The sequence below is a fragment of the Acidaminococcus hominis genome (assembly GCF_900291475.1).
Classification (GTDB): Bacteria; Bacillota; Negativicutes; order Acidaminococcales; family Acidaminococcaceae; genus Acidaminococcus; species Acidaminococcus hominis.
This window is the reverse complement of record NZ_OLMM01000002.1, coordinates 114560-172230: the sequence shown is the minus strand read 5'-3', so window position 1 is coordinate 172230 and position 57671 is coordinate 114560. Positions and strand designations below refer to the sequence as shown.

The 57671-nt window shown below is 53.6% G+C and carries 56 protein-coding genes, 1 tRNA gene and 2 pseudogenes (2 of these 59 running past the window's edge); 53 read left to right on the top strand and 6 right to left on the bottom strand.

The window, feature by feature from the left end; all coding sequences use genetic code 11:
- The 32 genes and pseudogenes from rnr to C7E10_RS01740 all read left to right on the top strand — a co-directional run.
- Positions 1–100 carry the 3' end of a ribonuclease R gene (gene rnr / locus C7E10_RS01895; protein ID WP_105325692.1) on the top strand. The gene continues 2351 nt to the left of window position 1, outside the view, so the window shows 100 of its 2451 coding nt (coding positions 2352–2451); the start codon falls outside the window, past its left edge; it ends in the stop codon at positions 98–100.
- Complete coding sequence (gene smpB, locus C7E10_RS01890; RefSeq protein ID WP_105325691.1) at positions 51–515, top strand: SsrA-binding protein SmpB; 465 nt, start codon at positions 51–53, stop codon at positions 513–515. The genes rnr and smpB overlap by 50 nt, the downstream gene beginning before the upstream one ends.
- A 147-nt stretch (positions 516–662) precedes the next feature.
- Positions 663–1037: a desulfoferrodoxin family protein gene (locus C7E10_RS01885; protein ID WP_105325690.1), complete on the top strand. Its 375-nt coding sequence runs from the start codon at positions 663–665 to the stop codon at positions 1035–1037.
- A 270-nt stretch (positions 1038–1307) separates the two neighbouring features.
- Positions 1308–2303 carry a 2-hydroxyacid dehydrogenase gene (locus C7E10_RS01880; protein WP_105325689.1) on the top strand — a complete coding sequence of 332 codons (996 nt, stop codon included), beginning with the start codon at positions 1308–1310 and terminating at the stop codon, positions 2301–2303.
- A gap of 249 nt (positions 2304–2552) precedes the next feature.
- Complete coding sequence (pap, locus tag C7E10_RS01875; protein WP_105325688.1) at positions 2553–4043, top strand: polyphosphate:AMP phosphotransferase; 1491 nt, start codon at positions 2553–2555, stop codon at positions 4041–4043.
- 148 nt (positions 4044–4191) lie between these two features.
- On the top strand, positions 4192–4995 hold the full coding sequence (gene pgeF, locus C7E10_RS01870; protein WP_105325687.1) for a peptidoglycan editing factor PgeF: 804 nt from the start codon (positions 4192–4194) through the stop codon (positions 4993–4995).
- A gap of 17 nt (positions 4996–5012) precedes the next feature.
- On the top strand, positions 5013–5717 hold the full coding sequence (locus C7E10_RS01865; protein WP_105325686.1) for a YggS family pyridoxal phosphate-dependent enzyme: 705 nt from the start codon (positions 5013–5015) through the stop codon (positions 5715–5717).
- Positions 5718–5750: 33 nt separating this feature from the next.
- Complete coding sequence (locus C7E10_RS01860) at positions 5751–6254, top strand: cell division protein SepF (RefSeq protein ID WP_105325758.1); 504 nt, start codon at positions 5751–5753, stop codon at positions 6252–6254.
- Entirely contained in the window at positions 6242–7063 is an 822-nt protein-coding gene (gene proC, locus C7E10_RS01855) for a pyrroline-5-carboxylate reductase (RefSeq protein ID WP_105325685.1), read from the top strand. The genes C7E10_RS01860 and proC overlap by 13 nt, the downstream gene beginning before the upstream one ends.
- Before the next feature lies 1 nt (position 7064).
- Positions 7065–7850: a YlmH family RNA-binding protein gene (locus tag C7E10_RS01850; protein ID WP_105325684.1), complete on the top strand. Its 786-nt coding sequence runs from the start codon at positions 7065–7067 to the stop codon at positions 7848–7850.
- Between the two features lie 25 nt (positions 7851–7875).
- Entirely contained in the window at positions 7876–8538 is a 663-nt protein-coding gene (locus C7E10_RS01845; protein WP_105325683.1) for a histidine phosphatase family protein, read from the top strand.
- A 46-nt stretch (positions 8539–8584) separates the two neighbouring features.
- Positions 8585–8659, top strand: a tRNA-Asn gene (locus C7E10_RS01840).
- A gap of 119 nt (positions 8660–8778) precedes the next feature.
- Complete coding sequence (locus tag C7E10_RS01835; RefSeq protein ID WP_231086251.1) at positions 8779–9612, top strand: nitroreductase family protein; 834 nt, start codon at positions 8779–8781, stop codon at positions 9610–9612.
- 78 nt (positions 9613–9690) lie between these two features.
- Positions 9691–10176 carry an Asp23/Gls24 family envelope stress response protein gene (locus tag C7E10_RS01830; protein WP_105325681.1) on the top strand — a complete coding sequence of 162 codons (486 nt, stop codon included), beginning with the start codon at positions 9691–9693 and terminating at the stop codon, positions 10174–10176.
- A gap of 341 nt (positions 10177–10517) precedes the next feature.
- The gene (locus C7E10_RS01825; RefSeq protein ID WP_105325680.1) at positions 10518–10928 is read left to right on the top strand and encodes a hypothetical protein; all 411 of its coding nucleotides are present in this window, start codon (positions 10518–10520) and stop codon (positions 10926–10928) included.
- Between the two features lie 184 nt (positions 10929–11112).
- Positions 11113–12054 carry a 50S ribosomal protein L11 methyltransferase gene (gene prmA, locus C7E10_RS01820; protein WP_105325679.1) on the top strand — a complete coding sequence of 314 codons (942 nt, stop codon included), beginning with the start codon at positions 11113–11115 and terminating at the stop codon, positions 12052–12054.
- Positions 12055–12058: 4 nt separating this feature from the next.
- Positions 12059–12793 carry a 16S rRNA (uracil(1498)-N(3))-methyltransferase gene (locus C7E10_RS01815; RefSeq protein WP_105325678.1) on the top strand — a complete coding sequence of 245 codons (735 nt, stop codon included), beginning with the start codon at positions 12059–12061 and terminating at the stop codon, positions 12791–12793.
- 5 nt (positions 12794–12798) lie between these two features.
- Complete coding sequence (gene mtaB, locus C7E10_RS01810; protein WP_105325677.1) at positions 12799–14112, top strand: tRNA (N(6)-L-threonylcarbamoyladenosine(37)-C(2))-methylthiotransferase MtaB; 1314 nt, start codon at positions 12799–12801, stop codon at positions 14110–14112.
- Positions 14113–14146: 34 nt separating this feature from the next.
- Positions 14147–14482 (top strand): histidine triad nucleotide-binding protein, encoded by a 336-nt coding sequence (locus C7E10_RS01805; RefSeq protein ID WP_105325676.1) that lies wholly within the window; start codon positions 14147–14149, stop codon positions 14480–14482.
- Between the two features lie 92 nt (positions 14483–14574).
- Positions 14575–14751: a 30S ribosomal protein S21 gene (rpsU, locus tag C7E10_RS01800; protein WP_105325675.1), complete on the top strand. Its 177-nt coding sequence runs from the start codon at positions 14575–14577 to the stop codon at positions 14749–14751.
- A gap of 26 nt (positions 14752–14777) precedes the next feature.
- Positions 14778–15227: a GatB/YqeY domain-containing protein gene (locus tag C7E10_RS01795; protein WP_105325674.1), complete on the top strand. Its 450-nt coding sequence runs from the start codon at positions 14778–14780 to the stop codon at positions 15225–15227.
- A 174-nt stretch (positions 15228–15401) separates the two neighbouring features.
- Positions 15402–16864, top strand: a pseudogene (locus C7E10_RS12475) (Y-family DNA polymerase).
- On the top strand, positions 16861–17301 hold the full coding sequence (locus C7E10_RS01785) for a hypothetical protein (protein WP_105325673.1): 441 nt from the start codon (positions 16861–16863) through the stop codon (positions 17299–17301). Before C7E10_RS12475 ends, C7E10_RS01785 begins: the two are co-directional and overlap by 4 nt.
- A 99-nt stretch (positions 17302–17400) precedes the next feature.
- Positions 17401–17640 carry a YdbC family protein gene (locus tag C7E10_RS01780; protein ID WP_105325672.1) on the top strand — a complete coding sequence of 80 codons (240 nt, stop codon included), beginning with the start codon at positions 17401–17403 and terminating at the stop codon, positions 17638–17640.
- A gap of 61 nt (positions 17641–17701) precedes the next feature.
- A complete protein-coding gene (locus tag C7E10_RS01775) occupies positions 17702–19309 on the top strand; it encodes a DUF4153 domain-containing protein (RefSeq protein ID WP_160101775.1) in 1608 nt (535 codons plus the stop codon).
- A 448-nt stretch (positions 19310–19757) separates the two neighbouring features.
- Positions 19758–20660, top strand: a complete 903-nt coding sequence (locus C7E10_RS01770; RefSeq protein ID WP_105325670.1) for a LysR family transcriptional regulator — start codon at positions 19758–19760, stop codon at positions 20658–20660.
- Positions 20661–20791: 131 nt separating this feature from the next.
- Entirely contained in the window at positions 20792–22363 is a 1572-nt protein-coding gene (gene nikA, locus C7E10_RS01765) for a nickel ABC transporter substrate-binding protein (protein WP_234997666.1), read from the top strand.
- Positions 22364–22429: 66 nt separating this feature from the next.
- The gene (gene opp1B, locus C7E10_RS01760) at positions 22430–23368 is read left to right on the top strand and encodes a nickel/cobalt ABC transporter permease (protein WP_105325669.1); all 939 of its coding nucleotides are present in this window, start codon (positions 22430–22432) and stop codon (positions 23366–23368) included.
- Positions 23369–23370: 2 nt separating this feature from the next.
- A complete protein-coding gene (opp1C, locus tag C7E10_RS01755; RefSeq protein ID WP_105325668.1) occupies positions 23371–24195 on the top strand; it encodes a nickel/cobalt ABC transporter permease in 825 nt (274 codons plus the stop codon).
- Positions 24192–25031 carry an ABC transporter ATP-binding protein gene (locus C7E10_RS01750; protein ID WP_105325667.1) on the top strand — a complete coding sequence of 280 codons (840 nt, stop codon included), beginning with the start codon at positions 24192–24194 and terminating at the stop codon, positions 25029–25031. The genes opp1C and C7E10_RS01750 overlap by 4 nt, the downstream gene beginning before the upstream one ends.
- The gene (locus C7E10_RS01745; protein WP_105325666.1) at positions 25024–25827 is read left to right on the top strand and encodes an ABC transporter ATP-binding protein; all 804 of its coding nucleotides are present in this window, start codon (positions 25024–25026) and stop codon (positions 25825–25827) included. The genes C7E10_RS01750 and C7E10_RS01745 overlap by 8 nt, the downstream gene beginning before the upstream one ends.
- Entirely contained in the window at positions 25824–26753 is a 930-nt protein-coding gene (locus tag C7E10_RS01740; RefSeq protein ID WP_105325665.1) for a M14 family metallopeptidase, read from the top strand. The genes C7E10_RS01745 and C7E10_RS01740 overlap by 4 nt, the downstream gene beginning before the upstream one ends.
- Positions 26754–26846: 93 nt before the next feature.
- On the opposite strand, the gene C7E10_RS01735 is transcribed toward C7E10_RS01740, so the two are convergent.
- Positions 26847–27797, bottom strand: a complete 951-nt coding sequence (locus C7E10_RS01735; RefSeq protein WP_105325664.1) for a LysR family transcriptional regulator — start codon at positions 27795–27797, stop codon at positions 26847–26849.
- 150 nt (positions 27798–27947) lie between these two features.
- On the opposite strand from C7E10_RS01735, the gene C7E10_RS01730 reads away from it, so the two are divergent.
- From C7E10_RS01730 to C7E10_RS01720, 3 genes are read left to right on the top strand one after another with little or no spacing between them, the layout of a single operon-like run.
- Positions 27948–29129, top strand: coding sequence for a pyridoxal phosphate-dependent aminotransferase (locus tag C7E10_RS01730; RefSeq protein ID WP_105325663.1), 1182 nt, complete (start codon positions 27948–27950; stop codon positions 29127–29129).
- Positions 29130–29141: 12 nt separating this feature from the next.
- Positions 29142–30068 carry a fumarylacetoacetate hydrolase family protein gene (locus C7E10_RS01725; RefSeq protein WP_105325662.1) on the top strand — a complete coding sequence of 309 codons (927 nt, stop codon included), beginning with the start codon at positions 29142–29144 and terminating at the stop codon, positions 30066–30068.
- Between the two features lie 43 nt (positions 30069–30111).
- Positions 30112–30906: an SDR family oxidoreductase gene (locus C7E10_RS01720; protein WP_105325661.1), complete on the top strand. Its 795-nt coding sequence runs from the start codon at positions 30112–30114 to the stop codon at positions 30904–30906.
- Positions 30907–31013: 107 nt separating this feature from the next.
- On the opposite strand, the gene C7E10_RS01715 is transcribed toward C7E10_RS01720, so the two are convergent.
- Both C7E10_RS01715 and C7E10_RS01710 read right to left on the bottom strand, forming a co-directional pair.
- On the bottom strand, positions 31014–31973 hold the full coding sequence (locus C7E10_RS01715; protein ID WP_105325660.1) for a lactate/malate family dehydrogenase: 960 nt from the start codon (positions 31971–31973) through the stop codon (positions 31014–31016).
- A 228-nt stretch (positions 31974–32201) separates the two neighbouring features.
- Positions 32202–32756: an NAD(P)H-dependent oxidoreductase gene (locus C7E10_RS01710; protein WP_105325659.1), complete on the bottom strand. Its 555-nt coding sequence runs from the start codon at positions 32754–32756 to the stop codon at positions 32202–32204.
- A 118-nt stretch (positions 32757–32874) separates the two neighbouring features.
- On the opposite strand from C7E10_RS01710, the gene C7E10_RS01705 reads away from it, so the two are divergent.
- From C7E10_RS01705 to C7E10_RS12380, 3 genes are all read left to right on the top strand, one after another.
- Positions 32875–33288, top strand: coding sequence for a peptide deformylase (locus C7E10_RS01705; protein ID WP_105325658.1), 414 nt, complete (start codon positions 32875–32877; stop codon positions 33286–33288).
- Between the two features lie 74 nt (positions 33289–33362).
- A complete protein-coding gene (locus C7E10_RS01700) occupies positions 33363–33557 on the top strand; it encodes a hypothetical protein (protein WP_105325657.1) in 195 nt (64 codons plus the stop codon).
- Between the two features lie 82 nt (positions 33558–33639).
- Positions 33640–33771 (top strand): hypothetical protein, encoded by a 132-nt coding sequence (locus C7E10_RS12380; RefSeq protein WP_255419926.1) that lies wholly within the window; start codon positions 33640–33642, stop codon positions 33769–33771.
- Positions 33772–33845: 74 nt separating this feature from the next.
- Here C7E10_RS12380 and C7E10_RS01695 read toward each other — a convergent pair whose 3' ends face one another.
- Positions 33846–35366, bottom strand: coding sequence for a WG repeat-containing protein (locus tag C7E10_RS01695; protein ID WP_105325656.1), 1521 nt, complete (start codon positions 35364–35366; stop codon positions 33846–33848).
- Positions 35367–35587: 221 nt separating this feature from the next.
- On the opposite strand from C7E10_RS01695, the gene C7E10_RS01690 reads away from it, so the two are divergent.
- Together C7E10_RS01690 and C7E10_RS01685 are read left to right on the top strand one after the other, a co-directional pair.
- Positions 35588–38593: a PD-(D/E)XK nuclease family protein gene (locus tag C7E10_RS01690; RefSeq protein ID WP_105325655.1), complete on the top strand. Its 3006-nt coding sequence runs from the start codon at positions 35588–35590 to the stop codon at positions 38591–38593.
- A gap of 5 nt (positions 38594–38598) precedes the next feature.
- On the top strand, positions 38599–41937 hold the full coding sequence (locus C7E10_RS01685; protein WP_105325654.1) for a UvrD-helicase domain-containing protein: 3339 nt from the start codon (positions 38599–38601) through the stop codon (positions 41935–41937).
- 85 nt (positions 41938–42022) lie between these two features.
- Here the strand turns inward: C7E10_RS01685 and C7E10_RS01680 are convergent, their stop codons facing one another.
- Positions 42023–42697: a metal-dependent hydrolase gene (locus tag C7E10_RS01680; protein WP_105325653.1), complete on the bottom strand. Its 675-nt coding sequence runs from the start codon at positions 42695–42697 to the stop codon at positions 42023–42025.
- A gap of 246 nt (positions 42698–42943) precedes the next feature.
- Here C7E10_RS01680 and C7E10_RS01675 point away from each other — a divergent pair, with 246 nt between their 5' ends.
- Genes C7E10_RS01675 through C7E10_RS01635 form a run of 9 tightly spaced genes read left to right on the top strand, consistent with a single transcriptional unit; the run spans position 42944 to position 50846 of the window.
- Positions 42944–44365, top strand: a complete 1422-nt coding sequence (locus C7E10_RS01675; RefSeq protein ID WP_105325652.1) for a sodium:solute symporter family protein — start codon at positions 42944–42946, stop codon at positions 44363–44365.
- A 28-nt stretch (positions 44366–44393) separates the two neighbouring features.
- Positions 44394–45581, top strand: coding sequence for a glucosaminidase domain-containing protein (locus C7E10_RS12270; protein ID WP_231085809.1), 1188 nt, complete (start codon positions 44394–44396; stop codon positions 45579–45581).
- An 11-nt stretch (positions 45582–45592) separates the two neighbouring features.
- Complete coding sequence (gene trmL / locus C7E10_RS01665) at positions 45593–46060, top strand: tRNA (uridine(34)/cytosine(34)/5-carboxymethylaminomethyluridine(34)-2'-O)-methyltransferase TrmL (protein ID WP_105325756.1); 468 nt, start codon at positions 45593–45595, stop codon at positions 46058–46060.
- Positions 46057–46419 (top strand): 6-carboxytetrahydropterin synthase QueD, encoded by a 363-nt coding sequence (gene queD, locus C7E10_RS01660; protein ID WP_105325651.1) that lies wholly within the window; start codon positions 46057–46059, stop codon positions 46417–46419. Before trmL ends, queD begins: the two co-directional genes overlap by 4 nt.
- Positions 46413–47183, top strand: coding sequence for a GTP cyclohydrolase FolE2 (folE2, locus tag C7E10_RS01655; protein ID WP_105325650.1), 771 nt, complete (start codon positions 46413–46415; stop codon positions 47181–47183). Before queD ends, folE2 begins: the two co-directional genes overlap by 7 nt.
- Position 47184: 1 nt before the next feature.
- Positions 47185–48381, top strand: coding sequence for a dihydropteroate synthase (folP, locus tag C7E10_RS01650; protein WP_105325649.1), 1197 nt, complete (start codon positions 47185–47187; stop codon positions 48379–48381).
- Positions 48372–48893, top strand: a complete 522-nt coding sequence (gene folK, locus C7E10_RS01645) for a 2-amino-4-hydroxy-6-hydroxymethyldihydropteridine diphosphokinase (protein ID WP_105325648.1) — start codon at positions 48372–48374, stop codon at positions 48891–48893. Before folP ends, folK begins: the two co-directional genes overlap by 10 nt.
- Entirely contained in the window at positions 48878–49603 is a 726-nt protein-coding gene (locus C7E10_RS01640; RefSeq protein ID WP_105325647.1) for a hypothetical protein, read from the top strand. The genes folK and C7E10_RS01640 overlap by 16 nt, the downstream gene beginning before the upstream one ends.
- Positions 49604–49616: 13 nt before the next feature.
- On the top strand, positions 49617–50846 hold the full coding sequence (locus tag C7E10_RS01635; RefSeq protein ID WP_105325646.1) for a glycosyltransferase family 2 protein: 1230 nt from the start codon (positions 49617–49619) through the stop codon (positions 50844–50846).
- Positions 50847–51057: 211 nt separating this feature from the next.
- Here C7E10_RS01635 and C7E10_RS01630 read toward each other — a convergent pair.
- Positions 51058–52119 (bottom strand): annotated as a pseudogene (locus tag C7E10_RS01630) (IS30 family transposase); the annotation flags it as partial.
- 143 nt (positions 52120–52262) lie between these two features.
- On the opposite strand from C7E10_RS01630, the gene C7E10_RS01625 reads away from it, so the two are divergent.
- The 4 genes from C7E10_RS01625 to mutL form a co-directional block, all read left to right on the top strand.
- Complete coding sequence (locus C7E10_RS01625) at positions 52263–52595, top strand: 7(1) septoil knot domain-containing protein (protein ID WP_105325645.1); 333 nt, start codon at positions 52263–52265, stop codon at positions 52593–52595.
- A 160-nt stretch (positions 52596–52755) separates the two neighbouring features.
- Positions 52756–54084 carry a tRNA (N6-isopentenyl adenosine(37)-C2)-methylthiotransferase MiaB gene (gene miaB, locus C7E10_RS01620; protein WP_105325755.1) on the top strand — a complete coding sequence of 443 codons (1329 nt, stop codon included), beginning with the start codon at positions 52756–52758 and terminating at the stop codon, positions 54082–54084.
- The gene (gene mutS / locus C7E10_RS01615) at positions 54081–56690 is read left to right on the top strand and encodes a DNA mismatch repair protein MutS (RefSeq protein ID WP_105325644.1); all 2610 of its coding nucleotides are present in this window, start codon (positions 54081–54083) and stop codon (positions 56688–56690) included. Before miaB ends, mutS begins: the two co-directional genes overlap by 4 nt.
- Positions 56687–57671 carry the 5' portion of a DNA mismatch repair endonuclease MutL gene (mutL, locus tag C7E10_RS01610; RefSeq protein WP_105325643.1) on the top strand. It continues 956 nt past the right edge of the window, so the window shows 985 of its 1941 coding nt (coding positions 1–985); the start codon lies at positions 56687–56689; its stop codon lies beyond the right edge, outside the window. The genes mutS and mutL overlap by 4 nt, the downstream gene beginning before the upstream one ends.

The following is a 57671-nucleotide window of genomic DNA, read 5'->3' as shown; positions in this document are numbered from 1 at the left end:
AGAGCAGGGTAAATCCACCAACGGCGGCAGAAGAAGACGGAGGAATCGACATGGAAAAAACGGTGAAGGTCATAGCCGAAAACAGAAAAGCAAGGCATGATTACAATATCCACGAGACCTATGAAACAGGCATTGTCCTGACCGGCACAGAGGTGAAATCCCTGCGCCAGGGGAAAGCCAATCTGAAGGACGCTTACGCGGCCATTACCAAAACCTGCGAGGTCTATTTGTATAATCTGCATATTAGCCCCTATGACCACGGGAACATCTTTAACCATGAACCCCTGCGGGACCGGAAGCTGCTCATGCACAAGCGGGAAATCCAAAAGCTCATTGGCAAGACCAAGGAAAGAGGGTTTACCTTGGTCCCCCTGCAGCTGTACTTTTCCCATGGCCTGGTGAAATGCAAGCTGGCCCTGGCTACCGGTAAAAAAATCTATGACAAGCGCCGGGACATGGCGGAGCGGGCTGCCAAGCGGGATATTGACCGGGCCATGAAGGATCGGAACCGGTAATATATAGTTGTGTATAAATAAGAACATTTATTAAGAAATAGAAATCTGTGGTAAAAACCTTCATTTTGTGTTACTATATAGGTAACATCAATAGATGTTGAAGACAGACATTCAATTGGTTATGGTTATCTATGAGGAGGCTTTATTATGGAACCTAAATTCTTTAAATGTGCCCATTGTGGTCAAATCATTACTTTGGTAAAAGCTACCGGTGTTCCCGTAATCTGCTGCGGCGAAAAAATGGGTGAATTGGTCCCCAATACGGTTGACGCTGCCAAAGAAAAACACGTACCTGTTTATGAAGTGAAGGACGGCGTAGTGAATGTTACCGTTGGCTCTGTGGAACATCCTATGACTGCAGAACATTATATTGAATTCATCGTTTTGGCCACCAAGAATGGCGTACAAAGAAAAGACCTGAAACCGGGCGATGCTCCGAAAGCAGCTTTTGCTCTGGTAGCAGGGGATGAAGTCGAAGGCGTTTACGCTTACTGCAACCTGCATGGTCTGTGGAAAGCCTAAGACCGTGTAATTGGAGAAGCTGTGCAAAAAGGAAATCCATTTTGCACAGCTTCTTTTTTCAGCAGAGCAGCAGTCTGCTGACCTGTTTATGGTACAGACCCTTTTTGGCTAATAAAGTATACATAATCAAAAGTAATTATTTAACTTTTCTATAAATGTATACAAAATACGGAAATTATATTGAAAATAAATTTTTCCATGATAAAATGATACTGAGGGGCGGACTGGTAAAACAGTCCAGCAATAAGTGCATCTACAGGAGGTAATGGTATGAAAGTTTTATGTTATGGAGTTAGAGACGTAGAATTACCGATTTTTGAGGCTTGCAACAAAGATTTCAATTATGAAATCACTTGTATTCCTGAATATCTGAATACGAAAGAATCTGCTGAAAAAGCTAAGGGCTACGAAGCTGTTATCCTGCGCGGCAACTGCTTTGCCAACAAACAGAACCTGGACATCTACAAAGAACTGGGTGTTAAATATCTTCTGACCAGAACTGTTGGTACCGATCATATCGATATTCCCTATGCTAAAGAACTGGGCTTCAAGATGGCCTTTGTTCCTGGCTATTCCCCCAACGCCATTGCTGAATTGGCCGTTACCCATGCTATGATGCTGCTGAGACATCTGGCATACACTACCAGCCAATCCGCCAAAAAGAACTTCGTTGTTGACAGCGAAATGTTCTCCAAGGAAATCCGCAACTGCACCGTTGGTATCGTAGGCCTGGGCCGTATCGGCCGTGTCTGCGCTCAGATTTTCCACGGCATGGGTGCTACCGTAATCGGCGAAGATGTCTTCCAAATCAAAGGCATCGATGACTATGCTACCCAGGTTTCCATGGACGAACTGTTGGCTAAATCCGATATCATTTCCCTGCATGCTCCTTACATCAAGGAAAACGGCAAGGTTGTTACCAAAGAATTCATCAGCAAGATGAAAGACGGCGCTATCCTGGTTAACGCAGCCCGCGGCCAGCTGGTAGATACCGATGCTGTCATCGAAGCCATTGAAAGCGGTAAACTGGGCGGCTTTGCTGCTGATACCCTGGATGGCGAAGCTGAACTGTTCGGCAAGAACTTTGGCGACAAAGAAATCCCCAATGCGCAATTTGCCAAACTGGTAAGCCTGTACCCGAAAGTCCTGATCTCCCCGCATCTGGGTTCCTACACTGATGAAGCCGTGAAGAACATGGTGGAAACCAGCTATCAGAACCTGAAAGATTACGTGGAAACTGGCGATTGCAAGAACAAAATCAAATAATTTTGCCTCGCTTAAAGGAGCTGCGAAAAATGAGCAATCATTTTTCACGGCTCCTTTTTTATGGAACCCAGAAAAATTCCTGCTCACTTTCCATAGAAAACCGTACAATTTCGGAGTAAATAGGAAGAAACATGGAAGTATTTGTAATAAAGTTTGGTCCTGAAAAACCAAAAGCATGGTATAATATAAAGATACATGGCATAGGAATTACACGCACCGCCTGATTCCCTGCCGGAGGGAGGAATGCTCATGCTGGACAAGATTGATTTGGACACTAAGATTTCTAAAAAAGAGTATACGGATAAAATGGAGGAAGAAACCAATCGGCTGGGGTTTTTGCAGCGGTCTCTGCGGGATGCAGGGGTACCTGTGATTATTCTGTTCGAAGGCTTTCGGGGGACCTTCCGCAGCGAGCTGATCAGCAAGGTGATTTCTGCATTGGACCCTCGTGGTTTTCGGGTATTTTCTGCTTCTAAGACCACGGACGCCCAAAAGGAAAGTCCTTTCTTTACCCAATTCTGGAATGAACTGCCGGCCAAGGGGCATATTGCCATTCATCACAGGGCCTGGTATTTTCTGTGCAATGAGCATTTGGTAGGGGACCCGGACGAAGCGGCTTCCTGGTACAATGTTTCCTACGAGGAAATCAATACCTTTGAAAAAGAACTTACCGATGGCGGTTATACCATCATCAAGATATTTACCCATATCTCCAAAAAGCAGCAGAAGGAAAACCTGGAAAAGGGACCTTCCGATAGCAGCTTGTGGGAAAAGCTGACGCCTTCCGGCATTGAGGGCATCGACTACAATGCCTACCGGGAGGTATACGAGAAGATGCTGGCGGCTACGGATACCAGCGTGGCTCCTTGGCACATTATTCCCATGGAAGACAAAAAGACCGGGACGGAAGCTGTATTCCAGGTGCTGATTGCTTGTATGGAAAAGGCCCTGCGGCAGAGCCAGCTGAAGGTGCAGCGGGATATTGCCCCGGTGAAGGATCCTTCGGTGCCGGATATTTTGGCTACTTTTGATCCCAACCAGCCCATGGATTCGGACGAATATGACAAGAAACTGAAGAAATGCCACAAGCGTCTGGGTGAATTGCAGGTGGAGCTGGCCAAACGGAAAATCAGCACCATTATTGCCTTTGAAGGGCAGGATGCCGGCGGCAAGGGCGGCGCCATCAAGCGCTTGTCGGAATCCTTTGATCCCCTGGGCTACCAGGTGAATCCTGTAAGCGCTCCCAACGAGTGGGAGAACCAGTTCCACTATCTGTGGCGGTTCTGGACCAAGATTCCCCGCCCAGGCGAGATTGCCATCTTTGACCGTACCTGGTATGGTCGGGTGCTGGTGGAGAGAATTGAGCATTTTGCCACCAATCCAGAATGGCGCCGGGCCTATGGGGAAATCCAGGACATGGAAGCCCAATGGGTGAAGCAGGGCATTATTGTGCAGAAATTTTGGATGCACATTGACCAGGATGAGCAGTTAAAGCGGTTCCAGGACCGGGAGAATGATCCCAACAAGACCTGGAAGATTACCCCGGACGATTGGCGGAACCGGTCCAAATGGGATGCCTACGTGGATGCGGTAAACGAAATGATCTACCGGACGGATACCCCTGAGGCACCCTGGACGGTGGTGGAAGCCAACAACAAACTGTACGCCCGGATCAAGGTGTTGGAAACGGTGATTGCCCGGATGGAAGCGGCTCTGGCCAAGGCGGGACAAAAGGCGTAAATTTCTTTGGAACCCCGTGGTTTTGGACGGGATTTTCTGGCTTTTCGTTTTACAAACGCCAAAAAAAACAGTACAATGGAAGTTACTGAAAGCAAGTTTTCGGTAACTTCCATTTTTATATAACTCCAAGGGGAAACGAGGTGGGAGCGTGGCTCCATTTGCAATACGAGAAAAAGACGGCTTGCGCTTTGGCTATTTCCCAGCCTGGGAAAAACTGGGCGTTGGCCATGCTTTTACCTGCCGTACAGGCGGGGAAAGCGATAATTTGGAAGGCATTTTGAATATGGGCCTGCACTCAGGGGATAACCCGGAGAAGGTGGTCCGCAACCGGCAGAAAGTGGCCAAGGCACTGGGCTTTGACCTGAACCGGACGGTCACCTGCAACCAGGTGCACAGCACCCACATTGTGCGTGTGACAGAGGCGGATGCAGGCAAAGGGGCGTTTACCTATGAAGATACCCTGCCCCAAACGGACGGTCTCATTACGGACTGCCGGAACCTGCCTCTTTTATTGGTATTTGCCGACTGTGTCCCTATTCTACTGGTGGATACCTGCAGCAATGCCATCGGCCTAGTTCATGCCGGGTGGCGGGGCAGCGTGGCAGGTATTGCTAAGAAAGCAGTAGAACAGCTGGCAGAAGCCTTTGGCTGCCAGCCCCATAATCTAGCTGTGGGCATCGGGCCTTCCATCGGTCCCTGCTGCTACGAAGTGGACGAGGCCGTACGGTCCCAGGCAGAAGCCTATGCCTCCTGTTTTACACCGGGTCGGGAAGGACACTACCAGCTGGATCTGTGGAAAATGAATACCCTGCAGCTGCTGGAGGCCGGCGTGCCTCAGGAGATGATTTTCCGGTCCGATTATTGTACCTGCTGCCATCAGGGAGACTTTTTCTCCTACCGTGGCGAGCATGGCAAGACCGGGAGACTGGCGGGCATTTTGTTTAGAAAATAGGAAGGGAGAGAGAGCCTATGTTACAGGAAAATTTGGCGAAGGTACAGGCCAAGGTTCAGGAGGCTCTTGCCAATCGCAAGGAAAAGAAAGCAACGGGGGATAAGGTGACCATTTTGGCGGTGACCAAAAATCATCCTCCGGAGATTGTAACGGAAGCACTGGCGGCAGGGCTGACGGATGTGGGGGAAAACCGGGTCCAGGAAGCCATGCACAAGCAGGAGGTACTGCCTCCTGGTGGTGTTTGGCATTTGATCGGCCACCTGCAGACCAACAAGGCCAAGCATGCGGTGGAGCATTTTGCCATCATTGAATCGGTGGACAGCGAAAAGATTATGCAGCATCTGGATAAGGAAGCGGCCGCCCTGGGCAAGGTTCAGGATGTGCTGCTCCAGATCAACGAAGCTGGGGAAGAACAAAAGAGCGGCTTTGCACCGGAGGAATTCCGGGCCGTTATTCCCAAGCTGGGGAACTATCCCCACCTCCGGGTCCGGGGCGTTATGGTGATTGCCCAGGCAACGGACCAGGTGGAAGAAACCCGTCCTGTCTTTGCGGCAGGCTATCAGGATTTCCTGTACCTGAAAAACCAGCTGCAATCCCCTGCCTGTGACACCTTGTCCATGGGCATGACCCACGACTACTGGGTAGCAATCGAAGAAGGAGCCAATGAAATCCGGGTAGGTTCCGCACTGTTTGGCGCCCGGGATTACTCACTAAAATTTTAAGATGGAGCGGTGGACTGCATGAATTTCGACTTTATGAGAAAAATTACGGAATCCCTTGGCTTTTATAAGGAAGAAGACAAACCGGAAATGGACGGCGGGGAAGAACTGCGGGATGAGGACAGCAAGGTGGTTCCCATTTTTGGCAGACACAGCCAGCCGGAAACCAGTTATGAAGAAAGCAGACGGGAGGTACCCCCTGTGGAAAATCGCAATAACGATGCGGACAAGGTCATGTCCATGCCTGTAAACCGCAATCCGGTCAGTGTGGTGGTAATTGAACCCATTGACTTCAATGATTCCCAAAAAATGGCGGACTATCTGTGCAAAAACCAGCCGGTGGTCATCAATTTCGAAGATACGGATCCCGACGTGCGCAAGCGCATTGTGGACTTTGTCAGCGGCACCATTTATGCCTTGGACGGCACCGTCAAGAAAATTGGCCGGAATATCCTGGTCTGCGCGCCTCCTAATATTGACATCGATACGGAAAATACCAATTACGTAGAGGAAGAAGGGAATTCTCCTTGGGAACAATAAATACTATCGCCAAAATTGCCTTTATTGGCTGCGGCGCCATGGGTGAGGCTATTTTAAAGGGGCTGCTCCAGGGCGGTTTGGTAAAGAAGGGACAAGTGGCGGCTGGCGTACCTACGGCAGCCCGTCAGGAATATCTGCAAAACACCTACGGTATTACGGCTGTAGGGGATAATGCAGCAGCTGTCCAGGGGGCGGATTTGGTGATCCTGGCCGTAAAGCCCCAAATGGCAAAAGCGGCTGTAACGGACGACCTGCGCAAGGCAATGGCCCCGGAGGCCCTGGTGGTGTCCATTATGGGCAGCTATGATATTGCCATGCTCCACGACCTGGTGCCCGGCCACCGGGTAATCCGCTGTATGCCCAATACGCCCCTTGCGGTGGGCATGGGTATGACTGCCATTACCGGCGATGACAAGGCTTCGGCAGAGGACTTGGAGCTGACGGAAGCTATTTTTGCCTCCTGCGGCCAGGTGGTCCGGGTGGACGAAAAAGCCATGGAGGCCATTACGGCCATCAGCGGCTGCGGCCCCGGCTATTTCTTTGTGGTCATGGATGCCCTGGCAGATGCCGGGGTGATGGCAGGGCTGCCCCGGGCTTTGTCCATTCAGCTGGCAGCTGCCACCATGGCAGGCAGCGGGGTGATGGCCCTGAAAACCGGCGTGCATCCGGCCCAGCTCCGGGATCAGGTAACGTCCCCTGGCGGCACTACCATTGCCGGCATCAAGGCACTGGAAAATCATGGAGTGAGAGGAGCGTTCTACGATGCAGTGCAGGCCGTCCTTGACCGCAGCGCTGCACTCAAAAAATAAGATGGCAGATCGAGAGAAAATTTTACGCTACTTTAAGGCCGGCGGAGACGCCGAATTGGCCAGCCAGCTGCTGGATTTGGCTGAGGGGGCCCGGAAAAGCCGCCGTTATAAGGTAACCGGCTTTTTGGATCCCCATGAACAGAATGTGGCAGAAATTATTGCTGCCAACTTTCCCAATATCCGGGTGGAATTAAACGGCGGGTTCCAGAATGCGGAACGCCTGCGGGCTGCTTTTGTCAGTGAAGAGTTCTACGGCCAGCCGGATTTCGCCATTACTCCCCTGCAAATCACCTGGGACAAGCGGTATTACGATATCGGTCACCGGGACGTGCTGGGCGCCTTTATGGGCCTGGGGTGCAAGCGGGAAATCATGGGTGACATTGTATTTAACGAAGAAGGCGGGCAGATAGTGGTGGATACGGCCATGAGCAATTTCGTGGTGACCAATCTGACCAAAATCGGTGCCGCCACTGTAGAAGTCCGGGAAATTGCTTTTGCGGACTTGCAGGAAAAGGAACAAAAAATCAAATTGATTTCGTCTACGGTAGCCGCTTTGCGGCTGGACGCCGTGGCTGCTGCGGGCTATGGGGTTTCCCGTTCCCGGATGGCAGATGAAATCAAGGGTCAGAATGTGCGGCTGAATTGGCAGGACGCCAAAAGTCCGTCCCAGACCGTCAAAGAAGGGGATATTATTTCCTTCCGGTCCCGGGGCAGGGTGGAACTGTCCGAAGTACGGGGCACCACCAAGAAGGGCCGTTTTGCCATTACCCTGAAACGGTATATCTAACCGTCAGCAGCGAGGGAGGAACACCATGATTATCCTGATTCGGCATGGGGAAGCAGATCATCATGTGCAGGCATTGACCGGGGGCTGGACCGACTCGGCCCTGACTGAAAAAGGCTGCGGCCAGTTCAAGAAACTGGCGGACTGCCTGGCCCGGGACTTTGCCGGCCATACGCCCCCCAGGATTGTGACCAGCGACCTGAAGCGGGCCCGAATGGGCGGCGAAATGATTGCAGAAAGACTGGGTGCTTCAGGGGTGGAGTCCTATGCCTTCCTTCGGGAGAAGAACAATGGCCGGGCAGCTGGCCTTTCTCTCAAGGAATCCAAGGCCTTTTACCACCCGCCGGTAACCGGCCGGGAGCTGGACCATATCAATTACGAGGGTGGAGAAACCCGCCGGCAGTTTTACCAGCGCACGGTGGAAGGCTTCAAGAAGCTTATGGAGGAGCCTGGGGACCTGATTATTGTATCCCATAAGGGAACCATCCAGAACATGATTTTTTATTGGCTGGGCCTGGATATCCAGGAGGTGGCCGATAAACAGATTTCCTTTGATATTCGTCCGGCATCCTTAACGGTGTTGGGCATCAATAAATGGGGGGAAAGAACGCTCTTTGCCTTGAATGATACCGGCTATCTTCATGACCAGGGTATGTTCCAACTTTTTTCTTATCCTTTTTTAAAAAAGTAGTTGACAGGATAGGCACTTTCGTGTAGAATAATCTTCGTTGAGAGATTCCCCGATAGCTCAATGGTAGAGCACTCGACTGTTAATCGAGTTGTTGTAAGTTCGAGTCTTACTCGGGGAGCCATTTAAAAATATGCCGGACGGATGTCCGGCTTTTTTTGGATTTATAAGCAAATTGAAATCATTTTTAAAACAATTCGCAGTATAGTTAAATGAGTACTGCGCTGACAGTAAGAATTTGAGGTGTTATATTTGGTTGGTATAATAACGGTCGATCAAGACAAGTGCATTAATTGCGGGATATGTTCCAACGTTTGCCCCAGCTGCATTTTGGAAATGAACCAAAGCGAAGGCAAAAAAGGCCCGGTTTGCATCAATGATATGTCCTGTATGTCCTGCGGCCATTGTGTTTCTGTTTGCCCTACGGGCGCCCTGGACAACTCCCGCTGCCCCTACGAGGAAACGGATCCGGTTCCTACGTCAGTACTAGATAAAAAATCCGCCTATGATTTTATGCGTATGCGCAGAAGCATCCGGAATTTTAAGGATGAACTGGTCAGCGAAGAAAAGATTACCGAGCTGCTGGATATTGCCCGGTACGCTCCTACTGCTGCCAATTCCCAAGGTTTGTACTACATTGTGGTATCTGACCGGGAATTGATCCAAAAGATTACCGACTGCGTGGCTGATTGGATGCAGGAAGAAATCGACAGAAAAGCTCCCCAGCGCCGGTACTATCTGAAGGTGCTGGAAGTATACCGGGAGCGGAAAATCGACATTATTGGCCGCAATGCCAAGCAGCTGATTTTCGCCCTGGCCCGGAGACTGAACATGACCGGCATCAGCAACTGCGAACAGGCATGGGCCTACGCTGAATTGTATGCACCCACCCTGGGTCTGGGTACCACCATTATGGGCTTCATTCAGACCTGTGCCCAGGCTGATTACCAGCCGCTGCGGGAACTGTTGAACGTTCCGGCCAAACAGGTGGTGGTGGGCACCCTTTTGGTAGGGTATCCCAAGTATAAATACAATCGTTTGCCCAATCGGCAGCATTTGAAAGTGGAATTCCGTTAAGCGCTGCGGCGCTGTAAGAAGGGAGGAGGACGCAAACCATTGTCCTTCTCCCTTTCTGTATTGTAAGGAGGGATTGGTATGATTCAAGGCAAAACCATCATCAGTGAAGAAGTCTTTACGGAACTTGTGCGGATTGCTGTAGGTAAGGTGGAGCACGTATCTTTGACCTTAAATGAAGGCGGCTCTTTCTTTTCCCTGGCCAAACGGATGACGGACAAGATTACGTCCCAGATTGCCGTAAAGAAAACGGATGCGTCCGTGGAAGAAAGCGGCACGGTGAAAAAAGGCCATGTGAGCTTTGAGGTGAAGGTCAGCGTGGAATACGGGGCCAATATCCCTGAAGTGGTGGAAGCCCTGCGGGAAGCAGTAGTGCGGGAAACGGTTGCCATTACCGACTACGCCGTAGATGCCGTGGATGTAGTGGTGGTGAGGCTAGTTCAGCCCCAACCCGAACCGGAAGCTGTAGAAGCAGAGGAAGTGCCGGCAGAAGGGGAAGAAGCGGCGGCTGAAACTGTGGAAGAAACTGCGGAAGAACAGCCGGCTGCGGAAACTGCAGAAGAATAAGTGCGGGAAAAGGATGCGCCAAGGCGCATCCTTTTTGGCGTCCTGGGGGTATGCGGTCCGCTGCTTTAAAAGGGAAGCCCAAAAGTTTGCAATTGGCAAAGCGGGGGACAAAGGCAGGTACGGATCCCTATTTTGTGTATAAATTGATACGAAATGGGAATGTTTTCTTGCAAAAAGCCTGTGGTTAGTAAAGAATTGACTGTGAAAAGAAAAACATTGCAAAATGTTAAATCTCTGCTATACTAGAAGACGTTAGAAGCTGGGAAAATGGATTTGTTTATGCATAAAAGGTATAGCGCTGCTGCTTTTCTCCAGGAAGTGCGGCAGTGGAGGAGAACAGCATGAAGGCTTTAAAGAACCGGAAAGACATTCATAAATTCGCCAAAAAATATCTGATCCTGTACAAGGACCCCATGACCCCCATTGATGTGGTGGAGGAAAGCGTCTTTGGAGAGGAATGCACTGCCCTGGGCTTCAAAGCGGACCAGGGAAAGGGCTTTAGCAAGGCGTATTCCAAAGGAGCTTACCAGGATTGGGAAACCCTGGAACAGGTGATTTTTCAGATAGAAGATCCCCTTCTCCTGGGCAGCGGCATCTACTCCCGCTGGCTTCAGGTGACGGAGCATTCTCTCAGCGAATACGTCCTGGATGACAAGAACCTGCCCTGGTTCCTGTTGGCCCTCAAGCGGTTAAAGCAGCTGACCAAAAAGGAAGAGAAACTGGCACAGGCTATGCAGGAAAAATCAGCGTAAAATCAGGCCCTCGGGCTGCGGAGCAATCTGCGGTGCGGGGGCTTTCGTGTCCCTTAGGGGCGGGGTCCGTGACGGACGGGGAAAAATAAGGTATAATATAATAATTGCGCATAAATAGACAGCAGCTCCAGAAAGGTCTGGAAAGCTGCTGAGAAGTTTGTTTGGAAGACAAAGGAGAATGCAAATGGAAACTTGGCTGCAAGTCAGCTTGAAAGTCACTCACGAAGCGGTGGAAGCGGTAGCCGAACTGCTGCGGGAAGTGGGCGCCAGAAATGGCGTGGAAATTGAAGACCCCCTGCTGCTCAATGAGCTGCGGGAACACGCCACCTGGGAACTGTGCGATATTCCTGCCCAGGAAAATACGGAAGTGGTGACGGTAACGGCCTACTATCCGGAAAACCAGGAGCTTCAGCAGCGCCTGGAGGCCATTGAAAACGGTATGCAGGAAATTGAAGCTCGGCTGGGCAAGTGCCGGTTTGGGGCCACCTTGTTCCGGCAGATTAGCGAAAAGGACTGGGCCAATCAGTGGAAGCAATTCTTCCACACCAAACGGGTAGGGAAGAGAACGGTGATTAAACCCACCTGGGAAACCTATGAACCCCAGGAAGGGGATTTGGTCATCTCCCTGGATCCGGGGATGGCCTTCGGTACCGGCACCCACGCCACCACCAGTATGTGCATCCAGCGGCTGGAAGAGCTGGTGAACCCGGATTGCACGGTATTTGACGTAGGTACCGGCAGCGGGATTTTGGCCATGACGGCCGCCCTTTTGGGTGCCAAAACTGTGGAAGCGGTGGACATCGACGCCAAGGCTGTAGAAGTGGCCAAGGAAAATATTGCCCTAAACGGCCTTTCCGACAGAATTGACGTAAAGCAGGGGAACCTGCTGGACGATACCAATGGTCAGGCGGATATTATCATCGCCAACATTATTGCGGACATCATCATTCTGGTGCTGCCGGAGGTAGCTGCCAAACTGGCTCCTGGCGGTAAGTTCCTGGCCAGTGGCGTCATTGAAGAACGGTTCCCGGATGTGGAAGCAGCTGCTAAGGAGCAGGGCTTCCAGATTCTTCAGGTCAGCCGGAAAGCTGGCTGGACCGCCATTACCATGGGCAGGGAGGCATAAGGCTGTGTATCGTTTTTTTGTACCCCGGAATTTTGCACCGGAAATGGTTATTGACGGGCAGGATGCCCACCACATTTCCCACGTGCTGCGGATGAAGGCTGGGGATCAGGTGCAGATTGTCAGCCTGGACCAGGTAACGGCCCTGATGGAAATTACCGGCTTTACGGAGCATCAGGTGGCGCTGTCCCTGGTAGAAAAAATTGAACGCTGCCACGAACCCTCGGTGCAGGTAACCCTGATCCAGGGCCTGCCCAAGCAGGACAAGCTGGAATGGGTTATCCAAAAGGCCATTGAGCTGGGGGTGACGGCCATCCAGCCGGCTGTGATGGACCATTCGGTGGTAAAGCTGGACCCTGTTAAGGTCGAAAAGAAGCTGGAACGGTGGCAGAAAATTGCCGAGGCAGCGGCCAAACAAAGCAAGCGGGATATCATTCCCCAGGTGCTGCCGGTGAGAGCTTTTAAAGAAGTACTCCAGGGCTGTACGGCAGAACTGAAAATCATTGCTTACGAAGTAGAGGACGGGCAGGGCATTCGCCAGGCTCTTCAGGTACAGCAGGAGGCCAAGACGGCGGCCCTGATTATTGGCCCCGAGGGGGGCATCAGCAAGGACGAGTTCGCCCTGAGCCAGAAGCTGGGCTGGGCGTCCGTCAGCCTGGGGCCCCGGATTATGCGCACGGAGACCGCCGCCCTGGCGGCCCTTACGGCCATCATGTACGAAACAGGAAATTTGGGAGGATAAGATAGATGAAAAAAATAGCTTTTTATACCTTGGGCTGCAAGGTAAACCAATCGGATACTGCATCCATGGAGAAATTGTTCCGGGAAGCCGGCTTTACGATTGTGGATTTTGAGCAGCCTGCGGACATCTATCTGATCAATACCTGCGTGGTGACCAATATGGGTCAGAGCAAGTCCCGGAAGATGATCCGCCGGGCAGCCAAACGGGACCCCAAGCCGCTTATCGTGGTAACGGGCTGCTATCCCCAGACTTCCCCTGACGAGGTAGCCCATATTGACGGAGTGGACCTGCTCATTGGCAACCAGGACCGGAGCAAGGTGGTGGAGCTGGTGCAGCAGCGGCTGCAGGAGGATGAAGCGGAGCAAGCTGTACCCTTAAACGCTGTTCACGAGCTGCCCATTGGCCGGAGCTTTGAGGCTATGGAAGCGGCCGTGGACGAAAGCCGGGACCGGGCGTTCCTGAAAATCCAGGAAGGCTGCGACCAATACTGCTCCTATTGCATCATTCCCTACGCCAGAGGTCATCTCCGTTCCCGTTCCCTGGAAAGCATCCGTGAAGAAACCCAGCGGCTGGTGGATCAGGGCTTTAAGGAAATCGTGTTGCTGGGCATCCATCTGGGCTGCTACGGCAAGGAAGACGGCCAGGGCTACCGGCTGTCCGATGCGGTAAAGGCCGCCCTTTCCGTACCGGAGGTGCGCCGGGTACGCCTGGGCTCTTTGGAATCCGTGGAGGTGGAAGACGCATTGCTTCAGGTGATGCAGGAAGATTCCCGGCTGTGTGCCCATCTCCATCTGCCCTTGCAGGCGGGCTGTGACGCTACGTTAAAACGGATGCATCGTCCCTATACCACCGCAGACTTTGCAGGTCTCCTGGAGCGGATTCGCAGCCTGGTGCCGGGGGTAGCCATTACCACCGACGTCATTGTAGGCTTCCCGGGAGAAACGGAAGAAGATTTCCAGGCCTCCTTGGACTTTATCCGCAGCTGCCAGTTCAGCAAGATCCACATTTTTCCCTATTCCCAAAGAAAGGGAACGCCGGCAGCGGTGATGCCCGGCCAGCTCTCCAACAAGGAGAAACAGGAACGGGTGCACCGGCTGGAAGTGATTGACGCCGAAGGTCACGAAGCCTTCCGGAAAACCCTGCTGGGGGCGGAATCCTCTGTCCTGTGGGAGCAGGTGAACAAGGAAGGGTACTGGGAAGGCTTGACCCCTGGCTATATTCGGGTGTATACCCACAGTGACCAGGATCTGGAAGGAAAAATAACCCCAGTTCGGCTGGATTCTCTATTTGAAGACGGCATGAACGGTGTTATAATATAAAAGTACCAAATTTTAGTCGGCAGGGGGTGAAATTATGTCAGATTGTATTTTTTGCAAGATTGTTGCAGGTGAAATTCCCAGCGAGCGGGTCTATGAAGATGACAAGGTCATCGTAATCAATGACTTGAACCCGGGTGCGCCCGTTCATGTCCTGATTATCCCCAAGGAACATTCGGAAAACATTTTGACGGCATCCCCCGAGGTGCTGACTCATGTTCAAAAGATTCTTCCTGAGATTACCAAGAAATTGGGTATTTTGGAAAAAGGGTTCCGTGTTGTGGTGAACACTGGCGCAGAAGGCGGACAAACGGTTCCCCATCTGCATTTCCATGTCTTGGGAGGAAAGGAATTAGGCTGGCCTCCCTGCTAATGTTGTTGACAGAGACGCCTGGTTTAATGTATAATGGCTAGGTGTTAATGTTAAAACACTTCCCGAAAGAGATCGTGGAGGGAGGGATATAGATGACTGAGATTAAAGTTGGCAAAACTGAATCTTTGGACAGCGCACTGCGTCGTTTCAAACGTGCTACGCAGAAAGCTGGCGTTCTGTCCGAAGTAAGAAAGCGCGAACACTACGAAAAGCCCAGCGTAAGACGCAAGAAAAAGTCTGAAGCTGCCAGAAAACGCAAATCCAGATAATCATTTTATGATTTGGGGGCTTTAAGGTGTCTTTACGAGAAATCTTACAAACCGATATGAAGCACGCCATGAAGGATCGGGAAAACGGCAAATTGCAGTTGACCGTTCTGCGTATGGTATGGGCTGCCATTCGGAATAAGGAAATTGACGAAAAGACAGAGCTGAAAGATGACGCTGTCATGGCTGTCATTATGAAAGAAATTAAGCAGAGAGAAGATACCATCCAAGAAATCAAGGATGCCAATCGTCCTGAAATGGTAGAGAAAAATGAGCAGGAAATTGCCATTTTGAAAAAGTATCTGCCCCAGCAATTAAGCGACGACGAACTGAAAGAAATCGTTCAAGCCGCCATTGCCAAGACGGGTGCCAAATCCATGAAGGATATGGGGAAGGTAATGGGTACGGTAATGGCCCAGACCCAAGGCCGGGCTTCTGGCCAGCGGGTAAATGCCATTGTCAAAGCTCTCCTGCAATAAGCGCAAAACAAAGGGTCGTGGCTTAGGTCACGGCTCTTTTTTTGTGCCCTTTTGGGCTGCTGCGGGAAAGCAGCTGCAAAGGGGGCTTGTCTTACCCTGGGGGTTTATGCTATAGTATAAACGAACAAATGTTCGAATAAGTTATAATAAACGAACAAAGAGTGAGGGAGTACTATGGCGAAAGGAAAGGTCTATGCGGCCATTGACTTAAAATCTTTTTATGCTTCGGTGGAATGTGTGGAACGGGGGCTGAATCCCTTGGATGCGTGCCTGGTGGTGGCGGATCAGTCCCGGACGGATAAAACCATCTGCTTGGCGGTTTCCCCGGCTCTCAAGGCCCGTGGGGTACCTGGACGGCCCCGTTTGTTCGAGGTAATCCGGCAGGTGGGGGAAATCAATGCGGACCGGCGGGCCATGGCGCCGGGGCGGCACTTCCAGGGAGAATCGGCTTCCGACCGGGTACTGAAGGCGGATCCTTCCCAGAAATTGACCTATATTACGGCGATGCCCCGGATGGCGCTTTATATGGAGTACAGTGTCCGGGTCTACGGCGTATATCTGCGCTTTTTGGCTCCGGAAGATATCCACGTGTATTCGGTGGATGAGGTGCTGCTGGACTTGACCCCTTATTTGGAAACCTATGGGCTGACGCCCTATCAGCTGGCGGTGCTTCAGGAAACGGGGATTACGGCTACGGCCGGCATTGGTACCAACCTGTACCTGTGCAAGGTGGCCATGGATATTGTAGCCAAGCATCTGCCCGCAGGAAAGGACGGGGTGCGCATTGCGGCCCTGACGGAGGAAAGTTACCGGGAAAAGCTGTGGGAGCATCGGCCGCTTACCGATTTTTGGCGGATTGGTCCGGGGATTGCCCGGAAGCTGGCCCAGTACGGGATGTATACCCTGGGGGATGTGGCCAGGATGTCCCTTGTGGACGAGGACCTGCTGTACCGGCTGTTTGGGGTCAATGGGGAGCTGCTCATTGACCATGCCTGGGGTTGGGAACCCTGCACCCTGGAGGACATCAAAAAATACACCCCCAAAGCTCCAGCCTGGGGTCAGGGCAGGTGCTCCAGCATGCCTATACAGCAGAGCAGGCGGGGCTGATTGTTTGGGAAATGGCGGATCAGTTGGCCCTGGACCTGGTACGCAAGGGCCTTGTAACGGACCGGCTGGTGCTGCATTTGGGCTATGACCGGTCCAACCTGGAGGACTTGGAAAGGCTGCGCTCCTACCGGGGGCGGGTGGCCCAGGACCATTATGGCCGGCTGGTGCCCTTTCCGGCCCGGGGCACCCAGGCCCTGCTCCAATACACGGCCTCCGGGCAGGTGCTTACCCAGGAAGCCCTGGCGCTGTATCGGAAAATTGTGGATCCCCAGCTGCTGCTCCGCAAGGTGAGCCTTACGGCAGAACGGGTGCTGCCAGTTTCCCAGGAGCGCAGCCGGCCCCAGGAAGCGGATTTGTTTGCCCAGGAGGAATCCGCCTGGCAGGATCCCTTTAAGGAATACCGGCTCCAGGAAACGGTACTGGCTTTAAAGGAGCGGTTTGGCAAAAACTCCATTTTAAAGGGCAGCAATCTGTGTGCCGGCGGCATGACCATAGAACGCAACCAGCAGGTAGGGGGGCATCGGGCATGAAACGGTATCAGGATATGCTTGCGCTGCCCCATCCGGAGAGCCCCAGACGCCGCAAGCTGTCCCGCTCCCAGCGGGCGGCCCAGTTTATGCCCTTTGCAGCCCTTACCGGGTACGAAGAACTGGTGGCCGAGGAGGCCCGGCTTACCCAGGCCCAGCGGGAGCTGGACGAGACTGAAAAGGAACGGCTGGACCGGCAGCTCCAATGGGTGGGCTTGGAATTGCAGCAGGGCCGGCAGCCCCTGCTGCTGCTTACGTACTTTCAGCCGGATGCCCATAAGGAAGGCGGGCGGGAGCTGGTACTTCAGGAGCAGGCGGTGAAATTGGATACTTTTCGGAAAAGAATTTTGCTGAAAAGTGGGAAATGGGTCCCCATAAAACGGATTTTGGAACTAAAACTGGGTGCTTTAAACGAAAAAATACCCGATGGTACGCTTTAAATACCCGATGGCCCAAAAGGGGTAGGCAAAAAAATAAAATCCGTTATAATAAAATCATCAAGCGGATGGCCAAAGGCTCATCTTGTAAGGAGGATTACAATGGCTGAATTCAGTTACGAAGTAGAAGAAGAACTAGGAATCTTGTCGGAAAATACCAAAACTGGTAATACCAAGGAATTGAACCGGATTTCTTACAACAATACTCCCGCCAAGTTTGATCTGCGGGAATGGGCCCCCAGACGGGAAAAAATGTACAGGGGGATTACCCTGAACGAAGCAGAAGCCCGGGAACTGGGCAGATTGCTGTACAACTACTTCAAAAACCATCCAGGGAAATAACCGCTTCTCCGCTTCCATGGTATAATGAACAGGTAAGTTCATAGCATGGGAGATGATGCAAATGCTGCAGCGCATACGAGAATTTGCTGCTGCGCTTTTCCAGCGCAGCAGACGGTTTAAACTGGCCGTGTTTGGCAGCCTGTATATTTTCGCCGCCAGCCTGGTGGAAACCAAGCTGAACCTGCCTCCTGGCGGGGAGGGGGACATTTGGCAGCGGGGCATCCTGGTGATGCTTTGTGTGACTGCCCTGTCCATTCCCTGGCGGCTGTACAATGAACGGGCGGACAAAGTAGGTCCCCGGCGGGATGCCCTGGGTTTCCTGATCTTTATTATTGGCTGGCGGCTTTTGGAAGGACTGCCGCTGACTCCGTACTGCTTTATGGCGGCGGGAGGCATTATGGCAGCTTCAGCTACCGCCACCCTGTATTACTGTGATGTCCCAGAGGGCAGGGACCGGGTTTTTCCCTGGCTGTTCCTGTCCCTGGTGAAAAGCTTGGGCATAGGGCTGCTGATTCTGGTCCTGCTGTCCATCTGCTACCTGGGCTTCCAGTTTCTGGTCATGCCCGTAGGCATCCAATGGCTGGGCTGTATCTTCGTCTTTGCCTTTGGAGTAGTGGGCTTTCTCACCTTTCTTTCCTACATTCCCCTTCCGGAAGAAGAAATTCCGGAAGTGCCGGGGTTTACCACCCTGTGGCGGCGGGTCCTGCTCCCCTTTTTTGGACTTTTGCTGCTGATCCTGTATCTGTATATGGGAAAGATTGCCTGGGTAAGAGCCATGCCTGTGGGCACCATGAACTGGTTTGCTTCCGCTGCCACGGCGGTATACGCCCTGCTGTACTTCAGCTTTGGAGATTTGTCCCAGCGCTGGTTTCGCAAGGTATTCCTCTTGGGCGGGCTGCTGCTGATTCCTGTACTGCTGGTGCAGGGCATCGGGGTGCAGATGCGCTGGAGCGCCTACGGGGCCACGTCCCTGCGGTATTTGTCCCTGGTATGCAGTGCCTACGGGGTCTGCATCCTGGCAGCGGGGCTGGTGGGAATGAAACCCCGGAAACTCTTTGGCCTGGGCGCTGTGCTGGCCCTGCTGGTTACAGTGACCCCGCTGAATGCCATTGATTTCCCGGCCCAGCTCCAGTATAGTCAGCTGCGGGAAAACCTGCTGCAGGGCCAAATGCTGGTGGACGGCCAGCTCCAGGCCAATCCGGCTATTTCCGTCCAGCGGGCCGACCGGATTTACAGCGCTTGGGAATATCTGAAAGGAAATCCCGGCAGCTGGCGGTATCCGCTGGTAAAAGAAGTAGAAGCCTCCGGCCTGTTGGCTTCCCTGCCCAATAACCGGCAGCAAACGCATCTGCGTTATGCCTATAATGCAGGCAGCTTTCCGGTAAAGGATTACAGCCGGGTATATATTCTGGATCCGGCCAAAATCCAAGACGGGAAATTGACCTATACCCAGGAAAATGGTCAGCTGGCAACCTATGACGTGACAGCTTTTGTAGATAGACTCTACCAGCTGTATCCCAATGGGGGAGAGATCCCGCTGAAGGATATGACCTGGATGATTGACGAACATCATATGTTTTACTTTACCTTTGTGGGCGGTCAGGAGAAATCCTTTACCGGCACCAAGCCGGGAGTAATCGCCGTACGAGGTCTAGTTTTAGAAAGATAGCTACACCTTGGCAATTTCGGAAAACGGAACTTCCAGCAGGAAGCCCCGGATTCCGTTTGCAAGTCCCACGCAGCAAGTGTTATAGCCTGCAGTTCATGCCCCTGTTGCTTTGAGTCTCCTTTATTATTTCATCTAGTCGATTTATAACGCCGGGCCCCATTAGGTCGAAATGGACCGGCACCTCAAAAGACAAAGGCTGGGCTGCGCTTACATTCCAATTAGAAATAGGGACCCTATGGGCTGCCTGTCCGAAAGGATAAGGCAGCCCATTTTAGGTGCCGAAAGTATCAAGCCTGATTGCGGGGGAGAACCTGCGGTCAGGCTTTTTTGGGCTGTTTTGCTTGCGGCCATTCCTATAACGTTTAGGCAACTTGCAATTATCTATAGGAAACGGTATAGTGAAACGGATTAGCACAAACAAACTCCCGGAATACAAGGAGCGTGACCTATGGACATCAAACAACTGGAGATTTTTGTCACTGCCTGTGAGCGAGGCAGTTTATCCCAGGCTGCGGCCTGTATGTATACGACCCAGCCCAATGTAAGCAAGACCATACGTACTTTGGAGCATGAGCTGGGGAGAAACCTGCTGATTCGCAGCGGCAAAGGGGTGCAGCCTACGGTGTATGGCAAGACCGTGCTGGAATATGCCCGGCTGATTTTGAAAACCACGGCTACCATTGCTTCCCTGGCCATTCCTGATGAGCAGGAAAGCCTCAGGGTATCCACCTATCCCAGCAATATGGTGGCCCGGCTTTTGGTGGATTTCTACAAAACCTGGGGGGCGGACATTCATATTGAACACCACGAAGGAACGGTGGAAGAAATTACGGAGCAGGTACAGCAGGGGATTTCCGAAGTGGGGATTGTCTATGTGGCCCAAAAGCAGGCAGCGGCCTTCCAGCATATTTTGTCCCACAAGAAGCTGGAATTTATCCCGCTGAGCGTAAAAAGCATCTGCGTCTATGTGGGGCCCAAGCATCCCTTGTACCAGGAAAACAGTGTGGATTTTGCGGACCTGCACAAGCTGAAGTTTATGCGGGGCGTGCGGGACTTTTTCTCCATGGAGCACCATTTGGAGCATGTGAGCATGGGGGTCATTGACCCTAAATTGCTGCAGAACGTGGTTTATACCAATAGTGACCATTTGCTGATTGATATGCTGCTGCACACCGATGTTTGCAGTCTGGGGCTTAATTTTATGCACGAGCCCTATGAGCAGTATGCCATCAAGCCCCTTGCCATCGAGAACTGTGAGCCTTTTCTTCAGCTGGGGTATGTGCAGGACCCTGAGCGGCCCTTGTCTCCCCAAGCCCAGTGGCTGATCCAGGAATTGGCAAAGATTTTATAGGGTATAACGATTCGTTATAGATTTCTATAAAAAATTCGGGCCTAGTAAGTTTCGACTAACCAGTGTATTCTGACAAAGTATGATATGTACGCAACATTTGTCAGGAGGTCCTTATGAAAAAATAAATTTTGGTGGCGCTGCTGGGCGGCGTCCTGCTGCTGACCGCATTTACGGGTTGTGGTGCCGATGGCGGGGCAGGCAAAACGGCAGGCGGAAAGAAAGATGAATTGGTGTACGTCAATTACCGGGATATCCGGAACCTGAATCCCCATTTGTACGCTGGGGAGATGTACGCCCAGTCCATGCTGTACGATACCCTGGTGACCAATACGGAAAAGGGGTATGTGGGCTGTCTGGCGGAAAGCTGGACCATCAGTCCGGACGGGCGGACCTACACCTTTAAGATTCGTCCGGGGGTTACCTTCTCCGATGGAACGCCCTGTGATGCCAACGCCATTTTGGCCAACTTTAATGCTATTTTGGAAAACCGGGAACGGCATACCTGGCTGGAAATGATGAATTTGCTCACCAGTGTTTCTGCTCCGGACAAGGATACCTTTGTTATTGAAATGAGCGAGCCCTATTATCCCATGCTGACGGAATTGGCCTGCATCCGGCCCTTTGCCATGATTTCCCCCAAAAGCATGAAAAACGGCAGCACCAAGGATGGGGTAACCAGTTATATTGGGACGGGGCCCTATGTACTGAAAGACTTTGTCACTGACGAATACGCTGTATTTGAACGGAACGAAAAATACTGGGGTAAGAAGCCGGCCCTGAAGAAAATTACTGTAAAGGTCATTCCGGATAACCAAACCCGGATCATGGCGCTGGAAAATGGGGAAATTGACCTGATTTTTGGCAAGAATATGTTGGATGCAGATGCCATCAGCCAGTATGTGAAAAGCGATAAATTTACCACCCAGCTGTCCAATCCCACCTCTACCCGGCACATTGTCTTCAATACCACCCATGAAATCTTAGGGGAAAGTGCGGTTCGGAAAGCCCTTCAGCACGCCACCAACCGGAAGGCCATTTCAGAGGGTATTTTTTACGGACTGGAACCGGCGGCGGATACCTTGTATTCCCCTACCGTTCCTTACTGCAATGTGGGGCTGGAGCCCTATGCCTATAATACCGCAGCGGCGGGCCAGCTGCTGGACCAGGCTGGCTGGGTTATGGCCAGCGATGGGCTGCGGGCCAAGGACGGCCAGAAACTGGAACTGGATCTGCTCTACAACAGTGACAGTGTAACGGAGAAAACCATTGCCGAGTATCTCCAAAGTGAGTATCGGAAACTGGGCATTGCTCTTAATATCCATGGGGAGGAAGAACAGTCCTACCGGGATAATATGAAGGCCGGGAATTTCGATATGGTCTTTAATATCTGCTGGGGCATGCCCTATGATCCCCAGTCTTCTCTGGCGGCCATGCGGGCTCCGGTGTACGGGGACTTTGCAACCCAGCAGGGGCTGGCAGATAAGGCAGAGATTGACCAGGCCATTACGGATATTCTCACGTCCACCGATGAAGCCAAGCGGCAGGAATTGTACAAGTTTGTGCTGACCCGGCTGCACGAGGACGCGGTCTACCTGCCGCTGACCTATGAAACCAACAAGGCGCTCTATACGTCCAAATTGAAGGGTGTCCACTTTGGCATCGACCAATACGACGTAGATTTTGCCAGTATGTATTTTGAGTAATCCAGGGGGCCGCTTCGCAAGGAGCGGCTTTCTTGCTGTAAGGAGAGAAAGAGAAGTGAAAATACCATGAAACGTTACGTAATCCACAGGCTGCTGATGGCCATTCCGCTGCTTTTGGCCATTTCTTTTGTCTGTTTCGTATTTATCAACCTGATCCCCTCCAATCCGGCGGAGGTGGTGCTGCGCATCCAGCAGACCCCCATCATTACCCCTGAGGCCATTGCCAAGGCAGAAGCCGAACTGGGCCTGAACAAACCCTTTTTGGTGCGTTATACCGACTGGGTACTGGGCTGCCTGCAAGGGGACTTTGGCGTCAGCTATGTAAACCCGGCCCGGACGGTGGCTGGGGAACTGGCCCGCTGCCTGCCGGCCACCCTCCAATTGGCGGCGGCGTCTTTTGTGATTGTACTGGTGCTGAGCATTCCCATTGGGTTCCTGTGTGCGGTGTACAAGGATGGCTGGTTCGACCGGGGCATGCGGGCCCTGGTCTTTATCTCCACTGCCATGCCCGCCTATTGGGTGGGGCTGCTGCTGATGTGGGGCGTCAGCGTCAAGCTGCGGCTGCTGCCTACTAATGGGAATGGTACCTGGCAGCATTTGGTTCTGCCGGCCTTTACGGTAGCCCTGAGCTATATTTCCACCTACATCCGGCTGATTCGCAACAATATGCTGGAAAATATGAAGCGGGACTACGTACTCTATGCCCAGGTTCGGGGATTGCCCCAGCGGGCCATTTTGGTGAAGCATATCCTGAAAAATTCCATGCATACCTGCATTGTGGCCATGGGAATGAGCATTCCCCAGATGATTGCCGGAACCATTGTGGTGGAAAATGTGTTTTCCTGGCCGGGGCTGGGTACGTTGTGCATCAGCTCCATCTTTAACCGGGATTTGCCGGTAATTCAAACCTATGTGCTGTTTATTGGAATTTTATTTGTGGTCTTTAATCTGGTATTCGACGTGCTGCAAACGGTATCGGATCCCAGACTCAGAAGGGAGGTCTAACCATGGGAAAACGGTTTTGGAACAATCGGGCAGCGGTGCTGACCGTGGCTTTTGTACTGCTTATTGCCCTGATTGGCTTATTGGCTCCGGTTTTGGCGCCCCATGACCCCTATGTCACCAATATCCTACAAAAGTTTCGGCCCTATAGCCTGACCTATCCGCTGGGTACCGATCATTTGGGCCGCTGCGTCCTCTCCCGGCTGATTTACGGCATTCGGCCCACCCTGGGCCTGGCCCTTTTGACCATGCTGGGAACCATCAGCTTGGGAGCTGTGCTGGGCATTATGGCCGGTTATTTCCGGGGTGTGGTGGAAGAGGTCATTATGCGGGTGGTGGACGTGATGCTGTCCTTTCCCAGCCAGATTATGGTTTTTGCAGTGGTCGGGCTTTTGGGTATTAACGTCCAGAATGTGATTATTGCCAATATCTTCATCAAATGGGCCTGGTATGCCCGGATGATCCGCACTGGGGTTATGCAGTATCGGGATATGAATTTTGTGCAGTTTTCCCGCTGTGTGGGTATGCCGGAGCGTTTTATCCTTTTCCGCCACCTGCTGCCCTCCATTACTTCCGACCTGGCGGTGCTGGCTTCCTTGGACGTGGGCTGGGCGATTATCAATATTTCCACCCTGTCCTTTTTAGGGCTGGGAGTGCAGGCACCGGTTCCTGAATGGGGTGCCATGCTCAATGAGGCCAAAGATGTATTGACTCGGAATCCCATCCAGATGCTGGCGCCGGGCGTTGCCCTGGTTTCCTTGGTATGCTGTTTCAATCTCATGGGAGATGCCCTGCGGGATGTGCTGGATCCAAAGGAGGTGGAATCATGAAACCCCTATTTCAGGTGGAAAACCTGGAGGTGCAGCTAAAAGGCCGGAAGGGGCTGCTGGTTCCCTTGGTAAGAAACGTTTCCTTTTCTGTGGCGCCTGGGGAATGCCTGGGCATTCTGGGGGAATCCGGCAGCGGCAAGTCCCTGACCCTGAAAGCGGCCATGGGCCTTTTGGACAGCAGCTTTCAGGTAACGGGCAGCGTCCAGTTTCAGGGGCAAGAGCTGCTTACCAAGTCCAGTGAAGAGCTGCGCCGTCTGCGGGGCGGCAAGGTGGGGATTATTTTGCAAAACCCCATGACCTGTTTTGACCCGCTGTACAGGATTGGCAGCCAGCTGGCTGAAACCTTTGCGGCCCACGGAAACTGGAGAAAGGGAGAGATTCGGGAGCGCTCCCTGACAGTATTGGAAAAAATGCGCATCCACCAGCCGGAAGAAGTGCTGGAAAAATATCTCCACCAACTGTCCGGAGGAATGCTGCAGCGGATTATGATCGGCATTGCAGCGGCCCTGGAGCCGGCGCTTCTGATTGCCGACGAGCCCACTACCGCCATTGATGCCATAACCCAGGTGGAAATTTTGGCTGAGCTGCTGAAAATCAAGGAGGAGAAGGGAACGGCCCTGGTCTTTGTTTCCCATGACCTGAACGCCATTTCCCGGGTAGCAGACCGGCTGGTGGTGCTCAGCCAGGGCCAGGTGGTGGACCGGGGCAGTTTCTATCAGATTCTTCACCACGCCAAAGATCCCTACACGCGGCTTTTGGTGGGAAAAAGGGCAGAGGTTATGGAACGGTACCAAAGGGTGCTGCAGGGTAAAGGAAAGGAGCAGGGATATGCTTGAGCTAAAAAATATATCCGTAAGTTTTCGCCGGGAACGGCAAAATACGCTGTTTGGGCATAGCCGGCAGCAGGTGTTGTTTGATGTGTCCCTAAAGGTGCAGAAAGGAACCTGCCTGGGGATTTTGGGCGAATCCGGAAGCGGGAAATCCACCCTGGGACGGGTGCTCTGCGGCCTTTTGCAGCCGGATCAGGGAAAAGTACTGTGGGACGATTTGTCGGTCTACGAATCCCGGGCAGGGAGGAAAAATTTGCAGAATAAGCTGAGCATAGTGTTCCAGGATTATACCACCTCGGCCAATCCGCGCTTTCGGGTAAAAGATATTATCGGGGAAGGTTTGAGGGTCCGGGAGCGCCGGGAAGGCCATAAGGTCGCGCGGGAGGAGGAAACGGCCAAGCTGCTGGAGCTGGCCGGGCTGCCCGCCGCCCTGGCGGACCGGTTCCCCCATGAGCTTTCTGGGGGACAGCTGCAGCGAGTGTGCATTGCCCGGGCTGTGGCCTGCCAGCCGGAAGTGATTCTCTTTGATGAGGCCATTTCTTCCCTGGATGCCCATACCCAGGTGCAGATAATGGACCTGCTGCAGAAATTGAAACGGAAACTGGGCCTGACCTATGTGTTTATTACCCATGATTTGACGTCCGTTACCTATCTGTGCGATGAGGTCCTCTTTCTGTACCGGGGCCGGGTAACGGAATATCTGTCGGTGGAACAACTGGGCAGTACCCGGGACCCCTATGCCAGGAAGTTGCTGGAAGCCATTATTCCGTTGGAAGACCGGGCTGCGGAGGAGGCCGTATGATTTTTTGCGGAACCCAACTTTTGCCCGGAGAGCAGAAACCAGCGGCGGTTCCGGTACCGGGAGCTGCGCCGTTAACCGCTTTTTGCTTTTGTGGGAAAAAGCCAGGAAAAACCCTTGTGGTAACAGCCGGAGTTCACGGCTGCGAGTATGTGGGCATCCAGGCCCTGCGCAGGCTGGCCCAGGAGCTGGACCCGGAAACCCTGTCCGGCAGTGTTGTTTTGCTGCCGCTGGCGAATCCCAGTGCCTTTTATGCAGGCAGCAAGCAGGTGGTGCCGGAGGACGGCCTCAACCTGAACAGGGCCTTTCCGGGAAATCCGGAGGGCTCCCTTTCAGCCCGGCTGGCCTGGGCCCTGGAGGCCGCTTTGTATCCGGCAGCCGACTTCCTTTTGGATTTGCACGGAGGAGACTGGAACGAAGCACTGGAACCCCTGGTGTTTGTTCCGGCCGGAGGAACGCCAGCTGTAAATCAGGCGGCAGAAAAAGCCGCCCAGGTGTTGGCGGTCCCGTACCAAGTACCCTCCCAGGCCCGGAATGGGCTGTACAGCTGGGCCGTGCAGCAAAATATCCCTTCCCTGCTTTTGGAACGGGGCGGCAGGGGAGCCTGGTCGGAAGGGGAGGTGCAGGACGCCTGCCGGGACGTACGGGCACTGCTGCAGCACCTGGCTATTTTACCTGGCAGGGTACAGCCCCAGATTCAGCGAAAATTGTGCAGGGCCTCCTATGTGGAAGCAGAGGCTCCAGGCTTTTGGCAGCCGGTAAAAAGCCCGGGCGCAACCATCTCCCAGGGAGAACTGTTGGGAAAGCTGGAAACCCTGACCGGCAGCCTCCTCCAGGAAGTGCGGGCCCAGTATGACGGGGTGATTTTGTACCAAACTGTTGCCTTAGGCGTACGCAAAGGAGAGTCCCTGCTTGCCTACGGCCAATAACGCAAACCGCAGCTATTTTGTGCTTCAGAAACCAAAAAGACTTGCCGGCCCCCAAAGCGGGGCGGCAAGTCTTTTCTCATTTTGCAGACAGTTTTATTTGCCCAGAAGGTTCCGGCTCCAAACGTAATCGATAAGTTTTCGGCCAAGGGTACTGGTGCCTTGGGACAGGTAGGACAGATAGATGGTCCTAAGGGCAGCCGGGTCCTCCAGCTGGTAGAATACCACGGAGTCCGTGGGTGTTACGTATTCCGGGATGGTGGAGCGGAGGAAGGTAATGCCCTGGCCTTCGCAGACCAGGTAGTAGGCAGTCATCATCTGGGCCAGGTACATGGATACCTTTGGGTTAAAACCGGCGTTCCGGCACAGGGTCACGCTGCGGGTATGGATGTCATGGCCGGATTTCAGCATCAGAAAGCTTTCGTTCTGAAAAGCCCGGAGGGGGACCGGAGGCCTTTTTACCTGGGGCTTTTCCCGCTGGAGAAAGTCCGTAAAGGAATAGGCGTAAGGCCGCAGCTCCTGGTTCAGGGGATTCTGGGCAGGGACTGCCAGGACGATTTCTTCCGTGGCCCAGGATTGGGTGGTGATTTGGGGATCGGCCGGATCCTCTGCCTCCAGGAAAAAGTCCAGTTTCCCGTCTAACAGCCGTTTGGCCAGGTTGGCAGTGGTTCCTTCTGTAAAGGACAGCACTGCCTGGGGATATTGGGCCTGAAATTCGGCCAGCAGGCTGGGGAGCACATAGGTACAGAAAAACATGGAGCTGCCAATGTGCAGCCGCAGGTTCTGCCCCTCCCGCAGCTCCTTGAAATGCTGGGCCATTTCTTTTTCAAGGGCCATAATTTGTTCGATATGACGGATATAATACCGGCCTTCTTCCGTCAGGGAAATGGGATTGGTACTCCGGTTGAAGATGGGAAAGCCAATTTCCTGCTCCACCTTTTTGACGGTGGCGCTAAGCCAGGGCTGGGAAACAAATAGTTTCTTGGCGGCATTGGAAAAACTTTTTTCCTGGTACACGGCGTGTACATATTCTTTATAATCGGCCATTTTTGTCCCCCTTATACAAATTTACCTATAGGCTGATATACATTTACGTATTTCACAAAACCCTGTCATCAATTTTATAATCATACCATCAAACCAAAACCGGCGCAATTGTGAGCTGTCCGAATCTGGTGTTTGAGTGGAGGAATCAAGATGACTGTGAAGATTGCAGAACGTATGAACCGGATGGCTCCTTCCGGAATTCGTAAGGTAAATGAAAAAGCCCTGGCCATGGAACGGGCTGGGGAACGGGTGCTCCATTTTGAATTGGGCCGCCCGGATTTTGATACGCCGGAATATATCAAAAAGGCTGCCTGGGAAGCCCTGGAAGCCGGCAAAGTCCACTATACGTCCAACTTTGGACTGATGGAACTGCGGGAAGCCATTGCAGCCAAGCTGCTTCGGGAAAACCAGGTGAGCTATAAACCCACCGAAGTGCTGGTGACGGTAGGCCTGTCCGAGGCCGTAATGGCCGTGCTGGCCACCCTGCTGAATCCGGGAGATGAAATTTTGGTGCCGGATCCGGTTTGGTTAAATTACATCAACGTACCCAATCTTTTGGGCGCAAAACCGGTAACCTATAGTCTGAAGGAAGAAAATGGCTATCAGCTGGACATTGAGGAAATCCATTCCAAAGTGACGGCAAAGACCAAAGCCATTGTCATTGTTACTCCCAACAATCCTACGGGCGGCGTGCTGACCCGGGATGTGCTGCAGCAGCTGGCGGACATTGCCATCCAAAATGATCTGATGGTAGTAGCCGATGAAGTGTACGAACGGCTGCTCTACGATGACGCCGAACATGTGAGCATTGCTTCCCTGCCGGGCATGAAGGAACACACCTTTACCCTGAACGGCATGTCCAAGGCCTATGCCATGGACGGCTGGCGGCTGGGCTACGTGGCCGCCCCGGAAGAATATATTCTTGCCATGAACAAATTCCATCAACATAATACAACCTGTGCCCCCAACTTCGTTCAGGTGGCCGGCGCCGCCGCCCTGAATCAGGAAGGAGACGAAGTAGAAGAAATGGTGAAAGAGTACAAGCGCCGCCGGGATTATGCGGTGAAGGCCATCAATGCCATTCCCGGAATTAGCTGCCAATGCCCTAAAGGCGCTTTCTACATCTTTATCAACTGCAAGTCTCTGGGCATGAAATCCGCAGAGCTTTCTGCCTATCTGCTGGAAAATGCCAAGATCGCCCTGGTTCCCGGTGACGTGTTCGGCCCCGGCGGGGAAGGGTACCTGCGGCTGTCCTTTGCCGCCAGTTATGATTCCATTGTGGAGGGCTGCCAGAAGCTCAAAGAAGCTGTGGCTGCTCTGCAGAAAAACTAAGGAGGAATTTCCATGCGTTTTGCAACTGTGAAAGTAAAAGGCCAGGAAGTGGCCGGGATTGTAACCAAGACAGGCGTTCTGCCCGTTGCTAAATTGAATGCAGCCAAGGGGACTGCCTGGAAGGAAGATCTGATGGGTCTGATTCAGGCCGGTCAGATTCCCGGCTTGACCAAATGGTATAATGCCGGCGGTGCTGCCGAACTGGAAACCATTCCTGGGGTCATTCCCCAAGACCAGGTGGTGTACGGCCCTCTGTACCGGAATCCCAAACGGATTTTCGGCATTGGCCTGAACTATCGGGATCACGCTGGTGATATTGGCAGTGCGCCTCCTACCGGTTTCCCTGGCAGCTTCTTCAAACAGGCAGATACCCTGGTGGGACCTGCCGATGAGATTAAGCTTCCCAAACTGAAGGAAGCCCAAAAGACCACGGCAGAAGCCGAACTGGGCATTATCCTGGGTAAGGACTGCCGGGATGTGGAAAAGGCCGATTGGCAGGACGCTATTGTGGGCTACACCACCATTTTGGACATGACGGAAGAATCCATTTTGAAGGGCAATGATTTCCTGGCAGGCAACCCCCGTTACCTGACCATCGTGAAAAACTTCCCTACGTTCTTCTCCTTTGGGCCTGAACTGGTTACGCCGGACGAAGTACCCGATGTGCTGAAGCTGGAAATCCAAAGCGTCCATAATGGCGAAATCCACGCCAAGAACACAGTGGACCATATGATGCATCAGCCGGATGAACTGATTTCCCTGCACAGCAAGATTCAGGGCTGGTATGCTGGGGACGTGCTGTCCACCGGTACCCCCAGAGCTTTCCACATTGTGGATGGGGATCAGGCAGAATGCCGGATTTACGGACCCAAGGGCTTTGCAATGAGAGCCCTGGTGAACCCTGTTGTGGACTTGAAAATCCATCCGGAAAAAGAATAACGGAAACGAATAAACGAACTGTTGAATTAATAGGAGGATAACTATGGATTTAGGATTAAAAGGAAAAGTTGTTTTGTGTATGGCTTCTGCTGCCGGCCTGGGCAAGGGTATTGCTACGGAAATGGCCCGGGAAGGCGCCAAGGTGATGATCTGCACCGCAGAACCCTTTAAGGAACAGCTGTACGCTGCCCAGGATGAAATTGAAAAGGAAACCGGCAACCGTCCGGAAGCCTACCTGTGCGATGTAAATAAAGCTGAAGATATCGACAAACTGGTAGCACACACCATCGCCACCCTGGGTGACATCTGGGCTTTGGTGAATATGTGCCCCGGCCCCAAACCCGGCCCCTTCGTGAACTTCTCTGACGAAGACTGGGAAAAGGCTTTTGGCATGTGCCTGCTGTCATATGTGCGCACTATCCGTGCGGTACTGCCTTCTATGAAAAAACTGGGCGGCGGCCGCATTGTCAACAGCACCTCTTCTTCCGTCAAGGACTGCCTGGATAACCTGATTCTGTCCAATACCATGCGTATGGGCGTGGTGGGCATGAGCAAGACCCTGGCCCGGGAAGTAGGTCCCGACAATATCCTGGTCAACGTCATCGGACCGGGCCGGATTGGTACCGACCGGATTCTGAAACTCAATGCAATGAGAGCCGAAAAGGCAGGGGTATCCGTGGAAGATTACGAAAAAATCGACCTGAAGAGCTTCCCTCTGGGCCGCTATGGCCATTTGGACGAATACGGCCGGCTGGCTGCCTTCCTGTGCAGCGAAGCCAACAGCTACGTATCCGGCCAGACCATTCTGCTGGATGGCGCCATGACCAAAGCTTATTAAGAGCCAACCGCTAAACTGCAAAAGGACCGTACCGTTTGGTGCGGTCCTTTTTAACGCAAACAAGCCCCTGGAGGCATTAGGCTCCAGGGGCTTGTTTGTTGCTGTATTTAGTGCAGTTCGTCCAAAATGGCGTTGCCTTTGGCAATATTTTGCCGGATGGTAGCTACGCATTTCTTGAAGGTCTGCATTTCTGCTTCGGGCAGCTGGAATTCCAGCACCTTTTCTACGCCGTTCTTTCCGATTACTGCGGGCACACCGGTGAAGATATCCCGTTCACCGTATTCCCCGTCCAGTTCTACGGAGCAGGGGAGAATCCGCTTGTCATCGTGGAAAATGGTGCGTACCAGGGTGGCCGCTGCAGAAGCGATGCCATATTCGGTGCACCACTTGCCGGACATGGTAATCCAGCCGCCTTGAATGGCATCGTGCTGGATTTTCTCATGGTCAAAGGCAAACTTTTCGGTGGCGGCAATTTGATCTACGCTTTGGCCGAAGAAGGTAACCTGGGACCAGGGCGTGAACTGGGCATTGCCGTGTTCGCCCATCATGAAGCCAAAGAAGCCTCTGCTGTCCCAACCGGTGATTTCGGACAGCTGATGAACCAGGCGGGAGGTATCCAGCATGGTGCCGGTGCCCAGGACTCTGCCCTTGGGCAGGCCGGATTTCCGGGCAATCAGCCGGGTGATTACATCGCAGGGATTGGTGATATTGACAAAGATCCCATCAAAGCCGGCAGCCATGACTTTGGGTACATAGTCAGCCACTTGACGGACACTGTTGGAGAGTTCATCGTCCCGGTTGAAGGAACGGCAGATGGTAATATCGCCTACGGCATTGACAATCACGTCGCAGTCTTTCAGGCCGGCATAATCCACTACCCGGTAGGTAGTGTGGTTGGGCATGAACATCATGGCGTCCATCAGGTCGTTGGCTTCAGCGCCTACTTTCTTTTCTTCTACATCACACAGCAGGACTTCGTCGGCTACACCCATCATGCCCAGACAGAATGCTACATGGGCACCTACATGGCCCACCCCAACTACACCTACAACACGTTTCTTTATCATAGTATTGCCTCCCTTAAGCAAAAGAATACTGTTTTATGTAACGTATAATTTAAAATGTAACATGATTCCAGCACTGTGTAAAGCAGGAATCTGCTTTTTCCCGGAAATTTCAAACATTTGTCCGAAATTGTGGGCAATTCGTTAGAGCTGGAACATTTTGGGTATTGGCAGCCGGTAAGAAACTGGAAAAAAAGACGCCCGCAAAGGGGCGTCAAAGAGAAAATTCCTTCAGCATTTTTCCAGGGCGGCAATTAACTTCTGGGCACTGGCCTGGCAGTCCTTGAGAATCCGTTCCTTGTCGGCTTCAGCACTGACCCCAGGAACGTACATACAGCCGTAGGTCACAAAGGGAGCGTGAGCCTTCATGCCGGTAAAGAGCGCCAACTGATCAAAATTATACAGATATTCTTCTACCGGCCGGTTTTGGACGCCTCCGGGGCGGTAGGTATCCTTGGCGCCGCCGGTGGTAAAGGACAGGAAGAAATCCTTTCCCTTTAGGGCCGTTCCCGTGCTGCCGTAGGCAAACCCGTGAGCCAATACTTCCTCCACCCACTTTTTCAAAAGGGCAGGGTAGGAGTACCAATAAAAGGGAAACTGGAAGACCAGTACGTCTGCGGCCTTGACCTTTTCCTGTTCGGCGGCAATGTCCCACTGGCCGCCCGTTTCTGCCAGATTTTCTACGGTAAGGTCCAGACCGGCCTTTTCTACTTCTGCCAAAATGGCGGCATTGGCCAGGGATTGTTCCGGATGGGGATGACCTGCAATGCATAAAATATGTGCCATGATTTGCAAACCTTCTTTCTTAGCTTATAATAGAGGAAACTTGCCAGGTTTATCTTGATAGTATTATTATATCATGATAAATGGCAAAAATACCGCATTTCTGCGTAAGGAGTAAATTATGGTACGAGAAATTATCCGGGATATTATTTTTTTGCAGCAAAAGGCCGTTCCGGCCGTCAAGGAAGACGCAGCTGTAGCCCAGGACCTGAAGGATACCCTGGAAGCCCATCTGGACCACTGTGTAGGCCTCGCAGCCAACATGATTGGCGTAAATAAGGCCATTATTGTTTTTCGGGAGGGGAACCATACGGTGGTCATGTACAATCCGGAAATTGTGAAGCATTCCCCCAAGGCCTACGACACAGAAGAGGGCTGCCTTTCCCTGTCCGGGGTCCGGCCCTGCAAGCGGTACGAAACCCTGGAAGTGACCTATCGGGATGCTCAGTTCAAAAAGAAGAAAAAGACCTTTCAGGGGTTCACGGCGGAAATTATCCAGCATGAACTGGACCATCTCCAGGGTATCCTGATCTAGCCCCAAGAAATGCCTTGACAACGGGAAGAAATACGCTTAGTGTATACTTCTGAACAATTGGAGGAGGGACTTTCATGAGCATACCCCAAATTATTGGCGTAATAGAACTGATTATCTGCATTTGGTACCTGCTGGCCCAAAAGCGTCCAGATACTTTCGCATTCTTTTTGCCGCCGCCCCGGGAAGAAAAGCTGACCCAGGTGTGCATCATTGCCCTGGTAGTGGTGTTTGGCATTGGCATGGGCCTGGAAAAACTGGGCGTGTACTGATTTTCAGCAGGATTTCCCCTGTCAGACGGCGAAAAGTAACCTTAGAGATATGGTCTGGTTTTGCCGTGAGGGAGATGGTCCTATGAAGGTAGAAAATTTGGCCAAGCTGGCCCTGGGCTTTGGCTGCCTGGCCCTTTTGAACCGGCAGCTGGTTTTAGGCGTCGGTATGATTGCCCTGAGCTGCACCCTGATGCGGCTGGCCCATCGGCAGTAGAGAATGACACAAACTGCAAAAAGGACTGTGAAAGATGAAGTTCATTTTTCACAGTCCTTTTTTTATTTACTGGTTTACCAAACCCAGGTGAGGTTTTTGTATTGGGGCGGGACTAGCCATTTTCCAGCCGTGTCTATTATGCCGTACCGGCCGCCGCTTTTGGCAAGGGAAAAGCTCTTCAGAAAGGTGCCGGCCGTGGTGATGGAGTCCTTGGGGGCAGTGTAGACCACCTGACCATTGGCATCCACCAGGGAGTACTGTTTGTCCTGAATCAGCCAGGTTACCTGGCTGGTGCCGTAGGGCAGGAGCTTGGCTTTCTTTGGGTAGGAGGCCAGGACTTTGCCGTCCGTACCACTGACCAGTAGGGTGCTTTGCCCATCCCGGATCAGGTACCGGTCACTGCCTAGGAAGTAAGCTTCCTCAAAGGTGTAAGGAATAATCAGCTGTCCGCTGCGTAGGTCCAACACCCCCATCTTTTTGCTCTTTTCGTCCACCAGGGACAATTGGCCATTTGCCAGGGCTTCGGTCTGGCAGGCAGTATCTTCGGCAATATGGAATTTGCCGGGGCCGTACAGCAGCTTTCCGGTCCGGTCTACGAAAATGGTTTGGCCCTTGTCTTCCACAAAAGTGCCAAAGGGGGTCATGGGGTAAACGAAATCGTTGTGGCTGTCAATGACAATCTGGCCGGAACGGTCGATATAGCCCCGCTTTACCCCGTCCCGGGTCAGGGGACCGTTGGTCTGGGGGTCGTAGCCCAGGCCAAAATGAACGGCGCCGACAATACCAAGGACGGAAGCCCAGTTAAACCCGCTGACGTCCCGCTGGTATTCTGCCAGTCCATTTTGGAAGGGGAATACCCGGTCGTAGGGCAAGAGATACAATAGCTGGCCCTGGGAATTGATGGCCGCTTTTTTGCCGTCGGGCATTTTGACAAAGGCAATGCCTGCCTGAAAACCAGCAATTACGTCCTTATAAATCGGTGCCAGAACGGTTTTTCCGGTTTCATCCTGAAACCCGTATTTGCCGTCTTTTTTGAAGGAATAGAGTCCAGGAGGTTTTGTTTGCTGAAGCTCGGGACTGTCTGCCGCTAAGGGCTGGCCGTCAGCCGTAATGGCGGTCACAGCCTTTTTGCCGGTGACCGCAAAGGTGCCGTTATTGCCTAGACCAATGCTTTTGTACTGGGGCGGCACGGCTTCCTGGCCCTTGAGGTCTAACAGCCCCCATTTGCCGTTATCCCCCTGGAAAGCGGCCAAAATGCCCTTTTCCCGGGACTCCAGAGGAATGGTATCGGTGATTTTTTCTAGAACGGAGGAACGGCCCTTGGTTCCTGAAGACCCCAAACGGGGGAACAATATCGTGCCCAAAGTTGGGCCCAGCCGGTCCTTGCGGACCGTGGTGCTGGTATGGGTGCCGCTGCTGCGGGTGGTCTCCCGGGTAACTTCGCGGCTGGAGCTTTGGGTGGTGGTACGAACCTCCCGATGCTCATGGGAGTACACGTGGGCTCCTGTCTCGGCAAAGGCCGGTGGGGACAGAAGAAGACAGGTCAGCAGGGCAGCGGCGCTGCAAACGGTATGGGGTTTGGGGTGATGGTGCATAGAAAGCCTCCTTTAGAATCATGGTAAAAATAGATTGATTGATGAGAATTTTAGAATGATTATAGCAAAATAGTAAACTCCTCGTAAATAGAGGTTAACACAATACGTACAATTCTGCCCCCGGACTTGTTCCCCTAGGCTAATTTGGGTACAATAGAACGGAAACCTGATGATCCTGCTGTATCTGAATTTATTTGCACTCAAGCAGAAAGGAAAATGTTATGACCAAACGCTTGTATTCGCTGTCCCTGGGGGAAACCCTGCGGGAACAGTTTTTGGCGGACGCCGCCCAATATCCCTATGGGGAGGTACTGTATTTAGTGCCCAACCGGATTTTGGAGCATCTGGTAAAGGCCCGGGGTGTGGTGAAAACCCTGTCCCTGGATGCCCTGGCCGGAGAAATCTTGAAAGAAAATACCCAAGGAACTCCTCTGCGCCGCATTTCCCGGCAGGCCCAGAAGAAAATTCTGGAAGAAGCCCTGGCAGTGGCGGTAGAAGGGGGACAGGTGTCCTATTTTGCCCAGCTGGTGAAGAAAAAAGGCTTTTTGGACAGTCTTTTGAATCTGTTCAACGAATTTGCCCAAAACAGCCTGGCCCCGGAACAGTTTAACCAGATTCTGGTCAGCTGGGGACGGCCTGGAAAACTGGGCAAAAAGGACCGGGAAATGGCTTTGATCTACCTGCTTTTTGTGAACAAGCTCCGGGAGCAGCAGGTTACCGACCTGTCCGGCCGTTACCAATTGGCGGTAGAAGCTTTGCAGCAGGGAGGTACGGTGCCCTGGCAGAAATGCTATATCAGCGAATTCAACCAGCTTTCCTCTGTGCAATTGGAACTGGTTGAAGCGTTGGGAGATTTGTGTGACGTGGAAATAGGGCTCTTTTATGACCCTTCCCGGCCCGAACTCAGCGCCGTAACGGAAAATATCCATGCCCAGCTGGTGGGAGCAGGTTTTGCAGACCTAAAGGAAGCCCCCCAAATTCAGCGGCCAGCGGATTTGGACTTTTTTGCCCAGAACTGGCGGGGCAGCGACTACTCCCGGCCGGAAGCAGAGCATATCCATTTGGCAGAGGCAGGGACTCCAGAGCAGGAAATGCGCCTGGTGCTGACCCAAATCAAGAAAAAACTTCAGTCCGGCACAGCGCCCCAGGATATCCTGCTCCTGATGCGGAGCACCAGTGATTATCCCGGCCTTGCCCGGGCCTTTGCCCTGTACGGCCTGGAAACCACCATGCCTACGGTTACTGGCGCGGCCAGCCAACCCCTGCCGGACCTGATTACCAAGCTGCTCCAGGCTGTCAGCCAACCTCAGGACCTGGGAGCCTGGCAGAACCTGTTTCGCTGCACCCTGCTGCCTCTATTGTGGGACTGCCAGCGGGATGCCCTGGAGCAGGACTATACCCAGCTGTATTTTGAACGGGCTGGGGCACTGCGTTCCCATGTAAAGCGGGAACGGCGGATTAATGATGAGTTTTGGACGGACCTGGCTTTTTTCCAGGCAGACCATACGGCCAAAGAATGGCAGGAGGGCATGCAGGACCTGCTGGACCGGTGGAACCTGATGGGCCGGTGGGGAAGCCTGCACCAGGCTGGCAAAGTGGATCTGGCCCAGGTAAAGCTGATGGGAAATGCCGTGGAGCTGGTGAAGCATACCTTTGAAATGCTGGAGCGGACCTGGGAAGACTGCGGTCAAAAGGCTGCCGCCGTAACCCCAGCCCAGCTTCTGGAATTCTGGCAGGATTCCCTAAAGGGAGCCACCCTGATTCTCAAGGAAGGCAATCCTCAGGGCATTAGCGTCATGGAAGCCGGGGATATTCAGGGGGTTTCCTATCCCTATGTGTTCATTATGGGCCTGCGGGACGGGCTCTTTCCTTCCGTAAAGCGGGAAAGCTGGCTGTACAACGACGGGGAACGCACGGAACTCAACGGCCTGGGGGTGGAACTGGCGGTGTCCGGCCGCAGCCTGGAAGCGGACCGGTTCTTCTTTGCCTCAGCGGCTGCTATTGCTGCCCAGGACCTGTATCTGAGCTGGTACCGGGACGAGGAAGGGGGTCCCTCTCCCTATATCCAGGAACTGCTGAATTTGTACGCCGAAGGCTCCCTGGTGCCCCAGACTTTTTACGACAGTCTGGACAATTGCGCCAGCGAGGCCCTGCTGGAACAGCTGCTGATGCAGCAGGAAGCTTTGGCTCTCAAGGAACAGGCCTTTTTGGCTAAGCGGCTGGGCAGCGATTATGCCCAGCGGGCGGCCACCGGGAAAAAACGCTGGGAGGACCCGGAAAGTCCCTGGAACGGCACGGTGCCGGGAATCTTGAAGGAGCCCCTGCGGCTCAGCGCTTCGGGGCTTGATGTGTATCTTCAGTGTCCCTTTGCCTATCTGTTTGGCAATGTGTGGAAAATGGAACCCTGGGAGGAACAGACGGGCTACCCCGGTCCTGATGTGGTGGGAAGCCTGCTCCATGCGGTACTGGCGGAGTTCTTGAGTCGGCATCTGAGCAAGGCCCTGAGCTTCAGCGACCTGCCCCAGCTGCGGGACGAACTGCAGCAGGTTTTTGCGGACCAATTTGAGGCGCTGGTGCAAAGCGGCAAGATTTCCCAATCCAGTCTACTGCCCCATTTGCGCAAGGTCTATGGCAGCTGGCTGAGCAACTGGCTGAAGCAGGAATGTGAATACGAGCAAACCAGCAGCCTGCTGCCTTCCAAGCTGGAATGGAGTTTCGGCCGCAAGGACAGCCCTTGGCGTGCCCTGTGCCGGTATGTGGACGACAAGCCCGTATACTTTTCCGGCCAGGTTGACCGGATTGATACCAACGGAACAACTTACGCCATTTTGGACTATAAAACCGGGCAGCACCCCAGCGGGAGCCAGATCAAGGACGGGAAAGCCGTTCAGCTGCCCCTCTATGCAAGAGCCCTGATGGAACTGGGGCCTGTTGACCCGCAGAATATTTTGGGCGGGGGATACTGCTCCCTGCGTTCCGGCAAGCGGGAAGGGGGAACCTGGTCGCCAGAGGCCAAGAAGTACCTGGACTATCTGGCCAGGTCCCGGGCTCCCAAGCTGGAGGAAAGTATGGAAAAGGCTTTTGCAGAAATCGACAAGGCTGTGCGGGCCCTGCGGCAGGGAGCTTTCCCGGCAGCCCCTTACGGCAGCTGTCCGCCCTATTGTCCGGCCAAGGATGTGTGCCGGATTTCGGAAAATCCCAAAAGCAGTGAACAGGAACAGGAGTGAAAACCATGGCAGATTTTACCAGACAACAACAGGAAGCCATTTCCACCCTGGACCGGAACGTATCCGTTTCTGCCGGGGCCGGCTCCGGAAAGACCCGGGTGCTGGTGGAACGGTTTTTGAAAATATTGGCGGAGGAGAAAGCCTCTGCCCAGGAAATTTTGGCCATTACCTTTACCCGGAAGGCCGCCCGGGAAATGCGGGAGCGGGTACAGAAGGGAATTTTGGACCGGTTGGCGGAAGCCACAGACCCCCAGCGGCAGCAGTACTGGCAGGAGCAGCTGAATCAGCTGGACCATGCGTCCATTACCACCATCGACAGTTTCTGTGCCCGGATTATCCGGGAAAATCCGGTGGAAGCGGGAATGGACCCTGGCTTTGCCGTGCGGGAAGAATATGAAATTGCAGATTTTAGGCAAGAGGCCGTCCATACCTTTATGGATCAGGAGCTGAAAGGGGAAAACGAAGACTTTTTCGGCCTATTGGATATATATGGTCCCCGGCGGCTGGAAGAAATGCTGGTGCTGCTGATTGACGCGCTGCCGGATATTCTGGCGCTGGGAGACCTGTCCCGGCCCTATCAGGAAGAATTGGACAAGGAAGAAGACCTGAAGCTTGAGGCGGAGTCTGCCTTGGACGACCTTATTGCCGTCAAGGACACAGCAGGCCCCAAGGGCAAGGAACTTATCCTGCGGCTGGAAGAACAGCGGGACTCCCTTCATGAGGCCATTGCCAAAGGCGATTACGAAACGCTGGCAGAGGCTGTGGGAGGTCTTCGGGCGGCAGGCGCAATCAAAGACTTTGCCGCAAAGCTGAAAGAGACGGTGAGTACCCTGTTGGACCTGGACCTGAACCGGGCGGGCCTTGCCCAAGCGGCCCAGTGGCAGACCGTACTGGAGCGGCTGGACCAGTACCTGTTTACTGCAGCGGAGCAGCAGGAGATGTACAGCTTTTCCTATATTTCCGCCAAGGCAGTGAAGCTGCTGGGCACAGATCCGGAACTATTGCGCACCTACCGGAATAAATTCAAGTTTCTGATGGTGGACGAGTTCCAGGATACCAACGAGGAACAAAAGCGTCTGGTTTACCTGGTGTCCGGTGGGGACGCCAAGGTGCTGCGGGGAAACAATCTGTTTGTGGTAGGGGATGCCAAGCAGTCCATCTACCGGTTCCGGGGTGCCGATGTCAGCGTCTTTAAGCAGGTGCGGGATGCCATTGTGGCTTCCGGCGGCAAAGACATCATTATGGACGACAATTTCCGTTCAGCTCCAGAGATTATCCAAGCCTGCAATGTGTTGTTTGAGGACCTTTTGGGTACCGACGAGACGGCGGACGTCCAGGCCCAGTCCCTGACGCCCCACCAGGCTCCTACAGAGCTGCCCCGCTTTATGGTACTGAAGAAGCAATCCGAAACGGACAAGGGGGCTGCCCAGCGGGTCAAAGCCCAGTGGGTGGCAGCCGCCATCCAGGAGCTGGTGGCTTCCCACCCGGAATTAAAGTATGGGGACGTGGCCATTTTGCTGCCGGCAATCCGTTTGTCCCGGCAGTATGAAGAAGCGCTGGATGCTCTGGGTATCAAAAGCCAGGTCAGCGACGGCAAGGGCTTCTACGACCGGCAGGAAATTGTGGACGTCATCAATTTGCTGACCTGTCTGCTCAATCCTCGGAAGGACTGGGCCCTGGCGGGATTCCTGCGTTCCCCCTGGGGCGGCTTGTCCGACCCGGAAATCGGGGAACTGGTAAAGGATTACCCGGAGTTAACCCTGTGGGAAGCTCTCCAGCAAGCCCTGGAACCCCGGCAGGTAAAACTGGCCGCTAGCTTGCACACCCTGCGGCAAATGGCGCTGTACCAGTCCCTGCCGGAATTCTTTGACTGCCTGAATCAGGAGTTTCAGGCGGAACCCCTGCTGCTTTCCCAGCGGGGGGGCCGGGAAAAGCTGGCCAACTACCGTAAGCTGCGGACCCTGGGCACGGAAGCAGCCATGAACCAGGGCAGCAGTGTCCAGGATTTCCTCCAGCGGCTGCAGCTGATGCGGGCCCTGGGGGCACGGGAAAGTGATGCCAACCAGGAAGCGGATCCGGAGGCCGTGAAGATTATGACCATACACAAGTCCAAAGGCCTGGAATTCCCGGCGGTTATCCTGCCGGACCTGGATCAGAATGCACCGGCAGATAAGCTGGGAATCCAGTTCATTCCCCAGGCGGCCTTTGGGGTGCGGGTACCCAATGCAGAAGGAGTGCTGGAGAATACCGGTATCTATACCCTGCTGAGCAGGGAAAAATCAGCCCTGGAATTCAATGAAAAGAAACGCCAGCTGTATGTGGCCATGACCCGGGCAGAAAAATACCTGTATATGGTAAGTATTGAAGAAATAAAGAAAAAGCCTGTAAAGGAAGCCACCCAGGAAAAATGGGGAAGTGCCCTACTCCGGGTATTTGGCCCCCAGGGGCCTGCAGCCGGCAAGGTCGCCTATGATGAATGCCCGGTGGAGTCCGTGGGTATCCTCACGGAGGAAGGCATTTTGGCAAAGCGGCAGGTGCCGCATTCTGCGCCTCAGGTGCCCGCCAAGGTTTACCAGCAGGCTGCCCCGGTGGCCTTTCCCAAGGCCCTGCGGCTCAGTGCTTCGGCCCTTTTGGAGTATGATACCTGTCCCAGAAGCTATTACTATCACTACCAGCGGCATATGCCCCCGGTGGAAGTGGAAATGACGGGAACCGGCAAGCACCGGGTGTCCGCCATGGATCTGGGGACCTTTGTCCACCGGGTGCTCCAGCTGATGAATACCCTGCCCCAGGAAGAAGCTTTGGAACTGGCTCTGGCAGAAAACGAGAACTGGTCGGAAGAAAAGCGCCGGTATATGCGGGAAGACGGAGGAGCACTGCTTGGCAGCTACTGCGCCAGTCCGCTGTATACCAATCTGGAAGGTTATGAAGCTCAGGCAGAACGGGATTTCGACCTGAACCTGTTTACGCTGGGGCAGACAGAAATCTGGTTCCAGGGAAGCATCGACAAGCTGGTATTCCTGCCGGACCAAAAGCTGGGGATTGTGGACTACAAGACCGGCCATCCCCCAGTGGACGGGGAGGAACGGCAGGGGTATACCCGTCAGCTGGCCATCTACGCCCTGGCGGCAGAAACCCTGTACAAAGGTTATACCGTGGCCTGGGCCCAGCTCCATTTTCTCCAAAACAACAGTATTTGGGAATTGAAGGATAGGGAAGCCGAGACGGAAAAACTTCGGGCTCTCCTGAAGAACCTCAGTGAATGGGATGAGGAGACGGCGTTCCCGGTGCGGACCGAGGCCTGCTCCTATTGTCCCTATCAGTATTTTTGCACCAAAGCCTAAAGTGCCATAAAAAAACGACTTGCGAATCAGGTTGATTCGCAGGTCGTTTTTTTTGAATGTTTAGCTTTGTATGGTTCCTGTTTTCTTAGTCCAGTTCCCGGGTGGTGCCAAAGGGAACAATGATGACCTGGGTTTTGCCTTCGGTCTTCAGTTCTACGGATTTCTTGAACTTTTCAGGGTCCTGGGCAATCAGGGGCCAGGTGTTATAGTGGATGGGAATGACATAGGGGACTTCCAGGAACTGGGCAGCTACCCGGGCATCTCGGGGTCCCATGGTGAAATTGTCACCGATGGGCAGCAGGGCGTAGTCGATTTGCTCCAGCCGGGCCAGCAGCTGCATATCGGAGAAGACCCCGGTATCTCCGGCAAAGTAGACGGTCTTGCCGCCGAAGGTGACGATAAAGCCCGCAGCGTGGCCGCCGGCAATGCCGCTGCCGTGGAAAGCAGGGGTAATCCGTACGTGGCCAAAAGGAAATTCATGAGTGCCGCCAATATGCATACCGTGGGAACGGCAGCCCTGGTCCGCCGCAGCGTGGGCGATTTCAGCGGTGGAGATAATCAGGGCATCTTTGTTCTTGGCGATTTCGTAGGCGGAGCCCAGATGGTCCCCGTGGGCGTGGCTTACTAGAATGTAGTCAGCCTTGATGTCCTTGGGGGTCAGGCCTTCGGGGTTGCCTTCCAGATAGGGGTCGAACAGCAGGGTGGTGGTACCATCGGACAGGGTAAAGCAGGAATGGTGGATATAATGAAATTGCAGCATAAAATTTGCCTCCTTTAAAGTATTCGTCTTCTTTATTATCAACCAAAGTGTGCGTTTTGACAACTAGTCCCGTGCGGGGAAAAATCAAAATTTCTGAAAAATATTCGAATTTTGCCGGGAAAACTGGCTTTCGCTGGGTAACCTTTCTTTACAACTTCCGGCAAGTAAAGTACAATGAAGTTTGTTGAATTTTGAAGCTGTGAAAGATGGACTGGGAATATTCCAGAATTTGGTGAGGTGGCTACAGTGAATTGGTATTTGGCAGTAATCGTTGGGTATGCTGCACTATTGATTTTGTTGGGGTATTGGATTGGCAAGCACGTAAAAGGTGCTTCCGACTTTTTTGTAGGCGGCCGAAACTTTGGCTCCGGGCTGCTTTTTACTACGCTGATTGCGGCCAATATTGGCGCCGGTTCCACCGTAGGGGTGACGGGCCTGGCTTACCATTTTGGCGCCTCCAGCTGGTGGTGGATTGGCTGCAGCGGCCTGGGGTCCCTGATTCTGGCCTACGTGGTGGGCCCTGCGGTGTGGCGGCAGGCCAAAAAGCACAATCTGTTTACCATGGGGGATTACCTGGACCTGCGGTATTCTCCGGCTTTCCGGGGGGTAACCTCCACCCTGATGGCCATTGGCACCCTGGCCCTGTTTTCCGGCCAGCTGCTGGGCATCGCCTGGATTCTCAACGTGGCAGCCGGCGTGGACCGGACCCTGGGTATTATCATCGCGTCCGTGGTGGTGACCCTGTACTTCTCCGCCGGAGGCCTGAAATCCGCAGCCATCGTGAATATCATTGAGCTGGCGGTAATCCTTTTGGGCTTCTGCATTGCGGTACCCTATGCCCTGGCTTACGTAGGGGGCTGGCAGGGCCTGGTCCAGGCCGTCAGCCAAAATACCGGCAGTGCGGCCAAAACGGCCTCCTACTTTAGCTGGAACGGGATGGGGAACCAGGCCATTTTGGGATACTTTTTGATGCTGACCCCGGCCTTCTGTATTTCTCCGGGCCTTATTGGCAAGGTGTACAGTGCTAGGGACGAACACGCCGTAAAGGTGGGCACGCTGCTGAACGGCATTGTCCAGCTGCTTTTTGCTTTCCTGCCCATGCTGATTGGGATGTGCGCCTATGCGGCGTTCCCCAATTTGGGCAACCAGGAACTGGCTTTGCCCAAGGTTATGAAGGAAATGCTGCCCTTTGGCATTTCGGCCCTGGCCCTGTCGGCTATTTTTGCCGCAGAAGTCAGCACCTGCGACACGGTGCTGTATATGCTGGCCACGTCTTTAAGCAAGGACCTGTACAAGACCTTCTTCCGGCCCCAGGCTACCGACCAGCAACTGCTTAGCGTCAGCCGGAAAATCTCCGTGCTCTGCGGCATTGTGGGAATTTTTGTGGCTCTCTTTATGGCCAACATCATTACGGCTCTGGCTATTTTCTATAGCCTAATGACTGTAAGCCTGGCAGCCCCCTTCCTGTTTGGCCTGTTTACCCAACGGGCTTCCACCAAGGGCGCTTTCCTGTCCGCAGGCCTTGGGGTGGCCCTGGTACTGGGACTCCAGCTGTTTCATGGGGGCAAGGGCTTTGGTATCTTGAATGCCACTTCCCTGGGAATTCTTACGGCTGCGGTGGTAATGCTCCTGAGCCTGTGGCTGTTTCCCCAAAAGAAGAAGGTCTAATATCATTGTTAGAGAAAGGAAATCCTGCGTGAACAAATATAAGCTGAAACAAGCGGTGCAAATCGGTCTTGCGGCTATGGTGCTGGGCGTTTTGCCCCTAAGCCGGCCGGTACAGGCTGCAGAAGAAACAAAGCAGCTGTCTTTTAAGGAACGGGTGCAGGCGATTGCCAACGCCCGGAAAGAGGATTTTGCCCTAAAAAGCGAGGAAATCCGGGCAAAGCGCCGGGGGGATAAGCCCCAAACCCAGGCAGAGGAGAAACAGCAGCCTGAGGAAGAAAAAAATAAAACAGCGGTAAAAAAAGAAACGCCTAAAGAGGACGCTTCCCAAAAGGAAACGAAATCGGCTAAAGAGGCCAAACGGCAAAAACCGGAAAAGCCCCAAAAGGAAGCCAAAACTTCTCCGCGGAACCAAGCGGCAGAGGCTGAAACACAGGCTGAGGACAACACCCCGGTGAATCCGGGCCATTTCAGCGCTTCCGAGCTGGCTGGACTTACCCTGCGGCCGTCCCTGGAAATTGAGGGCAAAAAGCTGGTTCTGACCGAGCCCATCAATTTTGAAGAAAGCCGCCAGCGTTCCTTTAAGGACCGGGCGGTAAAGGACCCCAGCCTGCAGCTGATTCTCAACCGGGTGATGACCAAATCCCAGCTGTGGAACATTCCCAAGGACTATGACCAGGTGACCATTGCCGGGGAGGCAGAAGCCACCCGGGACCAGGCTGTGGCTTTGCTGAAGCTGTACAATAACCGGCTGCCCATTAAGGCTACCCCGGAACAACTGGTGGAAATGTATTACAATGAGGCAGGAAAAGAGGGCATCCGTTGGGATTTGGCCTTCTGCCAAGCACTTTTGGAAACAGGTTTCTTCCACTTTGGAGGCACGGTGGTGCCGGCCCAGAATAACTTCTGCGGCCTGGGAACCACCAGCAGCCAGGTGCGGGGCGCCTATTTTGCTACCCCGGACCTGGGGGTGCGGGCCCACATCCAGCATTTGATGGCCTACAGCACCAGCCGGAAACCTTCCACGCCCATTGTTGACCCACGCTATCAGTTGGTTTATGATGGTAAGGTACGAAACGGGTTTTTCGATCGCTGGTCCCAGCTAAATGGAAAATGGGCTACAGGCAGCAATTATGCAGAGAAAATCATGAACATCCACGAACAGATGAAATCCTTGATTACCGTCTCTGGTGCTGACTGGCCCAAGGAAACGAGGTGAGCAAATTGCCTATGCATATTGTTCTGGTAGAACCGGAAATCCCGGGCAATACGGGCAACATCGCCCGGCTGTGCGCCGCTACAGGGGCCTCCCTGCATCTGGTGCGCCCTTTGGGGTTCTCCGTGGACGATAAGTACTTGAAACGGGCAGGACTGGATTATTGGCATCTGGTGGACATCCACTACTACGACAGCGTGGAGGAGGTGTTGGCAGCCTATCCTGACAGCCCCCGCTTTTTACTGACCACCCATGCCCATCAGTCCTATACCAGGGTCCATTACGCTCCGGATTCCCTGCTGATTTTTGGAAAAGAGTCCGCAGGTCTGCCGAAAAGCTTCCGTGAAGCCCATGCAAGTGAGTGCGTCCGGATTCCTATGGTGAGTGAAGCCCGCTCCCTGAATCTGGCCAACTCCGTGGCCGTCGTTTTGTATGAAGCCTTACGCCAAAATGATTTTGACCTTCAGGAGGGAACCATATGATTTGCATAAAAGAATTTGAGTTTGACGCAGCCCATTATCTGCCCAATTATCATGGTAAGTGCGAGCATCTTCACGGACATACGTATAAGCTGGTGGTAAAAGTAGAAGGCACCCCGGATCAGGAAGGCATGGTCCTGGATTTCGTCCAGTTTAAGAGAACGGTCAAGGAACTGGTGGTGGACAAACTGGACCACACCTGCCTGAACGACCTGCTGCCCCAGCCTTCCGCCGAACATATTTCGGTATGGGTTTGGCAGCAGCTGGAGAAGCCTCTGACGGGCCCCAACTACCATTTGGCAGAAGTGGAAGTTTGGGAAACCAAAACCAGCGGTATAGTCTACAGAGGTGGAACATGTTAAAAGATGTACAGGCACAGCAGGATGTGCGTCATATTCCCCTGAAACACGTGGGAATCAAAGACCTGAAGTGGCCCCTGGTGCTGAAGGACCCCAAACGGGGCGAGCAGCACTCCGTGGCCGTGGTGCAGCTGTCCGTAGATCTGCCTAAGGAACAGCGGGGCACCCATATGAGCCGGTTTGTGGAATGCCTGAAGGAGCTGGGGGGCGTGCGTCCCAGCGACCTGGAGAAATTCCTGGATAACCTGAAAGAGAAATTGGGAGCCCGCTCCGCCATGGTGAAGCTGGATTTCCCGTACTTTGTAACGAAAAAGGCCCCGGTCAGCGGCATTGAAAGCTACCTGGACGTGGAATGCCATTTCCGGGCGGAAAAAGGCGAAAAATTCGTCCTGGACCTGGGCGTGGATGTGCCCGTGCACACCCTGTGCCCCTGCTCCAAGGAAATCAGCAAATACGGCGCCCACAACCAGCGGGCCTGGGCCAGAATGACGGTCCGGAGCCAAAAACCCATCTGGATTGAAGAATTGGTGGAAATGGCAGAAAAAGGCGCTTCTTCGCCGTTGTTCTCCCTGCTGAAGCGGCCGGACGAAAAATTTGTTACGGAAGAAGCCTACGAAAATCCCCGCTTTGTGGAAGATGCAGTGCGGGATATTGCCCTGCAGCTGAACGCCGACAGCCGGATTGACTGGTACAGCGTCACCGTGGAAAGCCAGGAAAGCATTCACAACCACAACGCCTTTGCCACCGTGGAGAAGGGGGAGGAATAATATGTTTATTCCTGTGCCTTCCCGGCTGGTGCTCCACGAAATGGAGAAAATGGCTGTCCACCCAGTGGGCATCCAGATTATGGCCCCCAAGGCGGAGCTTTGCCCAGTGAAATTGTTCCAGGTAAAGTCCCCGGCGGCCAATATTATCAAGCAGGAAATGCTGTCCATGGGCTGCGAATGCGTCACCGTAAAGGGGGCCATCAATTGCAGCGTGCCCGTGGGGGATGTGCTGCTCCTGGGCAATAAGAACCAGTACCGCCATCTGGTGGAAAAACTGGAAACCATGCGGGCCTGGTTTGGCTTTGCAGAGGTTATTGCTGACCTGAAAGCCTATTTGGACGAAACGCCGCTTGTGACCACCTTGGCGGACGGCCGGCAGCTGACCTACGAAAAAATGCGGGTGATGGGGATTCTCAACGTAACCCCTGACTCCTTTTATGCCGGGTCCCGGGTAATCCAGGAGGAAACCCTGCTTCACACGGCCGGCAAAATGCTGGAGGACGGAGCGGATATTTTGGATATCGGCGGGGAATCCACCCGGCCTGGGGCGGAAACCGTGCCCCCGGAGGAGGAAATCCGCCGGGTGACCACGGCCCTTGGCCAGCTGCGGAAAGCCTATCCCGGGGCCATTCTCAGCGTGGATACCTACCATGCGCCCACGGCCAAGGCGGCCCTGGAAGCTGGTGCGGATATGATTAACGACGTGACCGCCGGCACTGGAGACCCTGCTATGGTGGAGGTGGCAGCGGCTGCCAAGGCCCCGCTGATTCTTATGCATATGCGGGGCACCCCCAAGACCATGGTGCTCCAAAGCAACAAAGTCTACGAAAATATCACTTCCGATGTGACCCAGTACCTGCTGGAACGGGCCAAGGTCTGCGCCGAAGCCGGTTTGGGCCGGGATAAAGTCATTCTGGACTCGGGTCTGGGCTTTGCCAAGAATCCCCCCCAATCCCTGGAAGTGTGCAATTCCCTGGAAGAACTGACGGGTCACGGCCTGCCGGTGCTGGTGGCCGCCTCCCGGAAGGGCTTTATCGGCAAGGCACTGGGAGACCTGCCGGCAGAAGAACGGCTGGAAGGGACCCTGGCGGTAACGGCTGCGGCCGTGTACGCCGGTACCAACCTGGTGCGGGTCCACGATGTGAAAGAAAATGTCCGGCTGATCCGGATGCTGGAGGCGATTCGCGCATGTCAATAGCCTACGTGGCCCTGGGCAGCAACCTGGGGGACAAGGAAGGAAACCTGCGGGAAGCGCTCCGGCGGATGGAAGAGCAGGGCATCAAGGTCTTGGCCGTTTCTCCTTTTTACCAGACGGAGCCCTACGGGGTAACGGACCAGCCGGTATTCTTAAACGGAGCCGCCAAGGTGGAGTGGCAGGGGGATTGTGAGGCCTTGCTTCACACCCTGCTCTCCATTGAGCTGGATATGGGCCGGGAGCGGAAGCGGCACTGGGGGGAGAGGAACATTGACCTGGATCTGCTGCTTTTTGACCAGGAAGTGGTCCATTCGGATGACCTGGTGCTGCCCCACCCGGATATGCAGAACCGGGCTTTTGTGCTGGATCCTTTAGCGGATATTGCCGGGGACGTGGTGCACCCGGTGCTGCACAAAACCATTGGCGCCCTGAAACAGGAACTCCGGGCCAGGGCCCAAAAAACGACAAATTCTGAATCAGACGGAAAGCAGGGATTTTCATGCAGAAACGATTGAAAACAGGCTGCTGCCTGGTTCTTCTTTATGCAGTATTTACACTGATCTCCAGTGCGGTAAGGGTGGTGCCCCAGGTGTCCGGGCTGCGGCTGGAAGCCATGCTGTCGCTGCCCTACGGCCTGATTTTTGGCCGGCTGGGCGCTATTAGTGCAGCCTTTGGCAGTGCCCTGGCGCTTTTTCTTGTGGGAGCCAATCTAAACCAGATTCCTTTGGAATTTCTGGCAGCCCTGATTTCTGCTTATCTGCCCTTCCGGGTCTGGCAGGGAATGAAAAGTCCCCAGGAACCCCGGCTGGCACTGTATGACCAGCGGACCGTTACCATGTTTGTGATTTTGGGCCTTTTGGCCGTGGCTCCCATGGCGGTTTATCCGGCGGTGGGTGCGGAAATCTACCAAGTGGTTCCTTTTTCAGCCTCCTTTTTCAAAATTCTGCTGCCTACCTTGCTTTTTACCCTGGCAGGCGGTTTCCTCCTGTACAGAAAGGCCTCGGCCTATTTCTTTGCAGGAAAGGGCGAAGCCCTGTGGCGACGCCTGGAAGATAAGAAAACCACTACCCGGAATATGGCGGTGGCTATGCTGCGGATTACTCTTACCGGGTTGTTTCTGGCAGCAGGCCTGGCACTGATGGTGCCGCCGGAATTCCATTCCAAGGTGGTGGAATATACCATGGGGGTTTTTGCCCTCCTGCTATTGGTCATGACCGGTTTCTAAAAGGATGGTTACCATGTACACGATCACCTTACTTGTGCAGCTTCTGCTGCTGATTACCTTTCTCTGGGTTGCAGGCACCACCCTCATGGGCCTGCTGCACCCCAAAAAAGACAAACCAGGAAGCGGAGCCTATTGCTCTATGGCAGTAGTTGTCTGCGCACATAATGAGGAAGCAGTGGTGGGGAAACTGCTCCAGAGTTTGGCGGAGCAGGATTATCCCCGGGATAAATTCCACGTGTTTTTGCTGGCGGATCATTGTTCTGACCGCACCGCAGCGGTGGGCCGGACCTTTGAACAGGTGACAGTGTATGAACGGAGCAGCGGCCCCCGGACGGGGAAGGGCGCCGTACTCACCTGGGGCATTCCGCTGATCCTGGAGAAAAATCCCGGGCGTTTTACCCATATGGTTATTTTTGATGCGGATAATGTGGCGGATACGGGCTTTTTGTCCGCCTTGAACCAGAGCTTTGACCGGGGCGGCCGCCTGATTATGGGCAACCGGCTCCCGCTCAATCCCTATGATAATATCATCAGTGAATGGTACAGCATGTACTGGCTGACGGTGGATAACCTGCTTTGCAAGCCCCACCACAGCATGAACCTATCCGCCATTATTTCCGGTACGGGGTTTGGCTTTGACCTGTCCCTGTTGGAGCCGGAGGGGTGGCATACGGTGACCATTACCGAGGACATGGAATTTTCCATGCAGCAGAACTTTAAGGGCGTTTTTTCCGATTATCAGGAGGAGGCCCGGTTCTATGACGAGCAGCCTACAGGCTTTGGCACCATGATCAAGCAGCTGCGCCGGTGGTGCACGGGAAATTTTGAGATTGCCCAGCACTATCGTACTGTCTGGTTCCGGCATTTTCGGGCCAAACCGGATGCCCGGCTGATTGATAACTTTGTGCCCATGCTGATGTGCACGGTGTTCGGCTTCTATTTCATTTCCAATGTGTTTTGGCTGCTGTACAACGCTGTTTCGGGGCTGCCGCTGTTTGCTCCCAAGGACGTACTGTGGTGGATTTTTCTCTACCTGCTGAGCCTGGGCATTGGCACCTACTCTGCAGCAAAGGGTGGGCTGAGCCTGACCAAGATGCTGCCGGGGATTCTGACCAGCGGGCTGTACTGCCTTTTGATCAGCCTGGTGGCTGTATATTCCCTGTTTAAGCCCCAGCGGGCCTGGATTCCCATTGCCCACCGGCATAAAGACTTTCCCACGGATTTTCCCGACTCCCCTAACTGAAAAAATACAGGAATTCTGTTATAATGGTAAATTGCAAGTTGAATTTGAACAACTATAATCAAGAAACACACTCAATAGCATAAACTTCATCGAGGAATGCATCAAATAGCTCTGACGGCGTATGGTAGCCCAAAACACGACGTGGGCGCTGGTTCAGCGTATCTGCCATGTTCAGGATATCCTCATCAGAGAACCGCTCTACNACACACTCAATAGCATAAACTTCATCGAGGAATGCATCAAATAGCTCTGACGGCGTATGGTAGCCCAAAACACGACGTGGGCGCTGGTTCAGCGTATCTGCCATGTTCAGGATATCCTCATCAGAGAACCGCTCTACGGACATGCCCTTTGGGATGAAATCCCTCAGCAAGCCATTGTGGCGTTCGTTTTGAGCCCGTTCCCACGAGCTGTACGAATGTGTAAAGTACATCTTGGTGCCGAGACTCTCGAACTGTGACAAGTTCTCAAACTCAGGACCGTTATCGGCCGTCATCGTCTTAAAAATCTGGCTGAAGCGCTCTGCGCCATATAGCTCCTGCAACTGTGCAAGAGCGGATTCAACGCCGGCACAGGTACGTCCAGGAATGCGGATGGCGATGTAGTTGCGCGTAACCTTTTCAACAGCAGTGAAGACTACTGCCTCACGGCCTGCACGCTGACCAACGACCGTGTCCACTTCCCAGTGGCCAATTTCGGTACCTTCATTGACGACGGCAGGACGTTCCTCAATGGAGCGACCCTTCATACGCTTGTTCTTACGTACCCATTTCCGACGGTGTTTATGCTTTAAGGCTCGCGGGACTTCGAAGAGCGACAGCGGAAGCTTATTAGCCCAAAGCATGTTGTAAAGCGTCTTGGTACAGGGAATCTGTTCCGGCGTAAATAGCTTGTTCCGCCTAGCATAGCCAACGCAGGCATCCAGTGACCAACGTTCCTGGCGGACTTGTTCTACCATCCATTGGATGAACGATTCGCAGTCGTCATGATCGATTTTGCAAGTCTTCCTGGAGTTCTTGCGATTCTTTGCGTATGCCTTCTGACCGCGCTTTGCCATATACTGTGGGGCACGACCGTGCTTGCTTTTTCGTTCCGGCGTTCCACGCCGAAGCTCATAGAAAACAGTCGTATGAGCACATCCTACTGCAGCAGCAATGTTGCGAAGGGAAAGCCCTTGACGATGCAGAGCTTGAATCATACCACGTTCTTCCAAAGAAAGATGGCGGCCGGGGATACGTACGTCCTCCATTGTGTTAGAATGGATGTGATCCATCGTGATTGCTCCTTTGTTGATGATTTCTCGCAAAACCATTTTAGCATGAGGCTTCACTATGGATTTTTATTTTTTGATTAACTGTTCAAGTTCATTTTACAACTGACCATTCTGTTATAATAGAGGAAAGGGAGGGATGTACCGTGAAGAAAACCTTGGGGCGTGTTTGGCTGATTCTTTTGCTGGTGCTGGTGCCTTTTGCTTCTGCGCTGGCATCGTCACCCATTAATGCAGGCGGCTATTTCAATGGCATTAAACTGATGGGCAAGGTGCGGATTGTGGAATACAACCCGGATGTAAAAGTCCAGGTGGTTACCAGTTTCCCGGACCTGAAAGTAAAAGTAGTGGACCATTTTCCTTCGGAAGTTGGAGAATGGCAGTTTGTGGAATACGGGGAGGATTTTACCGTTCAGTTCGTTACCAGTTTTCCGGACATCCGGATCCAGTACGTGACTGCTTTCCCGGGAGTACAATAATATGCTGCGAGCAATACGCAAAAACAAAGGATCGCTGGAACAAAATTGGTTCCAGTCGGTCCTTTTTCCGTTGGGACGGCAGGTCAACCGTTTGCCCCGGAACCAGCAAACATGGTACAATAAAATATCACGATTAAATTAGAGGAGAACCTGCATGACCATGAATAAAACGTATACCATTCTCAATTACGGCTGCCAGATGAATGAAAGCGATTCTGAGCATTACGCCGGGCAATTGTCCGACCTGGGCTATCATTATACAGAAGACTTTCATGAAGCAGACGTGATTCTGATCAACACCTGCTGTGTCCGGGAAAGTGCAGAGAAGAAGATCCTGGGAAAAATCGGCGAGATGAAGGCCGTAAAGGCCAAGGATCCCCACAAGGTGCTCTGCGTCACAGGCTGCATGGCCCAAAAGGATGGGGAAGACTTTCTCAAGACCTATCCCCAGGTGGACCTGCTCATCGGCACGGCCCATGTGAACAACTTCAAGGCCATTTTGCAGGAATATCTGGCGGAAAAGAACCGGAAAGCAGGTATCTACAACGACCTGACTATTATGCCCCAGGAGTTTGAAGGCCATTTTGTCCGGAAAAGCGAATACGCGGCCTGGGTGCCCATTATGTACGGCTGCAACAACTTCTGCACCTACTGCATCGTACCTTATGTTCGGGGCCGGGAACGGAGCCGCAGTGCGGAAGCCATCTGTGAGGAAATCAGAAAGGCCGTAGCCCTGGGCTACAGGGAATTTACCCTTTTGGGCCAGAACGTAAACTCCTATGGCAAGGACCGGGGTGAGGCCAATGCCTTTGCCCAGCTGCTGCGCCAGGTGGACCGGATTCCCGGAGTGGAACGGGTCCGCTATATGACCAGCCATCCCCGTGATATGAGCGAGGAACTGATCAAGGCTGTGGCCGAAAGCCGCCACGTGTGCAAGCATTTCCATATTCCCGTGCAAAGCGGCAGCACCCGGATTATGCAGGCCATGAACCGGGGCTATACCCGGGAATCCTACCTGGAACTGGTGCGGCGCATCCGCAGCTATGTACCCAATGCGGTGCTGACCACGGACATTATTGTGGGGTTCCCCGGGGAAACGGAAGAGGACTTTGCCCAGACTATGAGCCTCTTTGACGAAGTCCGCTACGATGCAGCCTACACCTTCATCTATTCCAAGCGGTCCGGAACGCCGGCTGCTGCCATGGAAGACCAGGTGCCGGAAGCGGTGAAGAAGGACCGGCTGAACCGGCTGATGGAGCTGCAAAACAAACACAGCCTGAAACACAACCAAGAACTGGTGGGGAAGACCCTGCCCATTATGGTGGAGGGTCTAAGCCATAACAACAAACAAATGTGGAGCGGCCGTACGGACGGCAACAAGCTGGTGCTGTGGCCCGTAGGGGATAGAATTTTCAACCCCGGGGACGTGGTGCCGGTGACCATTGAAAAAGCCCAAACCTGGCTGCTCAAAGGACGTGCAGAATTATGACCACTTATACACCCATGGTCCAGCAGTATCTGAAAATCAAGGAAGAACATCAGGGCGAGCTGCTGTTCTTCCGCCTGGGTGACTTTTACGAACTGTTTTTTGACGATGCCATTACGGCGTCCCGGGAACTGAACCTGACCCTGACCAAACGGGCCGGGGGCAGTGATGCCATGCCCATGTGCGGCGTGCCTTTCCATTCCGTGGACAGCTACCTGGCCAAATTGATCAAAAAAGGCTACAAGATTGCCATTTGCGACCAGATGGAAGACCCGAAAAAAGCCGTTGGCATTGTAAAACGGGAGGTCACCAAGATTCTGACACCGGGAACGGTGCTCAGTGATGCGGTGCTGGAAGAAAATCATAACCAATACCTGGCCTGCCTGACCCAGGACCAGGACAACTATTGTTTGGCCTTTGCAGACGTTTCCACTGGGGAATGTGCCTGGTATATTGCCGGGGGCAAGAACCGGGAGGAAGCGGTGCTGGACCAGCTGTACCGGCTGCAGCCGGCTGAACTGGTGCTGACGGAAGACAATGAAGCCTTCCAGTCCCTGCTGGACAAGCTCCAGCAGAAGCTGCCGGACTGTATGCTGAACCATTTTGACCCGGCGCCGGGGCTGGATTATTTCAGTCAGCATTTCGGCAGCGACAACCCGGCCCTGAAGCGCCCCTTGGTGCACCGGACCGTGGAAGCCATGCTGCAATATATCCACGAAAATGTAAAAAGCGACCTGGCCCAAATCAACCAGCTTCAGGAGATTACCACGGACCAGGTGATGGCGCTTGATGCCACTGCCATCCGTAACCTGGAACTGGTGAAGAATATGCGGGACGGCTCCCGGCATGGGACCCTTTTGGATGTGCTGGACTATACCCAGACTGCCATGGGAGCCCGGCAGCTGCGCCAGTGGGTGGAAGCTCCCCTTCTTGACGTGGCAAAAATCCGCCAGCGCCAGCAGGCCATCGGCACCCTGGTGGAAGATGTGAAGTTCCGGAACGGGTTGGGGGATAGCCTGAAGGAAATCACCGACCTGGAACGGATTCTTTCCCGGCTGGAAGTGGGTTCTGCCAATGCCCGGGATATGGCGGCGCTGAGAGCGGCCCTTAGGGAATTGCCCCAAATTAAAAAATGGCTGGGAACCCACCCGGACGGCCTTTTGAGGGTCCTGAACCGGCGCATTGCTCTCCACAGCGATATTCTGGACGTACTGGAACGGGGCATTGTGGACGAGCCGCCTTTTTCCCTGCGGGACGGCGGCATGATCCGTACGGGTTTTAATGCTGAGCTGGACGAACTCCACGACATTGCGGAAAACAACAATGCCTGGATGCAGAATTTCGAGCAGAAAATCAAGGAAGAAACCGGCATCCGGACACTGAAGGTAGGGTTCAACAAGGTGTTCGGCTACTATATCGAAGTGTCCAAGGGCATGGTTTCCCAGGTGCCGGACAACTTCGTCCGGAAGCAGACCCTGGTCAACGGGGAACGGTACATTGTGCCGGAGCTGAAGGAATTTGAAAACAAGATTCTCAGCGCCAAGGAAAAAATCCAGCAGCTGGAATACTACCTGTTCAACGAGATTCGCCAGGAGATTCGGGACCACCTGGTGGAAATCCAGGAAACGGCCCGGGCCATTGGGGAACTGGACGTGCTGTATTCCCTTGCCATGGCAGCCTTTAAGGGCAGCTATGTGTGCCCCCGGCTCAACGAACGGCAGGAAATCCAGATTAAGGACGGCCGGCATCCGGTGGTGGAAAAACTGCTGGAACGGGAGCTGTTTGTGCCCAACGACGTGCACCTGAACAACACCGATGAGCGGCTGATTATCCTGACGGGCCCCAACATGGCCGGTAAATCCACCTATATGCGCCAGGTGGCACTGCTGACTTTGATGGCCCAAATGGGCAGCTTTATTCCCGCCCGGGAGGCGGATATCTGCCCGGTGGACCGTATCTTTACCCGGGTAGGGGCCAGCGACGACCTGGCCACCGGCCAGAGCACCTTTATGGTGGAAATGAACGAAGTGGCCAATATTCTGAAGTACGCTACCAGCCGCAGCCTGATTATCCTGGACGAAGTAGGCCGGGGTACCAGCACCTACGACGGCATGAGCATTGCCCGGGCGGTGGTGGAATTCATTAACGAAAAGATTAAGGCCAAAACCTTGTTCGCCACCCATTACCACGAACTGATTGAACTGGAAGACCAGGAAGCGGGCATCAAGAACTACTCCGTAGCGGTAAAGGAAAAGGGCCGGGAGGTCCTGTTCCTGCGCCGGATTGTGCCGGGGGGCACGGACCGGAGCTACGGGATTCATGTAGCCAAGCTGGCAGGGCTGCCGGATGCGGTGGTAAAGCGGGCGGATGAACTGCTGGCAGAATACGCCAAGAGCGGGCTGCCCACGGCGGCGCCTGCTCCCAGTAAGACCAAAGCAGCCCCTGAGCCTGCCCCTGCCCAGCAGGCGGCGGAGCCCAGTTTGTTTGGGGACGCCCTGCGGGAAACCCTGTGCAGCCTGGATGTAATGACCATGACGCCCCTGGAGGCGCTTAATACACTCTATAAGCTTCAGGAAGAAGCCAAACGGGAGGGAGGTAAAACCTATTGAGCAAAAAAATAAATCTGTTGGACCAAACCACTTCCAACCAGATTGCTGCCGGTGAAGTAGTAGAAAAGCCGGCTTCGGTAGTAAAGGAACTGGTGGAAAACGCACTGGACGCTGGGGCGGACCAGATTGACGTGATCATATTTGCTGGCGGCACGGAATTTATCCGGGTCAAGGACAATGGCTCCGGCATGGACGAGGAAAATGCCCGGATGGCTGTGTTGCGTCATGCTACCAGTAAAATTCTCAAAGCGGATGATTTGCTGACCCTGCATACCTTGGGCTTTCGGGGGGAAGCCCTGCCCAGCATTGCGTCCGTTTCCCATTTTTCTCTGCTCACCCGGGAGCCCGGTGCCGAATTTGGCACCTCGCTGACCCTGGACGGAGGAGAAAATATGGAGGTAGAGCCCATGGGCTGTGATGTGGGCACCACCATAACGGTAAAGGACCTGTTCTACAATGTGCCCGCTCGGCGGAAATTCCTCCGGACGGTAAACACCGAAGGCCGCTATATCTCCGAAGTGATTACCCACATGGCCCTGTCCCGGCCGGATGTGCATTTTACCTTGACCCATAATGACAAGGAAGTGATCAACACCCCGGGCAGCGGGGACGTGGCAGATACCATCAGTGCCCTGTACGGTGGGGAAGTGACCAAGCAGCTGCTGACCGTGGACCATGAGCAGGACGGCATCCAGGTAAAGGGCTATATCAGCCGGCCTACGCTGCTTAAAGGAACCCGGACCTGGCAGACCCTGTTTGTCAACGGCCGCTCCATCAACAACCGGATGGTCAGCAAGGCCATTGACCACGCCTACCAGTCCCAAATTCCCAAGGCAGGCTTTCCGTTTGCCGTGCTGAATATCCTGGTGGATACCCATAGTATCGATATCAACGTCCATCCCCAAAAAAGTGAAATCAAGTTTGGGGACGAGTCGGCGGTGTACCGGGCCGTATACCATGCCCTGTGCAAGGCGCTGACCC

Bases quoted from the DNA above. Each gene is read 5' to 3' on its own strand.
- miaB (WP_105325755.1), top strand. From the start codon at position 52,756: ATGAATAAAACGTATACCATTCTCAATTACGGCTGCCAGATGAATGAA.
- C7E10_RS01885 (WP_105325690.1), top strand. From the start codon at position 663: ATGGAACCTAAATTCTTTAAATGTGCCCATTGTGGTCAAATCATTACT.
- pap (WP_105325688.1), top strand. From the start codon at position 2,553: ATGCTGGACAAGATTGATTTGGACACTAAGATTTCTAAAAAAGAGTAT.
- C7E10_RS01750 (WP_105325667.1), top strand. From the start codon at position 24,192: ATGAAACCCCTATTTCAGGTGGAAAACCTGGAGGTGCAGCTAAAAGGC.
- C7E10_RS01720 (WP_105325661.1), top strand. From the start codon at position 30,112: ATGGATTTAGGATTAAAAGGAAAAGTTGTTTTGTGTATGGCTTCTGCT.
- C7E10_RS01805 (WP_105325676.1), top strand. From the start codon at position 14,147: ATGTCAGATTGTATTTTTTGCAAGATTGTTGCAGGTGAAATTCCCAGC.
- C7E10_RS01780 (WP_105325672.1), top strand. From the start codon at position 17,401: ATGGCTGAATTCAGTTACGAAGTAGAAGAAGAACTAGGAATCTTGTCG.
- C7E10_RS01635 (WP_105325646.1), top strand. From the start codon at position 49,617: ATGTACACGATCACCTTACTTGTGCAGCTTCTGCTGCTGATTACCTTT.
- C7E10_RS01710 (WP_105325659.1), bottom strand. From the start codon at position 32,756: ATGGCACATATTTTATGCATTGCAGGTCATCCCCATCCGGAACAATCC.
- prmA (WP_105325679.1), top strand. From the start codon at position 11,113: ATGGAAACTTGGCTGCAAGTCAGCTTGAAAGTCACTCACGAAGCGGTG.
- C7E10_RS01680 (WP_105325653.1), bottom strand. From the start codon at position 42,697: ATGCTGCAATTTCATTATATCCACCATTCCTGCTTTACCCTGTCCGAT.
- queD (WP_105325651.1), top strand. From the start codon at position 46,057: ATGATTTGCATAAAAGAATTTGAGTTTGACGCAGCCCATTATCTGCCC.
- C7E10_RS01730 (WP_105325663.1), top strand. From the start codon at position 27,948: ATGACTGTGAAGATTGCAGAACGTATGAACCGGATGGCTCCTTCCGGA.
- C7E10_RS01770 (WP_105325670.1), top strand. From the start codon at position 19,758: ATGGACATCAAACAACTGGAGATTTTTGTCACTGCCTGTGAGCGAGGC.
- C7E10_RS01705 (WP_105325658.1), top strand. From the start codon at position 32,875: ATGGTACGAGAAATTATCCGGGATATTATTTTTTTGCAGCAAAAGGCC.
- C7E10_RS01850 (WP_105325684.1), top strand. From the start codon at position 7,065: ATGGCAGATCGAGAGAAAATTTTACGCTACTTTAAGGCCGGCGGAGAC.
- C7E10_RS01845 (WP_105325683.1), top strand. From the start codon at position 7,876: ATGATTATCCTGATTCGGCATGGGGAAGCAGATCATCATGTGCAGGCA.
- C7E10_RS01740 (WP_105325665.1), top strand. From the start codon at position 25,824: ATGATTTTTTGCGGAACCCAACTTTTGCCCGGAGAGCAGAAACCAGCG.
- smpB (WP_105325691.1), top strand. From the start codon at position 51: ATGGAAAAAACGGTGAAGGTCATAGCCGAAAACAGAAAAGCAAGGCAT.
- C7E10_RS12380 (WP_255419926.1), top strand. From the start codon at position 33,640: ATGAAGGTAGAAAATTTGGCCAAGCTGGCCCTGGGCTTTGGCTGCCTG.
- C7E10_RS01745 (WP_105325666.1), top strand. From the start codon at position 25,024: ATGCTTGAGCTAAAAAATATATCCGTAAGTTTTCGCCGGGAACGGCAA.
- opp1C (WP_105325668.1), top strand. From the start codon at position 23,371: ATGGGAAAACGGTTTTGGAACAATCGGGCAGCGGTGCTGACCGTGGCT.
- trmL (WP_105325756.1), top strand. From the start codon at position 45,593: ATGCATATTGTTCTGGTAGAACCGGAAATCCCGGGCAATACGGGCAAC.
- C7E10_RS01785 (WP_105325673.1), top strand. From the start codon at position 16,861: ATGAAACGGTATCAGGATATGCTTGCGCTGCCCCATCCGGAGAGCCCC.
- C7E10_RS01830 (WP_105325681.1), top strand. From the start codon at position 9,691: ATGATTCAAGGCAAAACCATCATCAGTGAAGAAGTCTTTACGGAACTT.
- C7E10_RS01865 (WP_105325686.1), top strand. From the start codon at position 5,013: ATGTTACAGGAAAATTTGGCGAAGGTACAGGCCAAGGTTCAGGAGGCT.
- C7E10_RS01825 (WP_105325680.1), top strand. From the start codon at position 10,518: ATGAAGGCTTTAAAGAACCGGAAAGACATTCATAAATTCGCCAAAAAA.
- C7E10_RS01685 (WP_105325654.1), top strand. From the start codon at position 38,599: ATGGCAGATTTTACCAGACAACAACAGGAAGCCATTTCCACCCTGGAC.
- C7E10_RS01640 (WP_105325647.1), top strand. From the start codon at position 48,878: ATGCAGAAACGATTGAAAACAGGCTGCTGCCTGGTTCTTCTTTATGCA.
- C7E10_RS01775 (WP_160101775.1), top strand. From the start codon at position 17,702: ATGCTGCAGCGCATACGAGAATTTGCTGCTGCGCTTTTCCAGCGCAGC.
- folE2 (WP_105325650.1), top strand. From the start codon at position 46,413: ATGTTAAAAGATGTACAGGCACAGCAGGATGTGCGTCATATTCCCCTG.
- mutS (WP_105325644.1), top strand. From the start codon at position 54,081: ATGACCACTTATACACCCATGGTCCAGCAGTATCTGAAAATCAAGGAA.
- C7E10_RS01725 (WP_105325662.1), top strand. From the start codon at position 29,142: ATGCGTTTTGCAACTGTGAAAGTAAAAGGCCAGGAAGTGGCCGGGATT.
- C7E10_RS01860 (WP_105325758.1), top strand. From the start codon at position 5,751: ATGAGAAAAATTACGGAATCCCTTGGCTTTTATAAGGAAGAAGACAAA.
- C7E10_RS01715 (WP_105325660.1), bottom strand. From the start codon at position 31,973: ATGATAAAGAAACGTGTTGTAGGTGTAGTTGGGGTGGGCCATGTAGGT.
- C7E10_RS01690 (WP_105325655.1), top strand. From the start codon at position 35,588: ATGACCAAACGCTTGTATTCGCTGTCCCTGGGGGAAACCCTGCGGGAA.
- C7E10_RS01700 (WP_105325657.1), top strand. From the start codon at position 33,363: ATGAGCATACCCCAAATTATTGGCGTAATAGAACTGATTATCTGCATT.
- C7E10_RS01735 (WP_105325664.1), bottom strand. From the start codon at position 27,797: ATGGCCGATTATAAAGAATATGTACACGCCGTGTACCAGGAAAAAAGT.
- folK (WP_105325648.1), top strand. From the start codon at position 48,372: ATGTCAATAGCCTACGTGGCCCTGGGCAGCAACCTGGGGGACAAGGAA.
- rpsU (WP_105325675.1), top strand. From the start codon at position 14,575: ATGACTGAGATTAAAGTTGGCAAAACTGAATCTTTGGACAGCGCACTG.
- opp1B (WP_105325669.1), top strand. From the start codon at position 22,430: ATGAAACGTTACGTAATCCACAGGCTGCTGATGGCCATTCCGCTGCTT.
- folP (WP_105325649.1), top strand. From the start codon at position 47,185: ATGTTTATTCCTGTGCCTTCCCGGCTGGTGCTCCACGAAATGGAGAAA.
- C7E10_RS01880 (WP_105325689.1), top strand. From the start codon at position 1,308: ATGAAAGTTTTATGTTATGGAGTTAGAGACGTAGAATTACCGATTTTT.
- C7E10_RS01695 (WP_105325656.1), bottom strand. From the start codon at position 35,366: ATGCACCATCACCCCAAACCCCATACCGTTTGCAGCGCCGCTGCCCTG.
- mtaB (WP_105325677.1), top strand. From the start codon at position 12,799: ATGAAAAAAATAGCTTTTTATACCTTGGGCTGCAAGGTAAACCAATCG.